This window comes from Agrobacterium rubi TR3 = NBRC 13261, assembly GCF_000739935.1.
Lineage (GTDB): Bacteria > Pseudomonadota > Alphaproteobacteria > Rhizobiales > Rhizobiaceae > Agrobacterium > Agrobacterium rubi.
Window position 1 is genome coordinate 114,411 of sequence record NZ_BBJU01000002.1, and the last position, 56,399, is coordinate 170,809.

Here is a 56,399-nt window from a genome sequence, read left to right on the forward strand (position 1 = left end):
TTGGGGCTGAGCGAGATAACGCCGCTCCAATCCTGCTGGTTCAGCGCGCCTGCGCCCCAGATATGGATGGAGAGCGCGTATTCGCCGCGTGCGAGAATGAGGGCGATGCTGAGAGAGGCGGCGACGAGGCTGACGATCATGCCGGAGATCGCCACCGTAACGGGATCGAGCCCGCGTCGCCAGCTGAGCGCGAGCACGATGGCGACAGCGGCAAAGCCGCCACCCAGCGCGATCAGTTCCCGAGAGATGCCACTGAGAACAGGCGCCATGCCTAGACCGAGCGTTAGCGCCAGTTGCGCGCCGGATGCGATGCCGAGCGTGGATGCGTCAGCGATGGGGTTGCGCAGCACCCGTTGAAGCAGGGCGCCCGACAGGCCAAGGGCCGCACCGGCAATGAGCGCGATGGCCGCGCGGGGCAAGAGACTGTCCCACAGCAGGATCGTGTCGAGGATCGCAGCTGACGGTGTCTCCACTGGCACGTGCGGGCGCAGGACCAGCAGCAGGGCAAAGGCGGTGATGCAGGCGAGCCCGAGCATGATCGCGAAGCCAGAGGCGGGCATGGCTGTGCGGGTTGGCACGGGGAGACTACCCGTTCTGGACATGGGACAATCCTTGCGCCAGCATATCGGCAAAGCGGCTGGCCGCGGGCAGCGCGCCGTAGGGGTTGATCGAGCCGATGGTCACGACGCGGTTTTCCCGCATAGCAGGCAGAGCGTTCCAGAAGGCACTTGTGGTGAGTGCGTCCAGGGCGTCCTGCGGGTGCGGCGGAATCAAGATGATGGTGGCGTCGGGCATGGCGGCCAGTGTCTCGATGCCCACGGGTGCCGTTGCGGAATAGCTGGTAGCGCTTTTCCAGGCATTGGTGAGGCCGATGCGTGTCAGCACCTCTCCGAACATGCTGTCAGCGCCAAAAACGCGAAAGTGGCGCGCATCGCCCAGATTGATCAGCAGGACAGGCCGTCGATGGTGGGCGAGTGTGGATTTGTGGCGCTCGAGCCGGGCGGCCAGCTCGTCAACGAGATTTTGGGCCGCCGGTAATTGTAGCCGCTCGCCAATGGCCAATGTTGCCTTTTGCGCCAAGGCATAGGGGCTTTCGCCTGATGTGTAGATGGCGTGGCTTTCCACGGGTGCGATGCGGCCAATCAGCGGATCGGCCCATGCGTAGAAATTCGAGTTGAAGATGATATCGGGACGCGCCGCATAAAGCGCCTCGAAATTCGGCGTGCCGCGCAGGCCGATATCCATCGTTTCGGGCGGCACATCAGGCTTGACCGCTACCTGGGCGAACTGGCGAAGCTCGGTTGCGGCCACCACATTTGCGCCGATTGCCAGCAGGGTTTCCAGCAGCGCCCAGTCCAGCGTTGCCACCCGTGGTGCCGACGGCTGTGCGCTTGCGCGGCCAGCCACGACGAAGGTGGCAGCCGTGGCGGCAAGAAGGGTCCGGCGGGTCAGAGGTGGCATTCGCGGCGTCTCTCCTTGCCCGCATCGGATGATCAGATTTTCCAGAAAACGGGCGTCAATAAACTTGCATTCGTTTATCAACTTTGTGTATGGCGTCAATATCGATGGTCTCAGACCAGCCAGTTTCCACCCTCAAACGAAGTCCGCGTGGATATGCCAATGCTCGACCTGTCGAAAGCCAACACGTCGCCGGTTCTGTCGTTGACGGAGGTGAGCTTTGCCGTCGAGAGCCGCACGCTTTTGCACCCGCTGACGCTTCAACTGGAGGCGGGCAAATCCATCGCGCTGATCGGCCATAATGGCTCCGGCAAATCGACGCTTCTGAAACTGATTGGGCGGCAGCAGAAACAAAGCGGCGGCACCATCCATTTCGAGGGCAAGCCGCTGGATGATTGGGGTGCGCGGGATTTAGCCCGGCGGCTGGCCTATCTGCCGCAGAGAACACCGGCGGCCCCCGGCATGCTGGTCAAGGAATTGGTCGCTCTGGGGCGGTACCCCTGGCACGGCGCGCTGGGGCGGTTCGGCGCAAAGGATCAACAGAAGGTGGATGAAGCGATCGAACTCACCGGCATTGCGCCTTTTGCCGAGCGCATGGTTGACAGCCTGTCGGGCGGTGAGCGCCAGCGGGTGTGGCTTGCCATGCTGGTGGCGCAGGATGCGGCGTGTTTGCTGCTGGATGAGCCGATTTCCGCGCTCGATATCGGCCATCAGTTGGAGGTTCTGTCCCTCACGCATGATTTGTGCCGCAAGAAGGGCATTACCGTCATCACCGTGCTGCATGATGTGAATATGGCGGCACGGTTCTGCGATGAGATCGTCGCCCTGCATTCGGGACGGCTGATTGCCCATGGCACTCCGCAAGAGGTGATGACGGCGGATGAGCTTGCCCGCATCTACGATGTGCGGATGGACATTCTCCACCAGCCATCCAGCGGACGTCTGGTCGCGCTGGCGCAATAGGCATAACCAGCCGGTGACCTACTTCTGTCCCGCCTGTCGCATCGGCATGCGGTCGATGAGATCGAACAATGCCACGCTGCCAACGACATCGTCGCTGCGCAGCTTGATGCCGCCATCCTTGCCGATCAGCACCGCCTCGAAAGCTTTGCCGTTGGCGCCAGCCTCACGCGTCAGCGTTTTGGCGTCGAGACCGCCAGCGCTGCCGAAGATGGGCGTGACGCTGTTATCCGTCACATGCAGCACGACCATATCGCGATCGGCAAGTTCGGCTTCCTGTTCGCGAACGGTTTCGATCTGCTTTTGAACTTTCGCGTCTTCCGTTTTGCCGAAGACGACGAGCACCCGGTTTTTCCAAGTGAGATGCGACAGGCTATCCATGCTCCACCCTTGCGTGTTCCATGCCAGCAGCAGTGCTGCGGCCAAAAGAAGCTTTTTCACGGTTTCATACCTCGTTGTTAAGAGGTGAAACGTGTGGAGGCGGCACTGGTTCTCACACAGTTTGGTGTTTTCGCGTCAGGTCAGCTCGGCAGTGGAGGGGGAGAGGCTGCTCTGGTCGGTCGCCACCGTCATCATATTGCCGCGCCACGAGACCGAAGAGCCCAGCAGGCTTTTGGTCCAGACGGCGGGCAGAAGGAGGTCGCGGATCATCATCGCTGTTAAGCTTCGCCACGAAATGTGCCAACCGGCGTGTTTGGCGAGATAGAGTTCCGGCAGATAGAAGCTGGCGAGAATGGCTGCTCCGCCCGCGCAAACGGCTGTTGGTCCGGCGCCAGCCAACAGCAGTGCTGCCATCGTCAGCAGAAGTGGCGGAACCGCGCCGACGAAAATTTCCGGTGCGAAGAACAGCGGGAAGGTCACGCGCCGCAACCTGCCCCAGCGTGTCTGGCGCGACCAGATTTCACGCAGGCTGCGTTGTCCCAGCGGCTGTTCGAACGGCAATGACACGAGGTGGACGTTTAATCCTGCCGCCCGCACCAGCTTGGTGGCCGCCGCATCCTCGGCAATTTCAGCGCCCAGCGCTTCGATGCCGCCGCGCGCATTCAGGAACGGCTTGTGCCACAGCATGGTCTTGCCCTGGGCAAAGCCGCCGCCCAGCGCTTCTGCCGAATATTGGTAGCGGGCCTGGAACGTGTTGAGGAAGCTACATTCGACCTCTGCCCAAAGGTCGAAAGGACGCGAGCCGATGGGCGGGGAGCAGACGAGACCGGTGTCGTTGCGCCACGCCGCCATCAGCGTGGTGATGTAATCAGGCGGCATCAGCACGTTGGAATCGGCCAGAATAACCCAGTCATGGGCTGCTGCCCGCCAGCCCTTGACGCAATTGTTGAGCTTGGGATTGGCGCTGATCCGGTCGTCGCCGATCAGCACCGTGGCATTGATCTGCGGATGGGCCGTGATCTGTGACTGGACCTCCCGGATGACGGGATCGTTCTTGTCGGCCACGCAGAAGATGATCTCGTAGTCTGGCCAGTCCAGCGCGAATGCGCGGGAAATCGTCAACGGCGTGAAATTCTCGATGCCGCGCAGGGGAATGACGAGCGATACCGCTGGTTTCGATGCCGAAAGTGCATTGGGTCGGGGTGTTCGTTTCAGACGGATTGCTGCAAGCGTGATGCTGAGAAGATGCACGAAGAGCAAAACGAGCGCGCCAACGGCAAGGGCAATATCCATGCGAGATCAACCTCCGCGCTTCGCCTCACGACTGAGAATCGGCTTTGTGTTGATACAGCAATTATAACGCCTTCATGACAGGCGCGTGTCACACGCCTGTCTTTGCCGTTGAAGCGTTTCTTCAGACCGCGTGGGCCAGCGGCGGCGTCGACAGGCCGGGCGTTGCCAGCGCCTCGAAGCTTGGCTTTGCCAGCAGATACCCCTGGATGAGACTGACGCCCAGGTCTTTCAGAACCGAAAGCTCGCCATAGGTTTCCACACCTTCGCAGAGCGGTGTGATGTTGAGTTCAAACAGCATGTTGAGCGTGTGTTTGACGATGGTGCGCCGGGCAATGTCGGTATCGATGCCACGGATCATGTCCATATCGAGCTTGACGATATCGGGCTGGAAATGGGTCAGCAGGCCAAGACCCGAATGGCCCGCGCCAAAATCGTCGATGGCCGTTTTGAAGCCCATATCGCGATAGGTGCGCAAAATGTCGAGGATGTGCTTGGTGTCGAGTTTTTCGTTTTCGGTAAATTCGAAGATGATGCGGTTGAGCGGAAAGCCGGTCTTCATCGCCGTCTGCAAGGTCAGGCGAATGCAGGCGCGCGGCTCGTAAACGGCATTCGGCATGAAATTGATCGATAGCTTCGTATCGTCTGCGGGGTCATAGAGCTTTGCGGCCAGCTCAATGGCCTTGACGCGACATTGCTGGTCGAAGGCATAGCGATTGTCCTCTTTGACCTGGCTCAACACCGAGCCCGCGCCTTCGCCATTTGCGCCGCGCACTAACGCTTCATGGGCAAACACCTTGCCTGTGGTCACGTCGACAATGGGCTGGAACGCCATGGAAAATGGTACGTCAAATGCAGCGCCGTCGCGGCAACCATTGCACTGTGTGGGCATGGGTGAGCTCTCTCTGTCCGTTGTTTTTCGGAACATTAGATTATAAGGGATTAAACTTTCATTGATGTAATATGCTCAATCACAACCTTTCCGATACGACCGTGTCGTTTGTGTGTGCGGCGCTCGCTTTTCTCGCTGAGAGACGGCATGATGCCAGGACGTGATTGTTTTACCCAGCGCAGCCGAGACACGATATGAACGACGTTCCCACGCCACCCAGGATCAATCGCGGCAGTCTTCAGGAACTGATCGGCGGCTTGAGCGACGGGATTATCTTGGTAAAGCCGGATGGTACCATCGTCTGGGCCAATGAATCGGCCCTCGACATGCACCGTGTCGACGCCATCGAGGCGCTGGGGGCGGATGCCAGGGACTATCGCCGCAGGTTTACGCTGCGCTATCGCAATAACCATCTTCTGGAAGAGGGGCAATATCCGCTCGAGCGCCTGCTTACCGGCGAGACGATCGACGATGTGACGGTGGAAATATCACCCGCCGACGATCTCGATCTCGTCTGGGTGCACACCGTGCGCAGCATGATCATTTCCGATGGCACCGACAAGCCGGACGTGCTGGCGTTGATCCTGCGTGATGAGACGCCACGTTTCGAGGCCGAGGAAAGGTTCGAGCGTTCCTTCAACGCCAACCCCGCGCCGGGGCTGATCTGCCGGTTGGATGACCACCGTTTCATCCGCGTCAATGAAGGCTTTCTGGAAATGACCGGGTTTTCCAAGGAGGACGTGGTTGGCAAGACGGTGGAGGCGATAGGCCTGTTTTCCAACTGCGATACGGGTGAGGATGCACTGACCAAGTTGGGTGAGGGCCGGGTGATCCGCCACCGCGAGGCCCTCGTTCCGCTGCCCGATGGCGGCGATCGGCTTGTGATCGTGGCAGGTGAGCCGATCTCCGTGGTCGAAGAGCCCTGCATGCTCTTCACCTTTGCCGATCTCGATGCCAGACGAAAAGCACAAAATGCGCTGCGCCAGAGCGAGGAGCGTTTTTCCAAATCCTTCAAGCTTTCGCCCGCACCGGCTGCCATCTCCCGGCTGGATGATTTCGTGTTTACGGAAGTCAATGACGCGTTTCTGCAAATCTCCGGTTACGGTGCGACCGAAATCACCGGGCGCACGGCCAGCGATCTGCGTCTGTGGGAAGACGTGGCCGCACGGCGAGCGCTGGAAGAAAAGCTGCGCGACAATATTTTCGTTCGCAACGAAACCTGGCGCATGCGCCAGAAGGATGGCGGCATGGCCGATTGCCTGGTGTCTGCCGAGCGGGTGGAAATCAACGACGAGCAATGCGTGATCTGGGCGCTTCAGGATGTGACCGAGCGTCGGCGCAGCGAAGCGCAACTGGTCGAGGCCATCGAAAGCGTGATGGCCGATACGTCCTGGTTCAGCCGCTCCATCGTCGACCGGCTGGCCACGCTCAAGCACCAGTCGACGGCAGCACCCACGGCACAGCTGATGGAACTGAGCGACCGCGAGCGCGAAATTCTGGGCCTGATCTGCAACGGCCAGAGCGATGCGGAGATGAGCGACACGCTGCATCTGTCCAAGAACACCATCCGCAATCACATTGCCTCGCTCTACGGCAAGATCGGCGTTAACCGGCGGGCGGCGGCGGTGATCTGGGCGCGCGAACGTGGCTTTACCGGCGTGACCGACGCCAAGGCCAAAGCCAAGGCAAAGAGCAAAAAATAATCGGAAATCCGACAGGATTCCGTAAAAAAGGTCATTTTCTACCAATCCGAATAGTATTTTCCGCTCTGCAAAAGCTTGGCATACGGCAGTATCTCCTATGGCATGACGTTGGCTCCCTTGCGGGCTCCCACCCACGTCAGACCGTTAAAAACACAGTCTTAGGAAGGATACATCATGGATAAGAACCGTATCGAAGGTGCCGCCAAGGAACTGAAGGGCACGATCAAGGAAGCCGCCGGCAAGTTGACCGGCAACAGGAAGCTTGAAGCCGAAGGCCGGGGCGAAAAGATCGCCGGCGAAGTGCAGAGCACCTTGGGCAAGGGTGTAGACGCCGTCAAAGGCGCCCTGAAGTAAGCGTCGATCCAGCCATCGGGCTCGCCAGATCTGGCAGGCCGGACCCAAGGAGGCAAGCCCGCCATGTTCTTTCCCGTTTTCTCACCGGCATCTGACTCATCGTCCGGCCAGTGTGCAACCAGTGCCGCTATCAAATCGTTATTGGCCTACGCGCACGGTCTTGAAGATTGCCAGATCGACGTTGAGGTTTCCTCGGGAATTGTCATGCTCACCGGCAAAGCGAATTGCATTGCTGCCGTGGACACGGCGATCGGGATTGCCGCCGACGTTTCATCCAGGCCCGTCTTCAGCGATATCGATGTGCGCGAGACGTGCCTGACCCCACCCACACCGCCTGCCCGCGATCTTGAAAGAGACCCACGGACATCCGGCAAAATTCTTCACATGAAAAGAGACAAGACATGAAAAAGACACTCATCCTCGCGCTTGCAGGCGCCATGGCCATGACTTCTGCTGCCTCTGCTGCCAGCACGCACCACAACCGTAAGCCTGCCGAAAAGGTGGTTTCGCAGCCCAAGCAGCGCCTCGGCACATTGTCGTGCGAAGTTGCAGGCGGCATCGGCCTTCTGGTCGGCTCCAGCCGCGCCGTGGACTGCCAGTTCAAGCAACGCGGTGGCAAGGTGGAACGCTATACCGGCAGCATCGGCAAGCTTGGTCTTGACGTGGGCGTCACCGGCAAATCCTACATCAGCTGGGTCGTCGTCAACACCGAACCAACGACCGTCGGCCAGGGTAGCCTTGCAGGCACCTATGTCGGCGCATCCGCCCGCGCCTCGCTCGGCATTGGCCTCGGTGCCAACGCCCTGGTCGGCGGCAACTCCAAGAACTTCGGCCTTCAGCCGCTCAGCGCCGAATCCGGCATGGGCGTCAACGTCGCCGCCGGCGTCTCGCGTCTTCAGCTGCGCACTGTCCGCTAAGGTCTGAATGAATGACCGACGCCCCTTTTCAGCTTTGGAAGGGGGCGTCTTTTTGCGTTTTGGGCTGGGAGACCCGTGCCTGATGGTGGCGTAAACCTCAGCTCTCGATCTTCTCCACCACCAGTGTCCGCCCATGCGCCGACGCGATGCGCACGCGGGTGCCTGCGGGGAGATCATCGCCCTGCACCGGCCACCATGTGTCATCCAGCCGAATACGGCCGCGGCTTTCCGTGATGGGGTCTTGCAAGGTGGCGGTGCGGCCGATGAGGCTGGCTTCGCGCTGGTTGAGGAAGGGCTCGTCGGTTTTGGCGTGATTGCGGCCGTAGTAGCGGCGGCCCAGGATGGCAAAAGCAATTGACAGAACCGCGAACAAAAGTAGCTGAACGTGCCAGCTCCAGATGGCCGTATCCCACAACGCCAGCGAGATGGCGCCGATGACGAGGGCGGCGGCTCCGATCCAGATCAGGAACACGCCAGGGGCGACGAGCTCGGCGGCGAGCAAGATGGCTGCCAGTATCCACCAACTCCAGGGGCCGAGATCGGTGACGAGCCTTGCGATCATCTCATCTCTCCGAGGACGGGCCGAACGGATTGTTGGGGATGGTCACGTTGATGGTCTGGGCCGATGGGCGGCTGGAGGATGGTGGAACGGAACTGCGCTGCCTATTCTGGGCAGGGTTTTCAGGCGCTGCCGCAGCATCACTATTCTTGCCGAACACTTCCTTGGCGATGGCGCCGATGCCGCCGAGCGAGCCGATCAGCGAAGAGGCTTCCATCGGCATCAGCACGATCTTGGAGTTTTTCGCGGTGCCGATGGCCGCCATAGCTTCGGTGTATTTCTGGGCGATGAAGTAGTTGATGGCGTGGATATCACCGGCGGCGATGGCTTCCGAGACCATACGGGTGGCGTTGGCTTCGGCTTCGGCCAGACGTTCGCGCGCCTCGGCATCGCGGAAGGCGGCTTCGCGCTGCCCCTCAGCCTCGAGAATGGCGGATTGCTTGGCGCCTTCGGCGCGCAGGATCTGTGCGTTACGCGAACCTTCGGCTTCCAGAACCTGGGCGCGCTTTTCACGCTCGGCCTTCATCTGGCGGGCCATGGAATCCACGAGGTCCTTGGGCGGGGCGATGTCCTTGATTTCGATGCGGGTGACCTTGATACCCCAAGGGCCTACGGCTTCATCGACCACGCGCAACAGGCGGTCGTTGATAGCGTCGCGGTTGGAAAGCAGCTCATCGAGATCCATCGAACCCATGACCGAACGGATGTTGGTCATGGTGAGATTCTGGATGGCAAATTGCAGATTGGTGATCTGGTAGGCTGCCTGGGCGGCGTTCAGCACCTGATAGAAGGCAACCGCGTCTGCCGAAACGCTGGCATTGTCCCTGGTGATGACCTCCTGGGTTGGAATATCCAGCACCTGTTCCATCACGTTCAGCCGCGCGCCGACGCGCTCGATATAGGGGGTGAGGATGTTGAGGCCGGGTTCCATGGTGCGCGTGTAGCGCCCGAAGCGTTCCACCGTGTAGCGATACCCCTGCGGCACCGTCTTGATACCGGCAAACAGCGTCAGAATGACGAGCCCCACGACGACGATCACGACAATATCGAAACCACCCAGATCAAACATCCCCATCTCCCTCATATGCTGGCAGGTATTGTCTCAGGCTGGTGTTTATACCCAGCCCTGCAACTCCCTGCGTACAACCTTTTCGAGAACCCGCATACCCTCTGAACTGTCGTTCAGGCAAGGGATATGTGAAAACTTCTCGCCACCGTTGTGGTGAAAGATTTCGCCAGCTTCGCCCGCGATTTCTTCCAGTGTTTCCAGACAGTCGGACACGAAACCCGGGTTCATGACCGCAATGCGCTTGACGCCGTCCTTGGCCAGCTTTTCCACCGTCTTGTCGGTATAAGGCTGCAACCATTCTTCCGGCCCGAAACGGGACTGGAAGGTGATCATGAAACGGTCTTTGTCCAGCCCTAGCTTTTCGCGCAGCAGGCGACCCGTCTTCATGCATTGGCAATGATAGGGATCGCCCTTTTTGAAATAGGACTGCGGAATGCCGTGGAAGGAGGCGAGGATTTTTTCAGGCTCCCAATCCAGCGTCGCCAGATGCGCTTTGACGGAATTGGCGAGCGCATCGATATAGGTGTCGTCATCGTGGTAGGGCGGCACGGTGCGCAGCGCGGGTTGCCAGCGCTGCTTCATCAGATATTCGAAGGCCTTGTCGTTGACGGTGGCCGTCGTTGCTGCCGCAAATTGCGGATAGAGCGGAAACAGCAGGATTTTTTCGCAGCCCTGCGCCTTCAGCGCGTCCATGCGTTCGGCAATGCTCGGGTTTCCATAACGCATGCCCCAATCGACCACGACATTGGGCAGGTCGGTCAACATCTTGCCGAGCGCCTCGCCCTGGTTGCGGGTGTAGGTGCGCAAATAGCTTTCGTTCAGCTCGTGGTTCCAGATTTCCTCATAGGCCTTGCCGACCTTCTGCGGGCGTTTGTTCAGCACGATGCCGTAGAGAATGGGGTACCAGAACAGCCGCGACCACTCGATGACACGCTTGTCGCTCAGGAATTCCGCCAGATAACGGCGCATGGATTTGTAATCCGTGCCATCGGGTGTGCCGAGATTGACGAGGAGAACGCCGACCTTACCGAAGGCGACCTTCGGGTGATCTGCGGGGAAATGAGCGGTTTGAAGCGTGGAGTTATCTGCGATCATGAAATCGTCCTGAACCTACATTGTTTGGCCAGACATACGCCAGGACCATCGTGTTGGATCATGTTGTAGAGCATTGATCCGCCAATCTGAATTGATTTTTGATAGAACCTGCGCGGCATTTCAACGCGTGGTGAGGGCTTAGTGATATATAGATATAAGTGTAGCCATCTGAGTTTTGAGTAGCGATGCGGCAGAGGTCAGTATGCGTGGCTCACCCCCCTCTGTCCTGCCGGACATCTCCCCCACAGGTGGGGAGATCGATATGCCGCAACGTTGCGGCCATCTTCAGCGTCGATCATTTTAGCGAAGGTCTATCGCCTTGCCGATCTACCCCCTTGAGGGGGAGATGTCCGGCAGGACAGAGGGGGTGAGCCACACCCGCTGACCTCTGCTGCAAGCGGCAATTATGCGTCCGCGATCAAAAATAAAGTCTTCTATCGAAGCCCGCCATCGAAGCAGCCTTCGATAGAGTGATGTCGAACAATTACTGTGCCGGAACGTTCAGTTCTTCACCAACTTCGATGTGGTTTGGACGCTTCAGCGCGTTGGCTTCGGCGATCTTCTTCCACTCTGCGCCATTACCGTATTTCTCGGCGGCGATTTTCCACAGCGAGTCACCGCGGGCAACGATATATTTCGCAGCCTCTGCCGGTGTTGTGGCAGGGGCCGATGTCGTGGTTGCCGGTGCCGGAGTGGTTGGCGCCGTTGCGGCTGGAGCGGGAGCCGCAGGTGCTGTGGCGGCTGGAGCCTGCGCGGTTGTTGCAGGTGCAGGGGCCGCAGGAGTTGCTGGCTTGGCTTCCTTTGGCGGGGCAACGTAGTCGGCTGGCGTTACATCCATCACGCGGCCATCGGTGTAAGGCTTGTAGGGGCTGTGCGAACCGATATAGGCGGCCACGGCATCTTCAAGGCTTGGTCCGAAGTCGTAGGGGTTGATGGCCTTGGTGGCGAAGGTCTTGAAGCCATCGCCGCCGGTGCGGGTATAGTTGTTGGTCACAACACCATAGGTCTTTTCAGGGTCGAGCTTGACGAAGCCGTCGCCTTCCTTGACTTCGACGGAAACGATGCGGCTTCCGGCTGGCTTGGAGCGGTCGAAGCTGTATTTCAGGCCAGCCGTCTGCACGAAGCGTCCTGCGCCTTCCTCGATCTGGCTCGCACCATTTTCAAGCGCTGCGACGAGATCGACGCCCTTGATCTGGAAGGTGGCGATGGAGTTCTGGAATGGTAGGACCGTCAGCACTTCGCCCATGGTCACAGGACCGGCGTCGATTGAGGCGCGCAAACCGCCGCCGTTCTGAATGGCGATGGTGATGCCCTGGTCCTTCACGCGGTCAAGCAGCGCATCCGACACCAGGTTGCCCATGGTGCATTCCTTGACGCGGCAGACTTCGCGCGCGCCATCGATTGGTGCTTCGCTGGTGCCGATTTCCTTCTGCTTCATTTCTTCCAGCGGGGCGGCCAGTTCGGCGACGCGCTTGGTGAAGGCTTCGTCAGGGGTGACGGATGCGTCGAGCAGCTTCGGTGCGCCGCTGGTGGACTTCACCACGCCATTATCGTCGAAGGTGACAGTCAGATCGCCGAGATATTTGGAGTAGGCATAGGCTGTGACGATCGGAACATCGACGCCGGATGGGTCTTTGACGAGTGTGGGGTATGGGCCTGCAGCCTTCGGATCGGTGCTGGAGAGCAGCGTGTGGCTGTGGCCGCCGACGATGACGTCGATACCATCGACAGAGCGGGCGATTTCCTGATCCTTGACGTAGCCGACATGCGAGAGCACGACGATCTTGTTGACGCCCTGATCCTGAATTTCCTTGACGGCACCCTTGAGATACTCGATCTCGTTTTCAAACGTGACCTTGTCGCCGGGCGAGGATGTTTCGTTGGTATCGGTGGCCAGCACGGACAGGACGGCGACCTTCTGGCCGCCCATTTCCTTGATGATGTAGCCCTTGAACTTGTCTTTCAGCTCGGAGCCGTCGGCAATCTTGGTGTTGCCGGAAATGATCGGGAACTTGACCGCATTGATGAGCTTCAGCAATTCTGCCGGGCCGTCATCGAATTCGTGGTTGCCGATGGCCATGGCGTCGAAACCGATGCCGTTCATGAATTCGGCAACGGGACCGCTTTTATACTGCGTGTAGAACAGCGAACCCTGAAACTGGTCGCCAGCATCCAGCACGAGAATGTTGGCGTTAGCGCCAAGCTCTGTGCGGCGGGCGTCGATGGCGCTTTTGACGCGGGCGATGCCGCCGAAGCATTCCTTCTTGTCGGCTTCAGCCGTAGAGCAGGTGGAGTCGAACTTGTTGATCGCTTCGATACGCGAATGCAGATCGTTGATGTGGAGAATATTGAGCTGGTAATCGGCCAGAGCCGCACCGGCGGAAAGCGCAACAACCGATGCGGTCATCAGGCCAAATCTCAAAATCCTGTTCATCGTCTTCTCTCTCCTGTTTTGCCGTATACGAAGCCGGGAGGCTCGTCCTGCCACCATAGCTACTGCGAAATCATGACACTGGTTCAAAGGCGATGTTTTCATCTCGCAGCATCTGCCGCAAGTAGAAATATGACAGGGTTGTGCAAATAAAAAACGCGCGCTGCACGCGCGCGTTGAAATTAACGCAAGCACTCTGTTTTGCTGGCTCAGCCCTGACGCGTCAGCGTAAACTGGCTGTTGCTATCCGTGGTGCAGTTGAGCTGCGAACGGGAGATCAGCGCGCAATTGACGCGTGACTGCGTGTTGCGCACCAGCGAGGTCATGTTGATCTCATAGAGCGTTGGCGACAGCGTCACATAGGTGCCGGATGCCAGCAGCGTGTTGCTGTCTGTCGAGCGTGTGGAGAAGGCGCCCGCCTGGAAGGTGGAGACGATGCCGTTCTTGTCCACCCAGCGGCCATCGACCGCCGGACCCTGCGGCATGGCGGATGCCATGGGGCGAGGCGATGGCGCGTTAGGAGCGCATGAAGAGGCGGCAATTGCGGCCAGAACCACGGCGGCGCCTGTCTTGAAATTCATCTCTTTCGTCTCCTGCGATTCTGCCCGATCTACTTTGAAAGACCATGGATGGAAGTTTAATTTAATGCAAGCGAACGACAACCGCTATGCACCGGTTCCCCGCGCCACCCACAAAACGGCAAGCGTTGCAAACCGGCACCAGTAGTCGCAAAGTGCTTATCCTCGCACCAGAATATTGCGGAACTGCCACGGATCGCTGGTGTCGATATCTTCCGGGAAGAGGCCAGGCCTGCCATCGATCGGCGTCCACTCGGTGTAATGGCCCTCGACCGGGCCGAGGTAACGCTTCTGGATTCCAAGGCAACGACGGTAATCGATCTCGTCTGCTTCGACGATACCGGCCTGCGGGTTTTCCAGCGCCCAGACCATGCCGGAGAGAACAGCCGAGGAGACCTGAAGGCCCGTCGCATTCTGGTTGGGAGCAAGCTTGCGAGCCTCTTCCAGCGTCAGGCGCGAGCCGTACCAGTAGGCATTCTTCTCATGGCCGTAGAGGAGAACGCCGAGTTCATCCGCACCATCGGTCAACTCGCCTTCGGTCAAGACGTGCTGCACTGGCTGGGCTGCGCCGCCATTGCCGAACATCTCGTAGAGCGACAGAACGGCGTCGTTGCACGGGTGATAGGCGTAATGGCAGGTGGGGCGGAAATCGACATGGCCGCGCTTGTCGCGTACGGTGAAATAGTCGGAAATCGATATCGCTTCATTGTGGGTCACGAGCAGGCCGTATTGCGCCCCAAGCGTCGGGCACCAAGTGCGCACGCGGGTGGTAGCGCCGGGCTGGTCAAGGAAGATGGCGGCCTTGTTGCCCTTCTTCTGCTTCTTGGCGTTCTTCGGCATCCATTTTTCGTGGCTTCCCCAGCCCAGTTCCGCCGGTTGCATGCCCTCGGCAATGAAGCCTTCGACCGACCACGTGTTCCAGAAGGTGTTGAAGGGCTTGGGGTCATTGGCGCGCTGCGTGTCGCGTTCGGCAATGTGAACGCCCTTGACGCCCAGCGTCTGCATCAGCTTGGCCCAGCCTTCGCGGTCGCTGGCAACAGGTTCTTCGAATTCCAGCCCCGTGTCGTTTGCCAGATTGACCAGCGCCTGTTTCACGAACCACGAGACCATGCCGGGGTTTGCACCGCAGGTGGATACGGCTGTGGTGCCGCCGGGGCGCCTGGCCTTTTCCTTCAGCATGGTTTCGCGCAACGCATAATTGGTGCGCTGAGCGTTATCCGCATCGGTGTCGAAGTAGAAGCCGGGCCAGGGTTCCACGACCGTGTCGATGTAGAGCATGCCGTATTTGCGGCACAGCTTCATCAGATCGACGGAGGAGGCATCTACGGATAGGTTGACGCAGAAACCTTGGCCTTCGACATTCTTGACGAGCGGCTTCAGCACATCCTTGTAGTTTTCCTTGGTCAGATGCTCGCGCACATGCCGGATGTTGCGGCTTTGCAGGTAGTCGGAAATGTCTTCACGCGGATCGATGACGACGAGCCTGGACAGGTCGAACTTGAAGTGCCGCTCCAGCAAGGGAAGCGTGCCGCGCCCGATGGAGCCGAAACCGATCATGATGATGGGACCGGTAATTTCGCCATAGATCGGGTATTCAGCGTCCGTCATTCTTTAATTTCCTGTTTGAAGACAAGGCTTAAGCTAGATCATTCGTTCTCAACAATAAAGGGTAGCCGGATGACGGGCGTATGAAGCTTGGCGAAAAGCCAAGCTCTTAGACGTCTGTTTGTGAGAAAATCATCCATATAGCTTAGGACTACGCGTTTCCCCTCTCAGAAACTATAATAGATTCCAAACCGGATGCGTCCTTCGGTTGGAGGGGGTCAATATCGTGAGGCAAGAGACTGCCAGCCTGGATGGTCTGATCGAGCGCGTTCTTGCGCTACAGGACATGACACCTGTTTTCATTGCTCTTTTCGACACGGATGACCGGCTGCGTCACGCCAACCGCGCCTTTCGCGAGGCGTTCAATCTGGCCGGCGATGCTTTTCCGACATGGGCCGAACTTCTGCGAGCGAACTATCACGACAGAAAAGGCCTGATCATCACCACCCAGGATTTCGAGGCATGGCTCCTGTCGGCGCAATCGCGCCGTGGCAAGCTGCCGTTTCGCGGGCTGGAGCTGGATTTGCACGACGGGCGCTGGATCTGGATGACAGAGACCGTACAGGACGATGGCTGGATGCTGTGCGTGGGCAGCGACATCACCGCGCTGCGGCAAAACCAGCGCAGTCTGCGCCAGGACCGCGACATAGCCTTGCGCGCAGCCCAAACGGATGAGTTGACCGGAACCGCCAACCGGCGCTTCGTTTTTGCCAAGCTCGATGTCCAGATCGAAAAAGTGCGAAACGGGACGGAATGCCCGTTCGGGCTATGCGTCATGGATATCGATCTCTTCAAGACCATCAATGATCGCTTCGGCCATCAGGGTGGCGACACCGTGCTGCGCGACTTCGTCAAAATCGCCCACTCCACGATCCGTCGTTCCGATTGCTTCGGGCGCGTGGGCGGCGAGGAGTTCATGCTGATCATGCCGCGCACGGTTCTGTCGGAATGCATCGGCATCGTAGAGCGACTGCTGGACAAGGTCGCTTCTTCCTGCCCATTCCCCGGCGCTACCGACTTTTCCTATAGCTGCTCGGCGGGGCTGTCGCTGTATCGGGCCGAGGAAACCGGTGCCGATCTTTATCAGCGCGTGGATCATGCGCTCTATGCGGCAAAGCAGAAGGGGCGTGCTCGGGTAGAGTGGGTTTAGAGTGAGTTATTCGGCGGTTGTGGGTGCGGCTCACCCCCCTCTGTCCTGCCGGACATCTCCCCCACAGGTGGGGAGATCGACTCGTTGAGACTTCTCGCCCATCTTGAAGGCTGCGGATAGAGCGAGGGAGCAAGCGTCTAGCCGATCTCCCTCCTTGTGGGGGAGATGTCCGGCAGGGCAGAGGGGGGTGAGCCACACCCGCGGTGCCTAAACGTAAAGCCAAGGAAAGCGTGGCCGCTCACCTCAAACCAACTCCGCAGCCACCAACCCATGCAATGAATTACCAACAAACAGCTTCCGTCCCGCCAAATCCGCTGGCTTCAGTGCCTGTCCGCGGGCCTTGCGTTCGCGGATGAGATCGGCGCGCAGAACGCCGGGCAGAATGCCGCTATCGAGTGGCGGGGTCAGCAATTGGCCTTCCGCACCCTCCACAAAGACGCTGGTGGTGGATCCCTCGCAAATTTCGCCGCGCTCGTTCAAAAGCAGGACTTCGTCCGCTTCCTTGGCTGAAAACTCCGCGCGTGCCGCGTCATAGGGTTCACGGCGCGAGGATTTGTGGCGGTAGAAGGTGTCGCTGGAATCGAGCCGCGTCTTTTCCGCAATCTTCACCCGCCAGACGGCGCCCTCACAAAGCGGAATGAAGGGTTCGGCGGCAATGTCGAGTTCGCCCTTGTAGTTCATCACCACCCGCACGGTCATCGGTTCGCTGCCGCTGACGGCGGCGTTCAACGCTTTCACGGTATCGGCGGGTGCGCGAAAACCCAGCGCATCGGCAGAGCGCAGCAGGCGGCGCATGTGCTGTTCCAGCCGCTGGAAGCCGGTGGTGGGCTCCCAGCGGAGCGTTTCCCGCAATGTCAGGTCACCCGGTTTGCGTTTCATGCGCGTCGTCCGTCATGCTGTTTCCGTAAAATAAGGTATGTAAAACCGGCGAAGCTTGCCCGAGATTGGAGCGTCGCCGGTCCTCTCATTCTTTATCCAACGCTTCCAACTCGTCGATCAAGCCTTCGATCATGGAAAGACCCTTGTTCCAGAAGGACGGGTCGGTGGCATCGAGACCGAACGGCTTCAGAAGTTCGGAATGGTGCTTGGTGCCACCGGCCTTCAGCAGCTCGAAATACTTGTCCTGAAAACCGCTATCGGCATTCTGGTAGACCGCATAGAGCGAGTTGACGAGGCAATCGCCGAAGGCGTAGGCATAGACATAGAAGGGCGAGTGGATGAAGTGGGGAACGTAGGTCCACCAGTTTTCATAGCCCTCGGAAATCTTGATCGCCGGTCCAAGGCTTGTCTGCTGGACGGAGAGCCACAGTTCGCCGATCTGTTCTGCGGTCAGTTCGCCGTCCTTGCGGGCGGTGTGCACCTTGCGCTCGAATTCATAAAAAGCGATCTGGCGCACCACCGTGTTGATCATGTCTTCGACCTTGCGAGCCAAAAGCGCCTTGCGCTCACGCTTGTCCTTGGTGCCATCCAGCAGCTTGCGGAAGGTCAGCATTTCGCCGAAGACCGATGCCGTCTCGGCCAAGGTCAGCGGCGTTGCGCACATCAGAGCGCCCTGTCCACCGGCCAATACCTGATGCACGCCATGGCCCAGCTCGTGCGCCAGCGTCATCACGTCACGCGGCTTGCCGAGGTAATTGACCAGCACGTAAGGGTGCGCGGAGGGCACGGTGGGATGCGCGAAGGCACCCGGTGCCTTGCCGGGACGGGCGGGGGCATCGATCCATTCCTCATCGAAAAAGCGGCGGGCGATATCGGCCATCTCGGGTGCGAAGTCGCCATAGGCCGAGAGCACCATGTCCTTGGCGTCGTCCCAGGGAATGACGGCGTTCGACGTGTCGGGCAGCGGCGCGTTGCGGTCCCAATAGTTCATCTGCTCCATGCCGAGCCACTTGGCCTTCATCTTGTAATAGCGATGCGACAGGCGCGGATAGGCCTGCGTCACCGCCTGCGCCAACGCATCCACCACCCCGCGCTCGACGCGGTTGGCCAGATGGCGGCTGTCGGCGATGTCTTCGAACTTGCGCCAACGGTCGGAGATTTCCTTGTCCTTGGCGAGCGTGTTGGTAATCAGCGTGAAGACGCGCAGATTGTCCTTGAAGGTTGCGCTCAGCGCCTGCGCTGCCTTTTTACGGGTTTCCGTGTCCGGTTCCTGAAGCAGGTTGAGCGTTTCTTCCAGCGCCAGGCTCTTGCCGTCGACCTCAAAACGCAGCTCCGACATGGTTTCATCGAACAGGCGGTTGAAGGCTGCGGCACTGGTCATCGACTTTTCGAGGAACAGCTGTTCCAGACTGTCATCCAGCTGGTGCGGCTTGTCCTTGCGCAAATCCACCAGCCACGGCTTGTAATGGCCGGTCAGCGGATCGTTGGCGATGGCCGCATCGATGGTCGCGTCTTCGATGCGGTTCAGCTCGAGCGCGAAGAACAGAAGGTTGGAGGACATCTCGGTGAGCTTCGACTGGGCGTCGCCATAAATCTTGCCGTTGGCCGGGTTGGATGTATCGGAAAAATAGGTGAGGCCAGCGAAGGAACCGATGCGGCCGAGAAGATCGTCCAGCGCTTCATATTCCTTCAGCGCCGCGCCAAGACCCTGCTCGCCGGAACTCTTGGCGGCGGCTTCCAGCTTGCCCTTCCATTTGGCTTCGAACGCCTTTGCGTCGCTCGCCGCCTTTTCCAGCGCGCCCCTGTATTCTGATGAATCGGCAGAGGGGTAGAGATCGGACAGCTTCCATGTCGGGAGGTCACCGAGGGCGGCAGCCCCTACGTCTGCGGGCGAAAAGGCGGGCAGGGGGATCGATGTCTTCAAGGTCATGTCGGGCTTTCCTCTTTATCTCTTCGCCAAAGCATATGGGGGCTCTGTTTCCCGTGGCAATGCATAAAATGCAAGCAAATCTCAAAACTGGATGTTCAAGCCTTCCATGTCACATTCAGTTCAAAGGGCCAGCATGAAGCAGGTCCATAAACCGGAAACCGGAGCCTGACATGACAGCGCAAGTACTCGTTATCGATGACGACCCTGTTCAGCGCCGCCTGCTTAAACAAGCAGTGGAGCGTTATGGTCACCACCCAATCCTTGCCGAAAACGGCAGGGTCGGACTGGAGCTGTTGAAACAACACAGCGGCGATATCAGCGTGATCGTTCTTGATCTGATGATGCCGGAGATGGACGGTCTGTCTTTTCTCAAGGCTGTCGGAGAGCTAGGCACCGATGTGCCTGTCATCGTCCAGACCGGCCAGGGCGGCATCGATACGGTGGTGCAGGCCATGCGCGCCGGTGCTTTCGATTTCGTGGTCAAGCCCGTGTCGCCAGAGCGCATCGGTTCGGCCATTGCCAATGCGCTGAAGCTCGACCAGCGCGAGGCCAAGGCCCGCACCGGCAAGCGGTCGCGCAACCACGCTGTCAATTTCAACGATATCGTGTCGGCCAGCCCGGCCATGCTGCGAGTCATCGAACTGGCGCAGCGGGCGGCGCAATCCAATATCCCGGTCGTGCTGGAAGGCGAATCCGGCGTCGGCAAGGAAATGATCGCGCGTGCCGTGCAGTCGGGCAGCGACCGTTCGGGCAAGCCGTTCATCACCGTCAATTGCGGTGCCATTCCGCATAATCTTGTCGAGAGCATCCTGTTCGGACACGAGAAGGGTGCCTTTACCGGTGCCACCGAAAAGCACATGGGCAAGTTCATGGAAGCCGATGGCGGCACGCTGTTTCTGGACGAGATCGGCGATCTGCCGCTGGAAGTGCAGGTCAAGCTTCTGCGCGCCGTGCAGCAGGGAGAGATCGAGACTGTCGGTTCGGCCCGTGTCCAGAAGGTCAATGTGCGGCTGATTTCGGCCACCAACAAGGATTTGATCGAAGAGGTGAAGGAAGGCCGCTTCCGCGAAGACCTGTATTACCGCCTCAACGTCTTCCCCATCACCATTCCCGCTCTTCGTCGCCGCAAGGAAGACATTCCCTATCTGGCGCGGGTGTTTGCAGAACGTTTTTCTGTTGAGCAGAAACTGCCGCATTCGCTGGGTGTGAGCGCCGGTGCGCTGGCCTTGCTGACGGCCTATGACTGGCCGGGCAATATTCGCCAGCTGGAAAATGCCGTGTTCCGCGCGGTCGTTCTGGCGCAGGGTGACGAGTTGACGGAAGCGGATTTCCCGCAGATCGCGCTTCAGGTGCCGGAATTTGCCGGTGACGTTGCCGACCACGAGATTCCGCATCGCCCGACCGAGCGTTCGCTGCTGGTTGCGCAGGCGCCTGAAAGCAAAAGCAGTGCCGCAGACATCATGTCCGTCATGGAAGCCATGGCGACGGATGAAGAGCGCTCCGCATCTGTGTTCCCCGGTGGAAGCCTGATTGCTTCAACCGATGACAGCGGCGACGTTCGCAAGATTGCCGATATCGAAGAGGAACTCATCCGGTTTGCGCTGCGATTCTATCGTGGCCAGATGAGCCAGGTGGCCCGCAAACTCGGCATCGGACGTTCCACACTCTACCGAAAGTTGAAGGATTATGGCATTGATCCCGATGATCCGCTGCGTGACGCCGCTTGATGCGGCGGATGCGGTCTTAGTTTAGCAAATGCAATATTTGTTAACCCCTGAGCAAGGATATTCACTTACGGTCTGTAAACCTCTTGTTAGTGAGGCGTTCACTATATAGAGGAAGGTTGCATATGTGTGGCAAATTTGCCATCGTGTCACCGTAATTGAGGTTCACTAGGACAATGTGACGAATTGTCTGCCAGGCGGGGATCAAATTGCCTTATCTGCATCGGAATAACGCGCTGACCGCGAAGGTCGCGCGTGGCTTGATCAAAGATATATGCACGAAGCTGTCGGCACGCGTTGTCACCTGCGTTTGTTTGTTGATGGCCGGTTTGCCTGCGCTTGGCGTTTCGGCAACGGAAGCGGCTGCTGAAACACGCAGTCTCAAGCTGTATTATATCCACACCAAAGAAAAAGCCGTCATCACCTTCAAGCGAAACGGCAAGTACGACCAGAAGGGTCTGCAGGAGCTGAACCGATTCCTGCGTGACTGGCGTCGCAACCAGCCGACCAAGATGGACCCGCGTCTGTTCGATCTGGTGTGGGAAGTTTACCGCCGTTCCGGTGCCAACGAATACATCAACGTCGTCTCCGCTTTCCGTTCGCCCGAGACCAACGGCATGCTGCGTTCGCGCACCAAGGGTGTCGCCAAGAGCAGCCAGCATACGCTCGGCAAGGCCATGGACTTTTATATTCCCGGCGTGAAGCTTGGCCGTCTGCGCGAAATCGCCATGCAGATGCAGATCGGTGGCGTTGGTTTCTACCCGACCTCCGGTTCTCCCTTCGTGCATCTTGACGTCGGCAATGTGCGTGCCTGGCCACGCATGAGCCGCCAGGAACTGGTGCGCATTTTCCCCAAGGGCAACACCATTCACCTTCCATCCGACGGCAAGCCTTTGCCCGGTTATGACCAGGCGCTCGCCGATTATCGCAAACGCGTCAGCTCGTCTTCCATTCAGGTTGCCAGCACCGCAGGCGATGGCCCAGCCTCGTCCTCCTCATCGGGTGGCAAGCGCAAGACCTTGCTCGCAGCCCTGTTTGGTGGCGGCGATGAGGACGAAGATGCCGAAGGCATTGCAACACCGGCACCAGCCGCGCGCTCTGCCGCACCCGCCGCTGCTCCCGTAGCGCAGGAGCCTGAAGAAGAGGCAGCACCGACAGCTGTGGCCGTTGCATCCGCAACGCCTCTTCCGGGTGGCGCGAACGCACCGCTGCCGACGGCGCGCCCAACCTTCCGCAATCAGGAAGGCGCGACGGGTCTGGCGACAGCGCTTTATTCTCCAGCGCGTAATGCAGCGCAGGATGCACTTCAGGCCGCGACCACGCCAACACCGACCGCCGCCCCTGCCGAACAGCAGTTTGCCGATCTCGCGCAATACTCTATTCCTGTGCCGACCCTTTTGGGGCCGCGCCGCATGAAGGGTGATGCCGATGGTACCGTCATGGCGGCTCTGGGTTCTGAAAACATGCCGGGCGATGCGCTTGCGGCCCATGTTCCGGTTCCTGCCAACCGTCCGGCTGTTGCAGAAGCGCTGCTGGCAACGGCCAATTCCGACGCCGAAGATCAGGGCGACGAGGCTGAACAGCAGCTTTCGCCTGTCGTGGTCGCTGCGCTTGAGCAGAGCGGCCAGGATGCGCGTTCCGCAATGATCGCAACAGCGATGCCAAGTGCTGCGCAGTTCCCAGCCTCCGCTACAAGCATCGGTTCTGCCCTACCGGCCAGAAAGCCTGTCCACACGGCGAAGGCTGGTCCAGCCCAGACCATGCAGGACGAACAGGCCTATGGCGATGACTTCGATGTCAAGCCACAGACAAACACCAGCGGCCTGACGGCTGGCCTGCCCACCAAGGGCGGTCGTCCAAGCAAGAAGGAAGCTGCTATCGCCGAACAGGCAATGGTCAGTGGTGGTCGCTTGACGCAGGAAGCCATTTCGGACTGGGCATTGAGCCAGGACAAGGGCGTCACCGGTCGTGCCGTCAAGGCACCGCGTGTCGTGAACAACCGCATGCTCAGCCACGATATGTCGGCGTCTGCGGCAACGGCCAGCTTCCGTCCGGGCGCTGCTGCCATCGATTCCAGCCGCTTCAGCACGCCGGTCAAGATGCCATAAGGTAATCTGTCGGTAGCCTTCAAACGTCAAAACCGCCCCGCTGTCTTACAAAAGATAGCGGGGCGGTTTTCGTTTGGAGTGGTTGTGACGGCAGTTTCCATAATGCTTTAAGGCGAGCTTGACGGGTGATATCGGCGCTGTTAGCTTGGTTAACAGTCGGTTATATTTGCGCGTGACTTGAAACCGCGCTGTATCATTTGACTATATGCGAGACAGTCTTTGTCTCGTGGCGCAAAGGGCCGGGATTGGATTGATCCCAGCTTGCATGAAGCTCCTTCATTGCGCCGGTTCTCGCGAGCCATGTTCCCTGAAAATCCTGATTTGCGTGACGTGTGATGTGGGCCTTGTTGCTACCGCCCTCATCAAAAACTTTGTGTCGGTTGCTATGATATCTGCCAATAGGTCGTGTTTATCGCAATGTCGGGGCAAGATTCGTCACGTAAAAGGTCATCTCTGACCAGTAATCGATGGTGTCGCGCGCTCATGACTACAATAGCCAACCTTGCTCCCAAGCAGATTTCCCAGCTTTCTATCTCCACGATAGCGGGGCTGACGACCAGTGATATTGGCGAACTCAATTCCGCGCAGATCAAAGCCTTCACCTCCACGCAAGTGGGTGCGCTGACGACCACGGTCGTCTCGTCGCTGTCCACCCAGGCGGTCGGAGCACTGGCGCCCAAATCCATCACCGGACTGACGCTGTCGCAAGTGGCCGCACTCGGCACGACGCAGGTTTCGGGCCTGTCGACCGCGCAGGTCAATGCGCTCTATGCCAGCCAGCTCGACGGCTTCTCGTCCACGCTGATCGAGGCACTGAACACGGCGCAGGTCTCGGCGTTGAGCAGCCAGCAGGTCGGCATTCTCTCGGCTGGTGAACTCAACAGCTTTACCTCGGCAGAAATCGCCTCGATCAAGAAAGCCTCCATTCCCGGTCTGAGCACATCGGCACTTGCGGGTCTGTCCACCGATAAGCTTATCGCGCTCACCACCGTGCAGGTGGGAGCTCTCACGTCGTCGCAGATGAAGGCCCTGACCTCGGAGCAACTCACGGCGCTGACGCCGGAGCAGTTCTCCGCCTTGACCGCAAAACAGATCGCCGGTCTTTCCACCGTTGTGATGAACACGCTGAGCAGCGACAAGCTCGCTGCCCTCAGCACCAAGCAGATTTCTGCCCTGACCACGAGCCAGTTCGACGCCTTGAGCTCCACCAGCCTTGTTGCGCTGAATGAAGGTCAAGTCTCGGGCTTGAGTACGCAGCAGGTCTCGACGCTGTCGTCAGGCGAACTCAACAGCTTCACGCCCGCCGAGATCGCGTCGATCAAGAAGGCGTCCATCGTCGGCCTGTCGACCGCAGCACTGGCCGGTCTGTCGACCGACAGGATCGCGGCGCTGACCTTGACGCAGGTCGCGGCCCTGTCATCGACGCAGATGAAGGCACTGACCTCCACGCAGCTCTCGGCACTGACGGCGGATCAGTTCTCGGCACTGACGACCAAGCAGATTGCGGGGCTTTCGAGCGACGTTCTCGCCAATCTCAGCAGTGCACGGCTTGGCGCTCTGAGCACCAAACAAATCACGGCGCTGACGACGGCGCAGTTCGAGGCCTTGAACTCGACCAGCCTGGCCGGTCTCGATGCGCAGCAGGTTTCCGGATTGACCGCCAAGCAGGTCGCAACGCTGTCTGCGGATGAACTCAACAGTTTCACCGTCGAAGAAATCGCGTCGCTCAAGAAGGCAGCGATTGCCGGATTGACGACGACGGCACTGGCGGGGCTCTCGACCGACAGAATTGCCGGATTGACGACGACACAAATCGCAGGCCTGTCTACCCAGCAGGTGCAGGCTTTGACCTCGCAGCAGATATCGGCACTGACGCCTGAGCAGATTGGCGCCTTGTCGGCCAAACAAATCGGTGGCCTTTCGACAGCGGTCATGGCCAATCTGGATGGTGGCGTTCTCGCGGCCTTCAGCACAAAGCAGGTCGCAGCCCTGACGACTGCCCAGTTCGACGCGTTGAGCAGCGCAAGTATCGAAGCCCTTCAGGAAACGCAGGTTGCTGGTCTGAACGCCAAGCAGGCCGCAACCTTATCGGCCACGGAACTGAACAGCTTCACGGCAGAAGAGATCGCAGCGATCAAGAAGACCGCGATTGCGGGATTGTCGACCTCCGCGATTTCAGGTCTTTCCACCACATTGATCCAGGCCCTGACGACGGGCCAGATCGCCGCGCTATCCACCACCCAGATGAAGGCGCTGACATCCGATCAACTGGGCGCACTCACGCCTGAGCAGTTTTCCGGTCTGACACCACGTCAGATTTCCGGGCTCTCGCCGTCTGCCGTCAGTCAGCTCGGTAGCGATAAACTGGCAGCCATGGGCTCCAAACAGATCGCTGCTTTGACGACGGCACAATTCGACGCACTGAGTGCCGACAGTATCGAAGCGCTGACCGACGTTCAGGTGGCGGGGTTGAGCGCCAAGCAGGTTGCGACGTTGGACGCGGATGAGCTGAACAGCTTCGAGGCCTCAGAGATCGCATCGATCAAGAAATCTGCCATTGCCGGACTGTCGACAGCGGCGCTCAGCGGAATGACGGATGAGAAGATCGAGGCGTTCACCACGGCGCAAGTCCACGCCATGAGCGCGGCGCAGGTCAATATCGTGGTTGCCGCCTATAAAGACAACTAACGGCAATTGCCTCCCAAACGAAAAAGGCGCGGTCGAAACACCGCGCCTTTTCTATTTGGATCGATTGTGCTGAACGGATCAGACGCCGCTCTGTCCGTCGGAGCCGATATAGGCGATGCGGACCATGTTGGTGGCGCCGGGCGTGCCGAGCGGAACACCGGCCGAGATGATGATGCGGTTGCCGGGTTTGCCAAAGCCTTCGTCGACGACGATGCGGCAGGCGCGGTTGACCATGTCGTCCTGGTCGCTGGCGTCGCCGGTGACCACACAGTGCAGACCCCAAACCACAGACAGACGACGTGCCGTCTGGATGATCGGCGACAGCGCGATGATCGGAACCTGCGGGCGTTCACGCGCCGCACGAAGACCCGTCGTGCCTGACGATGTGTAGGTGACGATGGCCGACAGCCCCAACGTTTCGGCAATCTGGCGGGCGGCCAGCGAAATGGCGTCGGCACCGGTTGCTTCCGGCTGCGGGCGCTGTGCGTAGATGATGTTGGAGTAGTAGGGGTCCTGCTCCACGGTGCTGGCGATGGAGGCCATGGTGGACACGGCCTCGACCGGGTAATCACCGGAGGCCGATTCGGCCGACAGCATGATGGCGTCGGCACCTTCGAACACGGCGGTCGCCACGTCGGACACTTCGGCGCGGGTTGGAACGGCAGCCGAAATCATCGATTCCAGCATCTGCGTGGCAACGACGACGGGCTTACCGGCCTTGCGGCAGGCACGTGTCAGCTGCTTCTGGATGCCGGGAACGGCTTCCAGCGGCATTTCCACACCAAGGTCACCACGGGCCACCATCAGTGCGTCGGAAAGGGCGATGATTTCCTCGATGCGCTCGACAGCCTGCGGCTTTTCGATCTTGGACATCAGGCCAACGCGGTTACCGGCGATCTTGCGGACTTCGACCAGATCTTCCGGGCGCTGAACGAACGATAGTGCGACCCAATCGACATCGTCGGTCGCCAGCACGGCATCCAGATCGACGCGGTCCTTGTCGGTCAGAACGCCGACGCCCAGCAACGTGTCGGGCAGGCTGATGCCCTTGCGGTCGGAAATCTTGGTGCCGGAGACGACTGTGGTGACGATGCTCTTGCCGTCGCATTTTTCAGCGCGCAGATGCAGCTTGCCATCATCGATCAGCAGGCGGTCGCCGGGCTTGACGGCTTCGAGAATTTCAGGATGCGGCAGGAACACGCGGTTCTTGTCGCCGGGCGCCTCGTTGTTGTCGAGCGTGAAGGTCTGGCCTGCAACCAGATCGACCTTTGTGTCTGCGAACTTGCCGACGCGCAGCTTGGGCCCCTGAAGGTCGGCCAGAATGCCGATGGGGCGGCCAACGCGGCTTTCGACCGAGCGAATGCGCTGGATGAGGGTGCGCATCACGTCATGGCTGGCATGGCTCATATTGATGCGGAAGAGATCAGCGCCGGCCAGATGGAGCTTCTCGATCATTGCTTCATCGGATGATGCTGGGCCGAGAGTTGCAAGGATTTTGACTTTGCGGTTACGCTTCATCAGTTCTGACTTTCCTGTGTACCTGGCGTGTCAGAAAGCTGGACCATCCAGCTTCCCTGTCGGCCCGTATCGTATTCCTTGAAACCCATTCGTTGGAAACTACGGGCATAGCAATCATCCACGCCGGTGATCTTGAACTCGTTTTCCGCGACGCACATGTTCACGTCGCCTGTCCATCTGCCGCCACGGGCAGCATCTTCGGCGTAGAGATAATAATAGCGGGATTGCAGCTCACCCTCGATCAGCGTGGCGCATGTGGAGGCAGGCACCTGCCACCAGCCTTCGCTGATCCAGCCTTCCTGTGCACGGTAGCCGATGGCCACGCCCACGAGGTTCTGTGTGCTGTTGCAGACACGGAAATCCGCCAATGCCGGTTCTGCAAGAAGAAGCGGTGTGGAGAAGAGGGTGGCGGCGCAGAAGAAGCGGATCGCGCGCCGGTGTTTGTGAAGCTTAGCGGAGAATGTCTGTGTCACGGCTTCCATCCGGATTCCATGGTTATAAAATGAGAACACTTCTTGGCGCGGGCGCCCAAGAAAGTCAACGCAAGTTCAATCGATTGTATCTGTATGGAATATCGGCGGCGGTGCTGCGGATAGCGTTCAGACCGTCGTAACTTGCGCGTGGCGCCGAGCCATGGCATCAAGCGTCTCTCCCTTATCGTCGCTAGAAATCAAAGATGCCAGACTTCCAGCCCTACGAAATCATAGAAGGCGATTATGACAAAGGCATGGTTCTCATCGCCGATCACGCCACCAACATTCTGCCGCCAGACTATGGCAGTCTCGGTCTGTCACCGGCGGCCTTTCAGCGTCATATCGCGTTTGATATCGGCATCGAAGGGCTGACGCGAACGCTTGCCGCGCGCCTTCGCGTGCCCGCCGTGATGAGCCGCTTTTCCCGCCTGCTGATCGATCCTAACAGGGGTGAGGACGACCCCACGCTCATCATGAAGATTTCCGATGGTGCGATTATTCCCGGCAATCACCCGATGACACAGGATGAGTGGGATCGGCGACTGAACACCTATCATCGACCCTATCACAAGGCTGTGGGTTCGGTGCTGGACAAGGTCGCAAACCAATCCGGCAAGGCACCGCTGGTGTTTTCGCTGCATTCCTACACGCCGTTCTGGAAAGAGGTGGCTCGCCCCTGGCACGCAGCCGTGCTGTGGGACACGGATCACCGCGCTGTCACGCCACTAATTGCGCATCTGCGGGCATCGGGCGATATTGTGGTGGGGGACAATGAGCCCTATGACGGCGCGCTGAAGGGCGACACCATGTATCGGCACTGCATGGCCAAGGGCTTCCCCCATGCCCTTTTGGAAGTGCGGCAGGATCTCATCGGCGATGAGGCGGGCATTGCTGCTTGGGCTTTGCGCCTTGCTCCCATTTTCGCCGCAATGAATGATGATCTGAGCCTGCACGCCTATCAGCAGTTCGCCTCGCGGACCGGACCCTATTGAGCGGAGAAGACGATGAGCGAAGTTGACGATATCAAGAAGACAGAGCTGGAAGCGGCCGCTTTTCGCAGGCTGCTCAAACACTTGCGCGAGCGCAGCGATGTGCAGAACATCGACCTCATGAACCTCGCGGGCTTTTGCCGCAATTGCCTGTCCAACTGGTATGCGGATGCGGCCAAGGAAGCGGGCCACGAGATCAGCAAGGATACCGCCCGCGAGATGGTCTATGGCATGCCTTATGACGATTGGAAAAAGCTGCATCAGGGCGAAGCCAGTGATGTCCAGAAAGCCGCATTCGAGCAAAACAAGCCGCAGGAATAAGGCGCCGAGACCGGAAACGGCTTGACGTGGCTGTCTGGGACAGGCAGTTCACCAACCTGAAAAATTCGCTGCCACCGCAGCCTTGAGGCTTCCGCCTCGACCACTTTCGAATCACGCGGTTCTGTGCGCAGAGCCCACGCAAAGGATAGAAGAATGGACGAAACAGCCACAACCGAAACCGTCGCCGCCGCCGAACTGCGCCAGTTCATCGAGCGTATCGAGCGTCTGGAAGAAGAAAAGGCCGCGATTTCCGGCGATATCAAGGACGTGATGGGCGAAGCCAAGGGCCGTGGTTACGACACCAAGGCGATCCGCACCATCATCCGCCTGCGCAAGAAGGATGCCAACGAGCGCATCGAAGAAGAGACGATCTTGCAGACCTACATGGCTGCACTGGGCATGGAATAAGCCTAGAGTCAGGCCGTGATTGGAAGGCCCCCTGGTGGGGCCTTTTTCTATTTATGGTAGATATAGAAGCAAGTGAAAGTTATCAGCCTGATCAAAGGATTTCTTTCGTGCGCCCGTAAGCAAAACTCTACGAAAACTCCGCGTTCTCTGGTGTTTTTGGATCTTTCACATATCCCGTTTCTCTCGCGACGTGCGAGTATTCTAAAAAAGTTTTATTTATATTTTTAATCGAAATATTCTAATATTTTCAAAGCGATGAATACTGATTTTCAGTGAACTGATGTCGAAGCGTCTCGTAAAGCTCACGAAGAAGTGTCGGCACGCCTTTTATGCGTTTGTCGAGGTTGGTGTTCCACTCGTTATTATTGATGACAATGGTTAGAATGAACATATCAGAGCTATAAGTTGTTCTCTAAAGCTAGTCTTAAATGCCACGATAGTGCTACTTTATACAACCATTTGTAAGCATCTTGTTAATCATTTACTTACCATAAATGTGACGGAAATGAGTCTCTCTATGGCTCGGCGATGCTCGCAAGTGGTACGGAATGACCAGCATAAAGACCAACATGTCGGCCATGGCGGGCCTCCAGACTCTTCGCGCGACGGCAGCGAGCCTTGCCGAGCAGCGAAGTCAGGTCAGTAGCGGTTTACGGGTGGGAAAAGCCTCGGATAATGTTGCCTATTGGTCCATCTCGACCACCATGCGCTCCGACCGCACCGCCATTTCCGCTGCGAACGACGCGATGGGTTTGGGCGCAGCCAAAGTCGATACGGCCTATGCGGCGATGACGTCTGTGCTCGAATCCCTCACGGAATTCAAGTCAAAGCTGGTGACTGCAAACGAGACGAGTGTGGATCGCTCGAAAATTCAGGGAGAACTCGATCAGCTTAAAAAGCAGGTCGTGGCCATTGCCGATTCTGCCAGCTTCAACGGAGAGAACTGGCTGACCACTGATGTCGATGACATTTTCGATCCCGATATCAACAAGGTGTCGGTCGTCTCCGGCTTTACGAGAGGCACAGACGGCGCAGTCTCCGTCAACAGGGCGAATTATTCTCTTGTGCAATCTTCTCTCTTCAATTCGACCGGTGGAGGGATGTTGCAAGCAGACCCGAGAGACCTGAAGACGATTGGCGGCCTGCGTTTCGAATATGGCAACGGCCTCAGAAGCGATTATGCCATGCGCAGCACCTCCGGTACCGGGCCAGGGACGTTCATGTTCGATTTTTCCTCTCCCATGACGTTTGGAGCCGGGGACAGCCTGAGCTTCGATATCACCATCGATGAAGACAATCCTGCGGATGGAATTCCGCCAGCTTACGACCCGGGCAGAACGACGTCAGCGGTGATCGATGCTGGTGTGGTCAACAGCGTCCTTGGCAGAAGCGATGGCGTCATCGGTAATTACAAACAGTATGCGCAAGTTCTGAACAACGTGCTTTCCGGCGCAGGCGCTTTTGCTACGACATATCGACGACTTGATCCGCCCAATCAGACAGTCATTTGGGTGGATGTCCCGAACGTGGTCGGAATTGTACGCGGCGGATTTGGTGACAAGGACGGATCGTCCATGAGCATATCGAACGTCAGCTTTACGGGCGTTACGCAGGCCAACCAGATCGCTGATCGCTCGGTGGCATTTGGAGTGCGCAGGTCCTCCATGACGCTCGATTTTGAGCCTCTCACCGTTTATGACGACGTCATCGTCAGCATGCGTATGGATGTTGATCACGCTTCAACGAGCATGTCTTTCGACAAGGACTTCGTTAACCTGAAGCTGGGCAAGACAAACGGCAAGATCGAGACATCGAATGAGATGGCAACCGTGCTGACGGCTCTCGTCAACAGGTCTGATATCATCATCAATGCCCCTGACGCCTCCACGGTTTCCATCAGCATCGACCCTCTTCAAATCCGTAAATCGGGAGAGAAGAGCTCCATTGGTTTTTATGGCATCGACGTCAATATCGAGCCATTGCCAACGATGAATTTCCTCGACATCGATATCGCCGCCAATCCGCGTTTGCTGGATGGTTATGTCGGCTACATCGAGCAGGCACTCGGCCGGGTGACGGGTGGGGCTGCGGCGCTGGGCGCTCTCCAGACGCGTATCGAAATGCAGTCTCAGTTTGCCCAGAAGTCCCTCGATACCATCGATGCAGGCGTGAGTCGGCTCGTGGATGCCGACATGGAAGAGGCCTCGGCGCGTTTGAGCGCGCTGCAGACGCAGCAGCAGCTCGCCATCCAGGCGCTTCAGATATCCAACGATTCGCCAAAGACGTTGCTGTCCTTGTTCAACTAGAGGCGTCTGCGTGATATGGATTCACTGAGCTTCAGTCTGGCTTTTCTGTTCACTCTTCCGGTGCGAAAAACGCATCGATCGCGGCCATAGCCTGACTGCGATAGACATCGCGCTCCAGAAACAATTCGTGCCGTGCGCCGGTGACGGGGATCAGTTGCGCCGCACGGAAATTGCGCGATAGCTCTTCCTGTCCCGCATAGGGCGAGATCGTGTCGCGCATGGGTGCCAAGAGCAGCGTCGGCACGGTGATCTTCGTCAGATGATCCTGCCGCGTGACCCAAGGCATCGTTTTCAAAACCTCAAACAGCCAGCGTGCCGTCGGCGCACCGACGAAGAGTTCGGGGTGTTCGATGCCGATTTGTGCATTGCGGGCAAAGCGGACGGGATCTGACGTTAGCGGATTGTCTTCAAACGAGCGCTCGCGCTGGTCTTTTCCGAGCTGCACGCCACCCAGCCCGATCAGACTGAGGCTCGTGGCCACCAGCCGGATGAACCACGCCGGCAGGGATTGTCCGCTCAAGGAAATGAAGGGTGCGCTGAGCGCCATGCGCTCGATGCGGTTCGACAGTGCCGGTCCCATGGAAAGGGCTGCCAGCCCGCCGGTGGAATGGGCAATCATGAAGAAGGGCAGGCGCGTATCCGGCAAAACGACCTGTTCCAGAAACAGCGATATGTCCTTCTGGTAATCGGAAAAGCGCCGCACATGGCCGGCATGGGCTTTCTTCAGCAGCCGTTCCGACCCGCCCTGTCCGCGCGTGTCGAAGGTCGCGACCCAGAAGCCTTTCTCGGTGAGATCGTTGATCGTCTCGAAATATTTCTCGATGCATTCATTGCGGCCATGCAGCAAAACGATGGTGCCACGCGCCACCGACTGGCTGGAGCGAAAGATCGCGTAGCGCAGTTTCTTGTTCTTATGACCGGTGAAATAGCCCGCGATGTGGTTCTCGGGCACGGGGTTGCCCTTGGTCGCGTGTAATATGGCTTCGGTCATGGATGGTGTTTCCGACTTGGCACTGACGAGATGTTTCGCAACGGGATAAGTGGCGCGCCGATGCACGTCAAAGGAAAAATCGCCGGAACCGTCGGTCTTAGCAGTCGCGGTTCCGGCTAGTATGACAGAAGAAGAAGGGACGTTATCCTTCTGCCACCGGAGATAGCCTCCGATGTCCCGATGAATAGCGCGCGCAAACTGAACGATTTCAGAACTGTGCGTTCAGTTGGCATTCAGGCGCATTCCGGTTTGCGAAAACTCTTGAACTTGCCCAAACGCCTTCCCATCTCTTTGTCACGGTCGCCAGAACGGGGCCGTATCCGGTCACTCATCGCCATCAGGGGTGAGGACCTTAATCGCAAACAGTCGCTCACAGGAGGACACCATGCGTCACGTTGATTTTTCCCCGCTTTACCGCTCCACGGTCGGTTTCGACCGCCTTTTCTCCATGCTCGATGGCCTTGGCCAGCCGGAACAGGCGCAAGCCTACCCGCCCTACAACATAGAGCGCACCGGCGAGAACGCCTACCGCATCACCATGGCGGTGGCCGGTTTCGATGAGAACGAACTCAGCATCGAATCGCGCGCCAATGTGCTGACCGTCAAGGCTGAAAAGGCTGACGAGACCAAAGAAAGCGAAGGCGACTTCCTCTATCGCGGCATTGCCAAGCGCGCCTTCGAGCGCCGCTTCCAGCTTGCCGATCACGTCGAGGTACAGAACGCTTCGCTGAAGAATGGCCTGCTGCACATTGATCTCTTCCGCAACATTCCCGAAGCCATGAAACCACGTCGCATCGCGATTGTTTCAGACGTGACGGATGAGCCACGGCAGATCGAAGCGCAGGTGACGCCCGCTCAGGTCAACTAAACCTGTTGCGTGAAGTCTGACGAAACGGCCCTCATTGCAGGGCCGTTTTTGTTTGTTCCGGCGGAAGCGCAATTTCTGCGGTTTTCTGCAATTCGATTTTCTTCGCCTTGGTGGCATATCTCTGCGCAATCACCGCGCAGGCCATCAACTGTATCTGGTGAAACAGCATCAGCGGCAGAACGATCGCGCCGATGCTCTGGCCGGCAAAGATGGCACCCGCCATGGGCACGCCGCTGGCAAGGCTCTTCTTGGATCCGCAGAAGGTGATGGTGATCTCGTCTTCCTTCTTGAAACCAAGCAGACGGCTGCCGAACATGGTGATGCACAGAACGACGGCAAGCAGAGCCATGTCGATGCCGATGACGACGCCGATGTCACGCAGGGTAAACTGGTGCCAGATGCCTTCGATCACAGCCTCACTGAAGGCGAGATAGACCACCATCAGGATCGAGCCGCGGTCGACGGGTGCCAGCAGCTTTTTGCGGGCTCTGATCCAGTCGCCGATCCAGGGCTGCAGGATTTGGCCGAGAATAAAGGGCGCCAGCAATTGCAGGAAGATTTGCCCGAAAGCCTCGAGCGAAAAGCCGCCGCCATGGCCGCCCACGGTAAACAGGAAGCCGACGAGCAGCGGCGTTAAAAACATGCCGAATATATTCGAGGCCGATGCAGCACAAATCGCCGCTGGAACATTGCCGCCCGCCATGGAGGTGAAGGCGATGGAGGATTGCACGGTGGACGGCAGCACGCAGAGAAACAGGACGCCCATATAGAGCGGCGCAGGCAGAATGCTCTGCGGGATGTAGCCGAGGCCGACGCCGATCAGCGGAAACAGGCCGAAGGTGACAAACAGAATGACCAGATGCAGACGCCAGTGCAAGATACCGGCGATCACCACATCCCGCGACAATCTCACGCCGTGCAGAAAGAACAGCAAGGCAATCGCGCATTTGGTGGCGATGCCGAAGTATTCGGCGGCTTGCCCGCTGACGGGCAGGAAGGAAGCGATGATGACGGTTGCGACCAGCATCATGGTGAAGCGGTCGGGCAGGAAGCGGCTCATGGCGGCGTGCTTTCGTTTTTCCGGTTTTGCATTGAATTGACCTGCATTATCCCTCATCATGAAATCAGATGCAAAAACTAACAGTTATCATGATGTGAGATAACCATGCTCAATCTCCAACACCTCGCCAGCTTCGTGACGCTGGAGCAGACCATGAGTTTCACCCATGCCGCCGAGCGGTTGGGCATCGGTCAATCGACGCTCAGCCAGCATATCCAACGCTTGGAAGCCTTTCTCGGGCAGCGCCTGATCGCGCGTGATACACATCGGGTTCGCCTGACGCCGGAGGGCGAGGCGTTGCTGGGTTACGCCCGCAACATGCTGGATATCAACAACAAGGTAGCGGCTTTGTTCGGTGAAAGCAGGCTGCGTGGCCGCCTGCGACTCGGCGTCTCCGAAGACTTCGTCGCCAGCCGCCTGACGGTCATTCTAGAGGAATTTACACGGCTCTACCCGCTGGTCGATCTGGAACTCACGGTAGCGCTCAGCGGCTCTCTTTACGAAATGCAGGACAATGGCGAGCTGGATGTCGTGCTGGCCAAAAGACGCCTGGGTGACCACCTCGGCCACTTCTTCTACCGCGAACCTCTGGTCTGGCTGGCAAAAGACCCGGATGCCGTTCTGTCGCGCGAAAACGCCTTGCCGCTCATCGCCTTTCCACCACCCAGCATCACCCGCAAGGCAGCACAGGAAGCGCTCGACCGCGCCGGTGTCGCCTGGCGCATCGTCTGCACCTGCGGCAGCCTCAGCGGACTAACCGCCGCCGCCCGCGCCGGAATGGGCGTTCTGGTCCAGCCTCGCAGTATGGCGCCAACAGGATTGCGGGAACTGCCGAAGGGCGCGCTTCCGGCACTGGAAGATGTGGAGTTCGTGCTCCAACCGAGGAAGGGGGCGGATGCGGAACTGGTGGAGGCACTGTCGAAACTGGTGATGGCTAAGGGGATGGTGCCGGGGAGTGCTGCTTGAACGCGTGGCGGTACCCCTCACCAAGAAAATCTAAGACTTAGCTCTGCTAAGCTCTTGATTTTCTATCCTCTCCCACAAGGGGAGAGGTAAAAGAGCAAGCGGCGCGGCATTCGCGTTATCTCTCCCCCTGTGGGAGAGAAAGCAATTTCAACATCTTGAGCTTTGCTCAAGTGTTAGAAATTGCAAGTGAGGGGGCAGCTCCGTTCCGCTTCAAGCCCCGCCACAAATCCGCAAGAAATCATCCACGTCGTTTTCCAGCGTTGCAAAGCTGGTCACAAGCCGAATGAGCTGTTCGTTTTCGCCCACAGGCTCCGGCATGTCGTGTGGCACGGGCCAGTCGTAGAAGCTGGCACCGGCCTCTTTGGCAGCCTTGGCCTTGTCCTTGTTCAGCACCACGAAAAGCTCGTTGGATTGCGTTGGCCAGGCCAGGCGTGCACTGTTGGAAGCCGACAGTCCTTCGCGCAGGCGCGTCGCCATGGCGTTGGCGTGGGCGGCCAGTTCAAGCCACAGATCGTCCTTGAAATAGGCATCGAATTGGGCGGCCATGAAGCGGGTTTTGGAGAAGAGCTGGGCGGAGCGCTTGCGGATGAAGGGCAGGTCTTCTGCCGTTTTCGGATCCATGTAGACGATGGCTTCCGCGCACCAGCAACCGTTTTTCGTTGCGCCGAAGGACAGAATATCAACGCCGCGTTTCCATGTCATTTCGGCAGGCGTCGTGTTCAGCGCCATCATGGCGTTGCCGAAACGCGCGCCGTCCATATGCAAGGGGACGCCAGCGTTTTTGGCGATTTTCGAAATCGCGTCGATTTCATCGAGTTCGTAAACCGTGCCCTGTTCGGTCGCCTGGGTCAGCGTCACCAGCATCGGCTGGCCTTGATGGATGGAGCCGGGCGGGAAGCGGCCGATGGCGGCTTCGAGGTTCTTTGGCAGCATCTTGCCGTTGGGTCCAGCGACCGGCATCAGGCGCGAGGCGTTGGAAAAGTAGACCGGCGCGCCGCATTCGTCTTCGATGACATGCGCTTCGGAATGGCAAAAGGCGATGCCGCCGGGGCGGGCGACGCTGGCCATGGCCAGAGAATTGGCAGCGGTGCCGGTGCCGACGAAGAATACGGCGACTTCGCGCTCGAAAATCTCGTTGAAGCGCTTCTCGATGGCGCGGTCCAGTTCGCTCGTGCCGTAGGCGGCGGCAAAGCGGGTGGATTCTTTCATCAGCCGCTCATTGATCGCGGGGTGGGCGCCTGCCCAGTTGTCGGAAGCAAAAAACATGGGTCTGCACTTTCGATGAGTTGACGATGGCGGGAGTGGCTGGTCTGCCAAACGATTGTCGTTTTATGGCCTTATCTTCGGGAACGCAAATCCGGCAATGAAAGCAACGATTTCGTGGTTTTGCCGGAAGAAAATTGCGCGAAGATTCGCAACCGAGACATTTAGCGTCATTTTGTACGTTTATAAAATGTTGAGGTGGACTTGCAGAGTACGGTCGTTTCTGTCAAAATCCAACCAGAATTAAGACAGCAATGCTGTCCTAAATTGACAAGCGGACGCGAAACCACTATCCGGAAACGGTGAAGAGGTCGAGCATCCGCCTCTCTGCGTGAAGCCATGCAACCTGTTGCAGGAGGGACGAAAAATGACGATCAAGCTGGAAGGCGAAAACGCCGCGGCGATGTTGACCAATGACTGTCCGACGAGCGCCCAGCCTAAGGCTGCCGTGCGCGCGACGATTGGTGGTCTGCCTCCAAAGCAGGGTCTTTATGATCCGCGCAACGAGCATGATGCCTGCGGCGTCGGCTTCGTGGCGCATATGAAGGGCCAGAAGTCGCACCAGATCGTCAAGGATGGTCTGTTCATTCTCGAAAACCTGACCCACCGTGGTGCTGTCGGTGCCGATCCATTGATGGGCGATGGCGCGGGCATTCTGGTGCAAATCCCCGACAAGTTTTTCCGTGAGGAAATGGCGCTTCAGGGCGTGACGCTGCCGAAGGCTGGCGAATATGCCGTCGGCCACATCTTCATGTCGCGCGATGCAGACCAGATCGAGCACTACAAGAAGGTCATCATCGACGTTGTTGCCGATGCGGGACAGCAATTCCTCGGCTTCCGTGATGTGCCAGTCGACAACTCCTCTCTGTCGGAAGCGCCCGATATCGCTGCAACCGAGCCGCACCATGTGCAGGTCTTCATCGGTGCTGGTCGCGATGCGGCTACCAATGCCGATTTCGAGCGTCAACTGTTTCTGATCCGCAAGGTCATTTCCAACACCATTTACGACGCGGGCGGCGGCAAGGAAGCGCAGGATTTCTATCCCGTTTCGCTGTCCTCCTCGACCATCGTCTACAAGGGCATGTTCCTGGCCTACCAAGTCGGGGCCTATTATAAGGACTTGGCTGATCCGCGTTTTGAAAGCGCCGTCGCGCTCGTTCACCAGCGTTTCTCGACCAACACTTTCCCATCCTGGAAGCTGGCGCACCCCTACCGCATGGTTGCCCATAACGGCGAAATCAACACGCTGCGCGGCAACGTCAACTGGATGGCGGCGCGTCAGGCATCCGTTGCCTCACCGCTGTTTGGCGACGACATTTCCAAGCTCTGGCCGATTTCCTACGAGGGACAGTCGGACACCGCCTGCTTCGACAACGCGCTCGAATTCCTCGTGCGTGGCGGTTACTCCATGGCGCATGCCGTGATGATGCTGATCCCCGAGGCATGGGCTGGCAACCAGTCCATGTCGCCGGAGCGCAAAGCATTCTACGAATACCATGCAGCGCTGATGGAGCCATGGGATGGCCCGGCTGCCGTTGCCTTTACCGATGGCAAGCAGATCGGCGCGACGCTCGACCGCAACGGTCTGCGTCCGGCCCGTTATCTCGTCACCGATGACGACCGCATCATCATGGCATCCGAAGCTGGCACATTGCCGGTGCCAGAAGAGCGCATCATCAAGAAGTGGCGTTTGCAGCCGGGCAAGATGCTGCTGATCGACATGGAAAAGGGCGCAATCATTTCCGATGAGGACGTGAAGCGCGAACTCGCCACCAAGCATCCGTACCGCACATGGCTGGATCGTACCCAGCTGATCCTCGAAGACCTGAAGCCTGTCGAGCCACGCGCTTTGCGCCGCGACGTGTCGTTGCTCGACCGCCAGCAGGCCTTTGGTTACACCAGCGAAGACACCAAGCTTTTGATGTCGCCCATGGCCACCACTGGTCAGGAAGCCATCGGCTCCATGGGCACCGACACGCCGATTTCGGCCATGTCGTCCAAGTCCAAGCTGCTTTATACCTATTTCAAGCAGAACTTCGCGCAGGTCACCAATCCGCCGATCGACCCGATCCGCGAAGAACTGGTGATGAGCCTCGTCTCCTTCATCGGCCCGCGCCCGAACATTCTAGATCACGAAGGTGCAGCCCGCGCCAAGCGTCTGGAAGTGCGCCAGCCGATCCTGACCAATGGCGATCTGGAAAAGATCCGCTCCATCGGCCACACGGAAGACCGTTTCGATACCAAGACGCTGGACTTCACCTATGATGTGGAGCGTGGCGCCGAAGGCATGCCTGAAATGCTGGACCGTCTCTGCGAGCGTGCGGAATCCGCCGTGCGCGGTGGTTACAACATCATCGTCTTGTCTGACCGTCAGCTTGGGCCTGACCGCATCGCCATCCCAGCGCTGCTGGCCACCGCTGCCGTCCACCATCACCTCATCCGCAAGGGTCTGCGGACATCGGTCGGCCTCGTGGTCGAAACCGGCGAGCCGCGCGAAGTGCACCACTTCTGCCTGTTGGCCGGTTATGGTGCCGAAGCCATCAACCCGTACCTCGCCTTCGATACGCTTCTGGACATGCACAAGCACGGCGCGTTCCCCAAGGAAGTGTCCGACGACGAAGTGGTTTATCGCTACATCAAGGCTGTGGGTAAGGGCATTCTCAAGGTCATGTCCAAGATGGGCATTTCCACTTATCAATCCTATTGCGGCGCGCAAATCTTCGACGCCGTCGGTCTGTCCTCGGAGTTCATCGAGCAATATTTCTTCGGCACCGCCACGCAAATCGAAGGCGTTGGCCTGACGGAAATTGCCCAGGAAACCGTATCGCGTCACACAGACGCCTTCGGCAAGGACCCTATCCTCGCCAGCACGCTGGATATCGGTGGCGAATATGCCTACCGCATGCGCGGCGAAAGCCATGCCTGGAGCCCGGATGCGGTTGCCACCTTGCAGCACGCCGTGCGCGGCAACAGCCAGGAGCGCTACCGCGAATTCGCGGAGATGGTGAACGACACGAACCTGCGCATGAACACCATTCGCGGCCTGTTCAAACTCAAGGGTGCCGAAGCGCTTGGTCGCAAGCCGATCTCGGTCGATGAGGTCGAGCCTGCCGTCGATATCGTCAAGCGCTTCTCCACCGGTGCCATGTCCTTCGGCTCCATCAGCCGCGAAGCACACACGACACTCGCCATTGCCATGAACCGCATCGGCGGAAAGTCGAACACGGGCGAGGGCGGCGAAGAATCCGACCGTTATTTGCCGCTGCTCAACGGCAATCCGAACCCGGAACGTTCCGCCATCAAGCAGATCGCCTCCGGTCGTTTCGGTGTGACGACGGAATATCTCGTCAATGCCGATATGCTGCAGATCAAGGTCGCGCAGGGGGCCAAGCCCGGAGAAGGCGGTCAGTTGCCTGGTCACAAGGTGGATGCAACGGTTGCCAAGACCCGCCACTCCACACCGGGCGTCGGCCTCATTTCGCCACCGCCGCACCATGATATCTACTCCATCGAAGATCTGGCGCAGCTGATCTACGACCTGAAGAACGTCAACCCGGAAGCCGATGTTTCCGTCAAGCTCGTCTCTGAAGTCGGCGTCGGCACGGTTGCCGCCGGTGTTGCCAAGGCGCGTGCGGACCACATCACCGTCTCCGGTTTTGACGGTGGTACAGGTGCCTCTCCGCTCACCTCGCTCAAGCATGCCGGTTCCCCATGGGAAATCGGCCTTGCCGAGACGCAGCAGACGCTTGTCATGAACGGCCTGCGTTCGCGCATCGCGCTTCAGGTGGATGGCGGCCTGAAGACGGGCCGCGATGTCATCATCGGCGCATTGCTGGGAGCCGATGAATTCGGTTTCGCGACGGCTCCGTTGATTGCGGCTGGCTGCATCATGATGCGCAAGTGCCATCTCAACACCTGCCCCGTGGGCGTTGCCACGCAGGACCCGGTTCTGCGCAAGCGCTTCAAGGGTGCACCAGAACACGTCATCAACTACTTCTTCTTCGTCGCCGAAGAAGTGCGCGAAATCCTCGCCTCGCTGGGCGTGTCCAAGCTGGATGAGATCATCGGCGCTTCCGAACTGCTCGAAAAGGATGAGATGCTGGCCCACTGGAAGGCCAAGGGACTCGACTTCAGCCGCATCTTCCACAAGGTCGATGCGCCGAAGGAAGCGACCTACTGGACCGAGCGCCAGAAGCACCCGATTGACGATATTCTCGACCGCAAGCTGATCGAGAAGTCGATGCCGTCTCTCGAAAACCGCGAGCCTGTGGTCTTCGAAGTGCCGATCAAGAATGTCGACCGCTCAGCCGGTGCCATGCTTTCGGGCGCGCTTGCCAAGCGTTGGGGCCATAAGGGCCTGAAGGATGACACCATTCATGTGCTGCTGCGCGGCACGGCGGGCCAGTCCTTCGGCGCGTTCCTGGCACGCGGCATCACATTCGATCTGGTGGGTGACGGCAACGACTATGTCGGCAAGGGTCTCTCGGGTGGCCGCATTATCGTGCGTCCGCCTGAAAATGCCCGCATCGTGGCGGAAAACTCGATCATCGTCGGCAACACGGTTCTCTATGGTGCGATCACCGGCGAGTGCTATTTCCGTGGTGTGGCAGGTGAACGTTTCGCCGTTCGCAACTCTGGCGCCATCGCCGTTGTCGAAGGCGTGGGTGACCATGGCTGCGAATATATGACGGGCGGCATCGTCGTGGTCCTGGGTGAAACCGGCCGCAACTTCGCAGCCGGCATGTCCGGCGGCGTGGCCTATGTGTTGGATGAGCAGGGCGACTTCGCCAAGCGCTGCAACATGGCCATGGTCGAGCTGGAGCCGGTGCCGGAAGAAGACGACATGCTGGAGAAACTGCACCATCACGGCGGCGACCTCATGCACAAGGGACGTGTGGACGTTTCCGAGGACATGACCCGCCATGACGAGGAGCGCCTATACCAGATGATCTCCAACCACTTCCATTACACCAACTCCAACCGCGCCAAGGACATCCTCGACCGCTGGAGCGAGTTCCGCCCGAAATTCCGCAAGGTCATGCCGGTCGAATACCGCCGCGCGCTTGAGGACATGGAACGGATGAAGATGGGTGTAGCTGCGGAGTGAGTTAAAATATCAGCGCCTTATGTTGTGGGTTTACTTCAAACATGGAGGCGCTGATGGGGCCGATAGCAAAAGAGTACGAAATCAAAATCATCAGAAAAGGCGGCAGTCGTCTCGTGGAAATACCAGACGACTTCTTTCTTTCAGGAGAAAAGATCATCGTTCGACAAGAGAGGGATGGAGTGATTACCATCTATCCCGCGGAAAAGGCGGCACGAGAAGCAATGTCGGACAGGTTCAATCCATTCGTAGAATGGGAAAATGGAACTTGGCCAGACAAGCTTGAAACTCCCGAGTGAGTTGAGTGGATTGAGTTCATAGTGCTGGGGGCGGTTTGGGTTTCGCCTACTGGTATTGGGGGCTTTGGCTCTGTAATTAGGTATGAGGACATAAACATGGGCAAGGTTACAGGTTTTCTGGAAATAGATCGTCAGGTTGGCAAGTATCAGCCGGCGTCGGATCGTATTCGCCATTTCCGGGAATTCACCATTCCCATGTCGGACCCGGAAGTGCAGAAGCAGGCGGCGCGCTGCATGGACTGTGGCATTCCCTATTGCCATGGCCCGACCGGCTGCCCGGTTCATAACCAGATCCCCGACTGGAACGATCTGGTCTATAACAACAACTGGGAAGAGGCGATCCGCAACCTCCATTCCACCAACAATTTCCCTGAGTTCACCGGCCGTGTCTGTCCCGCCCCATGCGAGGAAGCCTGCACGCTGAACCTCGAAGATGCGCCGGTGGCGATCAAGACGGTCGAGCAGGCGATTGCGGACAAGGCTTATGAACTCGGTTTCATCGTGCCGAAGCCTGCAACGGTTCACACCGGCAAGAAGGTCGCCATCATCGGTTCCGGTCCGGCCGGTCTGGCGGCGGCCCAGCAGTTGGGGCGTGCGGGTCACGATGTGCATGTCTATGAGCGCGAATCCAAAGCGGGTGGCTTGCTGCGCTACGGCATTCCCGACTTCAAGATGGAGAAGAACTTCATCGATCGCCGGGTCGAGCAGATCAAGGGCGAGGGCGTGACCTTCCATTACGGCGTCAATGTCGGTGTCGATATGACCGTCGAAACGCTACTCGCCGAACACGATGCCGTGCTCTATTGCGGTGGTTCGGAAACACCACGACCTGCCGGTATCGGTGGCACGGAATTCCACGGCGTTCATGATGCGATGCCGTATCTCGTGCAACAGAACCGCCGCGTCGGTCGCGAAAGCATCGACAGCGTTGGCTGGCCTTCCGATCCGATCCTTGCCGGTGGCAAGCATGTCGTGGTCGTCGGCGGTGGTGATACAGCGTCGGACTGCGTCGGCACGGCGTTCCGTCAGGGTGCAGTGAAGGTCACGCAGCTCGACATTCGCCCGATGCCGCCGGAGAAGGAAGACAAGCTCGCCGTCTGGCCTTACTGGGCCACCAAGATGCGCACGTCTTCTTCGCAGGCCGAAGGTGCCGCCCGCGAATTTCAGGTCGCAACGCTCGAATTCGTCGGTGACGAAGACGGCGTGCTGACCGGCGTGAAGTGCTGCCAGGTGGACGAGCGCCGCAAGCCCATCGCGGGCACGGAATTCATCATCAAGGCCGATCTCGCCTTCATCGCCATCGGCTTCTCCGGCCCCGCTACCGATAGCGTTCTGAAAGAGATGGACGGCAAGCTGACGCTCAACACCGACCGCCGCGGCTCCACCAACGTCGTTGCCAACGACAAGGACTACAAGACCTCGGTCGACAAGATGTGGGTTGCAGGCGACGTTCGCCGTGGCCAGTCCCTCGTTGTCTGGGCCATCCGCGAAGGTCGCCAAGCGGCGCGGGCCATTGATGAGGCATTGATGGGTGAGACGCTTTTGCCGAGCTGAGGCATTGCGATTGAAAAATTTGAACCTCCGGGGGTTTGCGCCTTCGGAGGTTTTTTATTGGTAGAAGCCTCTATGCCAGAAAACGCTCGCGATAAGCGCGTGGGCTGACGGAAAAGCGGCGCTGAAAAGCGCGGCGCATGGTCTCTTCCGCACCAAAACCGCAACGTTTGGCGGTGCCGGTCACCGACGTGCCCTGTTCAAGCAGACGTCTTGCGGTTTCAAGACGCAGGTTTTCGATGGCTTGTACCGGCGTTTGGCCGGTGGCCTGCCGATAGTGGCGTGAGAAGCTGCGGACGCTCATGGCGCACTGGTGTGCGAGATCGGGCAGCGTCAGCGGCCTGTGCAGATTTTCCATCATCCAGGCATGCAGCTGTTCGAAGCGCCCGGCATTGTCCTGCAAGGTCAGCGCCGTGCTGAACTGCGATTGGCCGCCTGGACGCTTGAGGAAAACCACGAGTTGGCGCGCGACCGCGAGTGCGGCCTGATGGCCAAGATCGGCCTCCACGAAGGCCAGAGCGAGGTCGATGCCTGCCGTGACACCTGCCGATGTCCAGATGTCGCCATCGCGAATGAAAATCGGGTCCGGGTCCAGCCGCACCAGTGGAAACCGTTCCTTGAATTCCTGGCATCGCTGCCAGTGTGTAACAGCCCGCTTGCCATCGAGAAGACCAACGGTTGCCAGAAGGAATGCGCCGCTGCAAACGGATGCGGTGCGTCTTGCCACTGCCGACCGCGCCTTGATCCACGCCAGCAGCTGCGCGTCCTCGCAGGCGTCATACACACCCCAGCCACCCGGAATGATCAGCGTGTCGGGGCGAGGCGCTTCGTGGTCAAGCGGCTGCACATTGATGCCGAGGCCGGAGGAAGTCAGGACTTCTCCACCCATGCCGACAACCACGGGGGCGTAAGCGGGTGCCACGCCCATGGCACGACGCTGATCGTTTGCTGTGGCGAACACTTGCAAGGGTCCAGCGACATCGAGCAGCTGCACATCGGGATAACTCAGAATTTCGATCAGACGCGACATTTTGGCTGAAACCGTGGGGTGAATGGCATTAGGGCCAAAGGATGATCTGTTATTCTGCGTGCAGTCAAGCAGGAGAGTGACAATGACAGTGCGCTTCGGACTTCTGGTGTTTCCCAACGTGCAGCAGCTGGACCTGACGGGTCCCTATGAGGTTTTTGCCTCTGCAACTGATACCCAGGTTGATCTGGTCTGGAAAAACCGCGACCCCGTGACATCCGTTACGGGACTGGGCTTCACCCCGACAATGACGTTCGATGATTGTCCGCAATTCGATGTTCTGTGCGTGCCGGGCGGTGGTGGCATCAATGCGCTTTTGACCGATGAGGTCGTGCTGCAATTCATCCGCAAACAGGCCAAGGGCGCGCGCTACATCACATCCGTCTGCACGGGATCGCTTGTTCTGGGCGCTGCCGGGCTTCTCACCGGCAAGAAAGCCGCAACGCACTGGAACGCCATGGATTTCCTGCCCCGGTTTGGTGCGACACCCGTGCATGAACGCGTGGTGCGAGACGGCAATATCATCACCGCTGGCGGGGTGACATCCGGCATCGATTTCGGCCTGAGAGTGATTGCGGAACTGTTCGGCCAACACGAAGCAGAGGTCGTTCAACTGTGCTTGGAATACGCACCGGCGCCACCCTTTCACGCGGGAACGCCGCCACAGGCCTCACCAGACGTCGTCACCGAGGCGCGCAAACGCATCGCGCGGTCACGGGCGGAGCGCGAGGAAATCCTGGCGGCGGGGTGATCTGCTCGTCCTCCAAGTCACCTAAACGAACGTATGTTATGCCGCCGCCGAGGCCTTGAGGACGAAATCCGCTTCAATTTCGTCAAATGGCACGAAGACCTTGCTGTGCTCGTCCTTGTCGATGATGCCCCAATCCATCAAGGCCTGCACATCGTCATGGACGCGTTTCACATCCCGTTCCAACGAGCGGGACAAGCCGCGAATCGTGGAGGGTCCGATGGTTTGTAGATGTTCGATCAGCGCCCAGCGTTTCGGGGTAATGACGGTAAAAAGCTGGGCAGGGGAGCTGAAGGTTAGTACCGACGCTGGGTCCTGCGGCTCACCGCTCTTCCAAGTGGACGCGAAGCGCTCGCCCATAGCAGCGATGGCCGAAAGCTCGTCTTCGTCCTGTCTGATCTGTATAACCGCACGTTTCATGGCTTCAATCTCCGTGTGACTTCGGCGAGAAAGTCATTCTTGAGTTGATCGATGCTGATGAATGTGTAGGGCTGCTCCTTGCCATCGATATGGCAATGATCGCCTTTGCCTCGTTCATTGTCGAAGCCGACAATCCTCTGGCCGTTCCGACCGAAAAACAGGCGGTATTTGAACAGGTGACCGCTTGCGGGAACAGGCTCCGGCAATTTCCAGATCACCATCTCCACAATCGCGCCATCCCGCAGAACACGCTTTTCATGCATCAGCTTTTCAGCTTTCATGACAACATTATGCAGCCAGTGCATAATGTTGTCAATCATGCCAACGCTGCGGAGATATGGCCTGATTGCTGGAAGCAACGCGACCTCGAAATCGTATGACGGTCAGCCTTTACTTCGCCGCCGTTTCCGCAGGTGCCGGCATGCGGTAATCATCCACGCGGCCCAAGGGTGCATCGCCCATCAGGCCTTGTTTCGTCAGCCGTTCCCTGGGTGAGGGGACGACGGAGAATTTGGTGACGGGTTTGTCGCCTAGGAGCACATCGCCGCCGTCGAGGTCGGGGTCGGTGAGGCTGATGGGCTGGGTGCGGACCTGTTGGGCGTCGATGCCGAGTGCTGGGAGCGAGGTCAGCGCTGGCAGGTTGCTGCCGTCAAGCGTCGTCAGGTCCGGACTTGCGCCATCCAGATGGCGGCGTACGAATTTTTCGACGTAGAAGGCAAGCTTCTGCTTGCCCGCTTGTGTCATGCCGATGCCGTCGGCTTCGCGCAGGCGGGCCTGCTGGCCATTGACGTCGTAGCCTGTCGTCACGAATTTGCCGGCTTCATCGACGAAGCCGTCCCAGACATCCACGAACTCGCCGCCTGCCTTTTCGATGTGGCTGCGGTAAAGGCGGTTGAAGCCGACGAAATCGGCTGTCAGCGACGGGGACTGGAAGGCGGGCAGGCCGACCCACATGACCGGCACTTGCTGGCGTTTGGCCAGCGTGATCAAGGCATCGATACGGCGCTCATATTCCTTGAACCACAGGTCCGTTCCGTATTTTTCCTTGGTGTCGCCGATCACCATCTGCTGGCGGTCGTTGGAGCCCATCATGATGACGATGGTGGCCGGGTTTGTTTCCTTCAGGAACTGCGGAAGATTGGCAAACCAGTCGTAATAATCGTTGCGAACGAGGCCCGATGACCCGTTGGAGCGGACATCGATGGTGATTGCCGGGGAGCTCTGGAACGTCGAAACTAGTGCTTCGCCCATATTGCCAGCCAGGAAGTCACCGATCACCAGAACGCGTTGAGCGTTTTCAAGCTTGGCCACCGGTGCTGGCTTTTCGGTGCGCATCTGCACCACGGACGGTGTCTTGCGCGGTGCTGCGGGTCGCGTCACGGCGCGGTTGTCGCGTGGCGGCGCTCGGCGCATTCGCGGCTGGTCCGGGTCGGGTGCATATATGCGGTCATCGCGCCGGTTGGGTGAACCGAACATCATGTCGAACAGTGTGCGGCGTTCACGCATTTCCTGGGCGTAAACGTCGTGTGATGTGACGGGGAGGGAGATGACAAGCGCCAGAAACGCGACGCAGGTGCGCCGCGTTTTGCCTGTTAAATCGCCTGTGCTTCTTATCACCACAGATGAACCTCCCGGACGGTTCTTATTGTTTTTCTAATTCTGGTTCTGCCGCAGGCGTCTGTCAATTGCGCAGGGCGCGCAGCAGCAGGCGCGATGGCTCGCCGTCATTTTCCATGCCCATGCGTTTCTGGATGGCGCTGATGGCGGCCTTGGAACCGGAGCCGAAATTGCCATCGACCTCGCCGTCATAATAGCCGAGCTCCTTCATGCGCGACTGCAATTCGAACTTTTCCTTGACGTCCAGCGTGTTGTCCGGGCGTGGCCAGCGTTGCTGCATGCCACCGGTGCCGGCAATCTCGTCTGCCAAGAGGCCCACGGCCAGCGCGTAGCTGTCGGACGCGTTGTAGCGCTTGATGGCGAAGAAGTTTTTCGTCATCAGGAAGCCGGGGCCGTTTGCGCCGCCCTGCATCTTCAGCATGGCGCGGTCGGCACCACGGGGAAAACCTTTGCCACTGGGGCGAGCGAAACCGAGCTTTTGCCACTCGGCCATGCTCTTCGTCTGGCCTTCATAGCGTCCGCCACCATTTGGAACGACTGTCTCATAGCCCCAGGTGCGGCCCGGCTCCCAGCCGTTCTTGGCCAAGAGATTGGCAGCCGTTGCCAGCGCATCGGGAATGGAGTGCCAGATATCGCGCTTGCCGTTGCCATCAGCATCAACTGCATAGAGCAGATAGCTGGTGGGAATGAACTGCGTGTGGCCCATGGCACCGGCCCAGGAACCGGTCAACTGCTTGGGTGTCACGTCACCGGCCTGAAGAATCTTCAGCGCGGCAATCAGCTGGTTGCGGGCAAATTTGCCGCGTTTCGGGTCGGAATAGGCGAGCGTCGCCAAGGCCTGGGGAATGTTGTGCAGGCGTTCCGGCTTTTCCAGAACGGCGCCGTAGTTGGATTCCATCGACCAGATGGCGAGGATGATGTGCTTGTCCACCTTAAAATTCCGCTCGATCCAGTTGAGCGTCGTGGCATGCTTCATCTTCATTTCGCGGCCGATGCGCACCGTGTAAGGGTTGACGCGGCTATCGACGTAATCCCAGATCTTGGTGGTGAATTCCGGCTGGAAGGTTGCCTTGCGCAGCGCATCCGGATCAGGCTCTGTCACACCGGCAAATGCCTTCTGGTAGGTCGATTTGCTGATGCCTTCCTTGGCGGCTGTGGTGTAGAACTGGTTGATCCACTGGCGGAAGCCGGCGTCGGCGTTTGCTGGTGCAGGCGCAAGCGCGATTGCGATACCCGCAAACGCGATGCAGCCAAATTTGCGGATGGGGGAAAGGATCAGCTTTTTCATCGGCAGTCTTTCGTTTCTCTCGAATTTCAGTTCGATTGCGAGATACGCATCGGGCTTAACGATGTAATAGCAACTCAAAGTCAACAAATTCTTTACCATTAACCAAAGGTAACGTCACCTTTACAAAAGTTTGCCACTTTCGTGATAACAAAGTCGTGCGTGCTTAATGACATTGATGAATCTCTTAGGAGGGATGTGTGGTAGAACAGAAAAAAATTCGGAAAGCAGTTTTCCCGGTGGCCGGTCTTGGAACGCGTTTCCTGCCAGCAACCAAGGCAGTGCCAAAGGAAATGCTGACCGTGGTCGACAAGCCGGTCATCCAATATGTGGTGGATGAAGCTGCCGAAGCGGGCATCGAGCACTTCGTGTTCGTGACCGGTCGTGGCAAGGGCGTGATCGAGGACTACTTCGACATCCAGTTCGAACTGGAACAGATGCTGCGCGAACGCAACAAGAATGCCGAGTTGACCTTGCTCGCCGACATTCTGCCAAAGGCAGGCACGGCCAGCTTCACCCGTCAGCAGGTGCCGCTTGGTCTTGGCCACGCGGTCTGGTGTGCTCGCGATATCGTCGGCGACGAGCCATTCGCGGTTCTGTTGCCCGACATGATCATGCATTCGCAGAAAAGCTGCCTCAAGGGCATGGTCGATCTCTACGACCAGACCGGCGGCAACGTGATTGCGGTTCAGGAATGCGAACCGGACCAGGCGCACAAATACGGCATCGTCGGCGTCGGCGAAACCGTGGGCGAAGGCTTCAAGATCACCGAAATGGTGGAAAAGCCTGCCAAGGGCACGGCACCGTCCAACTATTACATCAACGGTCGCTACATCCTGCAGCCTGAGATTTTCAACATTCTTGAAAATCAGGAACGCGGTGCTGGCAACGAGATACAGTTGACGGACGGCATGCTGGCGCTGGCCAAGAGCCAGGAATTTGCCGGTTATCGCTTCAACGGCGAAACCTTCGACTGCGGCGCCAAGGATGGCTTCATCCTCGCCAACCTGGCTTTCGCGCTGGAACGGGCCGACATTCGCTCTTCCATCGAAGAGCCATTGAAGAAGATGGTCGGCAAGCTGAAGTGAGCTTCATGTTTTGAAACGCAGAAATCCCGGCCTTCGTGCCGGGATTTTTTTGTCTACCGCTTCAGCGTCAAGCCCGCGCCGATGCGCCATGTGCTGTTGTCGGTCACTGGCGTCGTCTCGTAGCTGATGTCGGTGGTGAAATCGAGATAGCGGTTGATGCTCCAGGTCAGTCCGGCACCGACGAGATATTCGGTTTCGTCCCGCAGAGAAGAGGTGAGATAGCTTCGCCGCTCCAGACCGGCCGTCAATCGCGCGACGAGATCGCTGCGCAATTGCTGCGTCAGGCCTGCAATCAGCTCGCGCGATACCCAGCCACCCTGCGCGCCACCTGCAAAATCTTCGATCGTCGTTCGCAGGCCAAGGCTCACATTCGTGCCCCGTTGCGGCGACCAGACGACGTTGCCGTCAAGCGACATGGCGTTGACCGCCGACAGGCGGCTGTCGTCATATTCCTTGCGCAGATAGCCGATGGCGGCTTCCCCACGCAGCTTTTCACCCAGATCGATCTGTGTGCCGACCTTTGCGCCGTAGCTTTGCGAGGAGCGCTCATAGCCGGTGTTGTCGCGTGTCTGATCGTAATTGGTCAGCCCCGCCGTCGCTTCCAGAAAGGGAACCAGCGCTGGCGATAGTTCATATCCCACACGGGCACGAAGGCCTGCGCCGTAGCGATCCCGGTCGCTGAGGCTGATGGCCTGACCGTTGACGCCCTTGGCGTCGGTATAGATGGTGCGCGATAGGTCGAGGGCGGCCAGCGCCTTCAAGATTCCGACATTGCGCTCAACAGATGCGCCGCCGGTAAACACGTGTTCGCCGCCCTGCACGGAGGCCCCGGATACGGCGTTGGGATCACTGGTATCTTCGCGGCTGAAGGCATAACCGGCGGTCAGATTGGCCTGCGTTCCATCGCCCAGATCAAGGCGCAGATCGGCGCCGATATTGGCGCTCGGCTCTTCGCCCGCGCTCCCGCCGCCCAGATTGCGCTGATAGGCGCCGTCGCCGGTAATGGTCAGTGCGTGTCGCGACCAGTCGCTGGTCAGCGTGCCGCGAATGCCGGTCGTCAGATAATTGCGGCTGCTCGAACCGCCGGGAAAGGTCTTGTTTTCGTGATTCAGCGACTGGCTGATGGAGGGGCGCAGCGTCATCGTGCCGATGCGAATGCCCGGCGGCTGGCCGTCATCGACTTGTCTGTTTTCGCCACCATCAACGGTTGGCTCGTAGGGGTTTTGCGGTTCCTCGTAGACCACCGTTGCTTCGTCCGGCGGCTCGGAAATGGTCTCGCCGGGCGCAGAAGAGGCGCGAAGGCTGCCGGTGGTGACGGTGTCGGTAGAGGTCGCGGCTGCCGTTCGCGCATCGTCACGCGCCGCACTCTCAGGATCGACGACGGAGAGATCGTTCTGGCCGATATTGGGATCGGCACTGGTCAGCGTGCGAAGCGATGTCGCCGCCGCTGGCTGGGTGGTGGGAGATTGGGCAAAGCTTGCAGAGGCCGGGCACAGCACGGTGCACGCCAGCAGCGTTGCGGCTGCCGTCCGCCACGTCACCAGACGTTTTGCGGTGCTCTCGTAAACCATTCTATGTTTCTACCCGGGCCTGTTCGAATTCAGCGAAACGCAAATGCTGCAATGTCCCTCATAGAATTAAGCGATAAGTCTATGGTTTTCTTTGCAGAATTTGCGCTCGGCAACGCGTCGTTGAACCGCCATGTTGCCCGCGCCGGGTTATTTTATGGTTAACGATCCGTGAAAACATGGGAGAGACGAAACCGCCTTCGACAACAGGTCAAAGCGCTGCTAGAAGCCGCGGAATGGGTGTCGCATCAGCAGAGGATGAGAGAAAAGTGAAACATATGTCGCGATGCGTCGCTCTCACCATCATGGCCTTGCTACCCGCCGGCATTGCCGCGGCTTCGGATTTGCCATCGCGCAAGGCGGGGCTTTGGGTGATCACATCGAAGGACAATCCCTTCGCGAACTGGTCGGCCTGCGTCGGCGACAGCAAGGACAATTTCATCGACACCGATGTCTGGGACAATTTTGCCAGCGAGTGCCAGGTCGCCCACACGGAAAAGACCGCAGATGGCGAAACGGTTTTTGCCTATTGCGAGTCCGGCCTGACCGGCAAGGTAAAGCTTCTCGTGGAGTTTTCGGGTGATTTCCAACGAGAGTACAGGTTTCAGTCCACGACCGTGTTCACCGGCAAGACGGGGCAAGAAGAGGGGCAGACCTTCACGGTCGACGCGCATCACGCGGGTGAATGCCCCGCTGATCTATCTGTCGGCAAGAAGAAAATGACGCGCTGAGGCGGGCGCATCGGCCCAAAAGCCTGTTACCTTTTATGGTCACATCGTCGCGATTGGCCAATAGACATGATTTGCTGAAAAGAGTATCAGTCGGCCATGATTACGAGAGCTGTCACACTGGTGGAAAATCACGCCGTCGAATCGGCCTTGAGAACCATTTTCATTGAAAAGAATGGTTTGTCGGCGCTGGAAGGCGCGCTTCAGGGGGCGTTGGGCGCCGAGTTCTGCCGCGCCATCGACGCGATCGGCAAGTCGGGCGGGCGGCTCATCATCACCGGCGTGGGCAAGAGCGGCCATATCGGCTCCAAGCTCGCCGCCACCTTCGCTTCCACGGGAACGCCTGCCTTCTTCGTCCATGCGGCGGAAGCCAACCATGGCGATCTGGGCATGATCGGCGGCAATGATGTGGTGCTGGCCATTTCCAAGGGTGGCGAGAGTGCCGAGCTTCGCAGCATCATCAATTATACCAGACGCTTCTCCATTCCGCTGATCGCGATGACCTGCACGCAGCAGGGCTCGCTCGCCAAAGCATCCGATATCGTGCTTCTCATTCCCGATGAGCAGGAAGCCTGCCCGCATGGGCTGGCACCGACGACCTCGACCATGATGCAACTGGCGCTGGGCGATGCCTTGGCCATCGCACTTCTGGAAGCGCGCAGCTTCACCGCTGGCGATTTCCGTGTGTTTCACCCAGGCGGCAAGCTCGGTGCATCGCTGACGCTCGTCGGCGATATCATGCACACCGGCGAACGTCTGCCGCTGGTTCCCAAGGGGACGTCCATGCCGGAAGCCGTCGGCATTCTGGCGCGAAAGCATTTCGGCTGCGTGGCGGTTTTGGATCAGGATGGCCGTCTGTGCGGTATCGTCACCGAAGGCGACATGGCGCGTAATCTCACCCGCAACCTGTCCGAACTCAGCGTCGATGACGTGATGACGACGGCTCCAAAGGTTGTAAAGAAAAACGTGCTGGCAACGGCAGCGCTCGCGACCCTTGAGAAGCACCATATCGGTGCGCTCATTGTGGTGGATGACGACAACCGCCCCATCGGCCTTGTTCACTTCCACGATCTGCTGCGCATCGGCGTGGCGTAAGGAACGCCTTTAACTGCGCGTTCCCGCAAGCTTTTCCGTCAGCTCGCTGGCTTCCTTCTGGGCATCCTTGTCGGCGGGGTAGAGCGCCAGATATTGCTCCCACACCTTCAGCGCCAGTTCGTTGCGCTCGGTGCTTTCAAGAATATTGGCAAGGCTGGCCAGCGCCGGGAAAAAGCGCGGCTCTTTTTCCAGCGTGCTGTTGAGGTCCGACATCGCCTTGCGGGTATCGCCATCGGAATAATGCACCAGCGCGCGGCGGTACCACGCCTGCGCAAAGTCGGGCTCGAGATAGATTGCCTGATCTAGAAAGTCGTAAGCTGCTGCCTTGCGCTTTTTCTCTGCCGCCTCTTCCGACCACGTCATCAGCAGGTTGATGGTGGCGCTGCCGGAATCATTCCACTCGCCGACGATCTCGTTGGCGATGACGCGGGCCTTCTGGGCGTCGCGCTCTTTCTTCAAGCTGGAAAACAGATTGTCGATGGAGGTTTTCGGCGCTGTGTCCGGCGCAACCGCCGTCTGTGGCGCAGGCGCGCTGCTTGCCGGTTCGGCAGCCAAGGCTGCGGACACAAGGCCTGATGGCAGGGGGCCGAGGGTCAGAAATCCGATGGCAACGGCAAGGCTGGTCTGAAAACGAAATTGGCGCATGCGGTTAAAGTAATCCGCCTGCGCCAATTATGGAATTAAATTCTGTAGTCTATCAACAATGTGATCCGCCTCGACCGGGCGGACACGCATGCAACCGGTAATCAGCCCTGACGAGCCTTGAAACGCGGGTTCATCTTGTTGATGATGTAGACGCGGCCCTTGCGGCGAACCAGACGGTTATCGCGGTGACGGGCCTTAAGCGCTTTGAGCGAGTTCTTGATTTTCATTTTTCTGGTCCGCAGTTTGGCGTGACGCTTCTTGCCACGCATATATAAACAATCAAAAACGCGCTACGAGGGCGCGCTTTTTTCGGTTGGCAGGCAAATACCCCGTCAGTCCCAGCCTGTCAACACGCTAAGGCGTATTTTGCCGGGAAAGACTTGGTTTTCCGGGGTTCAATACCTCGGTGACATGGCCCATCTTGCGGCCCGCCCGCGCTTCGGTCTTGCCGTAAAGGTGCACGAGGCAATCGTTTTTCGCCAGCCATTGCGGCACGGCGTTGATGTCGTCACCAATCAGATTGGTCATCACGCAGTCGCAATGTCGCTCAGTGGAGCCGGGGGCAAGCCCTGCAATGGCGCGAATATGCTGCTCGAACTGCGAGATGACGCAGGCCGCTTCCGTCCAGTGGCCGGTGTTGTGCACGCGCGGGGCCATTTCATTGGCCACCAGCGATCCATCCGGCAGCACGAAGAATTCGATGCCGACGACGCCGATATAATCGAGGGCTGCCAACAGCTTTTCGGCTGATTCCACCGCAACGGTTGTCGCGGCGTCAGAAAGTTGTGCCGGAACGGTCGAGGTGTGGAGAATGCCGCTCAGATGGACGTTCTCGGCCGGGTCGTAGCAGGTAACGGTGCCATCCAGAAAACGCGCGGCGATGATCGAGATTTCGCGCTCGAACGGCACGAAGCTTTCGAGAATAAGCGCTACGCCACCCAACGCGTCGAAAGCGCCGGTCAGGTCTTCGCCACCCTTGAACACACGCTGGCCCTTGCCGTCATAGCCCATGCGCCGCGTCTTCAGCACGCCCTTGCCACCGAAATCGGAAAGGGCTGCTTCCAGGCTCGCCTGGTCGTCCACCTGTCGGAAATCGGCGGTTGGAATGCCGCAGTCATTGAGGAAGCGTTTTTCGGTCAACCGGTCCTGCGAGGCGCTGAGCGCCTGCGGTGGCGGGTAGACGGGAACGGAAGCGGCCAGCGTCTGCGCTGCCACAACCGGCACGTTTTCGAATTCGTATGTTACGACGTCACAGACATTGGCGAGTTCGGCCAGTGCCTTCTCGTCGTCATAGGCGGCAACGATCTGGCGGTTGCAGACCTGCGCTGCCGGACAGTCGGCCTGCGGTTCCAGAACGATGGTGCGGAAGTTCAGCCTTGCTGCGGCCATCGCCAGCATACGGGCAAGCTGACCGCCACCGATAATGCCGATGGTTCCGATTTTTCCGGTCACTGCCAAGGTCATTGCGGGGTGTCCATGGGGTATTCAGCAATCGCCGCCGTCTGGCGGGCGCGGTACTCGTCGAGCCGGTCGGCGAGATCCTCGTCGGACAGCGCCAGAACGGCAGCCGCCAGAAGGGCTGCGTTGATGGCACCGGCACGGCCGATGGCCAGCGTGCCGACGGGAATGCCGGCGGGCATCTGGACGATGGAATAGAGACTGTCCTGTCCCGACATGGTTTTTGACTGCACGGGAACACCGAACACCGGAAGCGGCGTCAGCGCTGCTGTCATGCCCGGCAGATGGGCCGCACCACCGGCACCGGCGATGATGACCTTGAAGCCTTCGTCACGCGCGCCGCTGGCGAAGCTGAACATGCGCTCGGGCGTGCGGTGGGCGGAAATGATGCGGGCTTCATATTCCACATCCAGCGCATCCAGCGTATCGGCTGCGTTTTTCATGGTTTCCCAGTCGGACTGGCTTCCCATGATGATGGCGACGGGCGGTGTCTCTGTGCTCAACGGTCTCTCCGTATCAGGCAATGATGTCGGGGATAATCTGGTCTTCGATCTGGGTCATCTTGTCCTTGATGACCAGCTTCTTCTTCTTCATCCGCTGAATGCGCAAGGCTTCGCAGTTGGTCTGGATCATGGCGTTGATCGCCGCATCGTAATCTTCGTGCTCCTGGCGAAGTCGCGCAAGCACCAGCCGAACGTCGGCCTGATCCTGATCGGGCATCTCTTGTCTTCCCCATATGGTACAACCGGACCGCCATCCGGCCATTTTGTTGTCGGTCTTGGTGCCTGTACCACCAAATGACGGTAACGGGAAGTTTCCCGTATCAGCATTT

50 protein-coding genes and 2 pseudogenes (1 of these 52 only partly in view) are annotated in these 56,399 nt (G+C 58.8%); 23 read left to right on the top strand and 29 right to left on the bottom strand.

The window, feature by feature from the left end; all coding sequences use genetic code 11:
• Both fhuB and RRU01S_RS01005 read right to left on the bottom strand, forming a co-directional pair.
• Window positions 1–602, bottom strand: partial view of a Fe(3+)-hydroxamate ABC transporter permease FhuB gene (fhuB, locus tag RRU01S_RS01000; RefSeq protein ID WP_052815893.1) — the 5' portion only. It extends 1,396 nt beyond the left edge of the window; only the first 602 of its 1,998 coding nucleotides appear in the window; its start codon is at window positions 600–602; its stop codon lies beyond the left edge, outside the window.
• Window positions 586–1,461, bottom strand: a complete 876-nt coding sequence (locus tag RRU01S_RS01005) for an ABC transporter substrate-binding protein (protein WP_045228436.1) — start codon at window positions 1,459–1,461, stop codon at window positions 586–588. Before RRU01S_RS01005 ends, fhuB begins: the two co-directional genes overlap by 17 nt.
• A gap of 159 nt (window positions 1,462–1,620) precedes the next feature.
• Between RRU01S_RS01005 and RRU01S_RS01010 the strand changes: the two genes are divergently transcribed.
• Window positions 1,621–2,421 (top strand): ATP-binding cassette domain-containing protein, encoded by an 801-nt coding sequence (locus RRU01S_RS01010; RefSeq protein ID WP_045228378.1) that lies wholly within the window; start codon window positions 1,621–1,623, stop codon window positions 2,419–2,421.
• 18 nt (window positions 2,422–2,439) lie between these two features.
• Here the strand turns inward: RRU01S_RS01010 and RRU01S_RS01015 are convergent, their stop codons facing one another.
• From RRU01S_RS01015 to RRU01S_RS01025, 3 genes are all read right to left on the bottom strand, one after another.
• Complete coding sequence (locus RRU01S_RS01015) at window positions 2,440–2,859, bottom strand: DUF4174 domain-containing protein (RefSeq protein ID WP_045228379.1); 420 nt, start codon at window positions 2,857–2,859, stop codon at window positions 2,440–2,442.
• Between the two features lie 75 nt (window positions 2,860–2,934).
• A complete protein-coding gene (locus RRU01S_RS01020) occupies window positions 2,935–4,092 on the bottom strand; it encodes a ceramide glucosyltransferase (protein WP_045228380.1) in 1,158 nt (385 codons plus the stop codon).
• Window positions 4,093–4,213: 121 nt separating this feature from the next.
• Window positions 4,214–4,981 carry an EAL domain-containing protein gene (locus RRU01S_RS01025; RefSeq protein WP_045228381.1) on the bottom strand — a complete coding sequence of 256 codons (768 nt, stop codon included), beginning with the start codon at window positions 4,979–4,981 and terminating at the stop codon, window positions 4,214–4,216.
• 194 nt (window positions 4,982–5,175) lie between these two features.
• On the opposite strand from RRU01S_RS01025, the gene RRU01S_RS01030 reads away from it, so the two are divergent.
• The 4 genes from RRU01S_RS01030 (at window position 5,176) to RRU01S_RS01045 (ending at window position 7,955) form a co-directional block, all read left to right on the top strand.
• A complete protein-coding gene (locus RRU01S_RS01030) occupies window positions 5,176–6,684 on the top strand; it encodes a helix-turn-helix transcriptional regulator (RefSeq protein WP_045228382.1) in 1,509 nt (502 codons plus the stop codon).
• A gap of 174 nt (window positions 6,685–6,858) precedes the next feature.
• On the top strand, window positions 6,859–7,038 hold the full coding sequence (locus tag RRU01S_RS01035; RefSeq protein WP_045228383.1) for a CsbD family protein: 180 nt from the start codon (window positions 6,859–6,861) through the stop codon (window positions 7,036–7,038).
• 63 nt (window positions 7,039–7,101) lie between these two features.
• Window positions 7,102–7,443, top strand: coding sequence for a BON domain-containing protein (locus RRU01S_RS01040; protein ID WP_045228384.1), 342 nt, complete (start codon window positions 7,102–7,104; stop codon window positions 7,441–7,443).
• On the top strand, window positions 7,440–7,955 hold the full coding sequence (locus tag RRU01S_RS01045) for a DUF992 domain-containing protein (protein WP_045228385.1): 516 nt from the start codon (window positions 7,440–7,442) through the stop codon (window positions 7,953–7,955). The genes RRU01S_RS01040 and RRU01S_RS01045 overlap by 4 nt, the downstream gene beginning before the upstream one ends.
• Window positions 7,956–8,052: 97 nt before the next feature.
• Here RRU01S_RS01045 and RRU01S_RS01050 read toward each other — a convergent pair whose 3' ends face one another.
• The 6 genes from RRU01S_RS01050 to RRU01S_RS01075 form a co-directional block, all read right to left on the bottom strand.
• Window positions 8,053–8,517, bottom strand: a complete 465-nt coding sequence (locus tag RRU01S_RS01050; RefSeq protein WP_045228386.1) for an NfeD family protein — start codon at window positions 8,515–8,517, stop codon at window positions 8,053–8,055.
• A 1-nt stretch (window position 8,518) separates the two neighbouring features.
• Window positions 8,519–9,583, bottom strand: coding sequence for an SPFH domain-containing protein (locus tag RRU01S_RS01055; RefSeq protein ID WP_045228387.1), 1,065 nt, complete (start codon window positions 9,581–9,583; stop codon window positions 8,519–8,521).
• 45 nt (window positions 9,584–9,628) lie between these two features.
• Complete coding sequence (gene hemH, locus RRU01S_RS01060) at window positions 9,629–10,678, bottom strand: ferrochelatase (protein WP_045228388.1); 1,050 nt, start codon at window positions 10,676–10,678, stop codon at window positions 9,629–9,631.
• 484 nt (window positions 10,679–11,162) lie between these two features.
• Window positions 11,163–13,112: a 5'-nucleotidase C-terminal domain-containing protein gene (locus tag RRU01S_RS01065; protein ID WP_045228389.1), complete on the bottom strand. Its 1,950-nt coding sequence runs from the start codon at window positions 13,110–13,112 to the stop codon at window positions 11,163–11,165.
• A 206-nt stretch (window positions 13,113–13,318) separates the two neighbouring features.
• Window positions 13,319–13,690, bottom strand: coding sequence for an outer membrane lipoprotein Omp10 (gene omp10 / locus RRU01S_RS01070; RefSeq protein ID WP_045228390.1), 372 nt, complete (start codon window positions 13,688–13,690; stop codon window positions 13,319–13,321).
• A gap of 156 nt (window positions 13,691–13,846) precedes the next feature.
• Window positions 13,847–15,295 (bottom strand): homospermidine synthase, encoded by a 1,449-nt coding sequence (locus RRU01S_RS01075; RefSeq protein WP_045228391.1) that lies wholly within the window; start codon window positions 15,293–15,295, stop codon window positions 13,847–13,849.
• Window positions 15,296–15,539: 244 nt separating this feature from the next.
• Between RRU01S_RS01075 and RRU01S_RS01080 the strand changes: the two genes are divergently transcribed.
• A complete protein-coding gene (locus RRU01S_RS01080; protein WP_045228437.1) occupies window positions 15,540–16,442 on the top strand; it encodes a sensor domain-containing diguanylate cyclase in 903 nt (300 codons plus the stop codon).
• A 243-nt stretch (window positions 16,443–16,685) separates the two neighbouring features.
• On the opposite strand, the gene RRU01S_RS01085 is transcribed toward RRU01S_RS01080, so the two are convergent.
• Together RRU01S_RS01085 and RRU01S_RS01090 are read right to left on the bottom strand one after the other, a co-directional pair.
• Entirely contained in the window at window positions 16,686–17,321 is a 636-nt protein-coding gene (locus tag RRU01S_RS01085; RefSeq protein ID WP_045228392.1) for an aminotransferase class IV family protein, read from the bottom strand.
• Between the two features lie 85 nt (window positions 17,322–17,406).
• A complete protein-coding gene (locus RRU01S_RS01090) occupies window positions 17,407–19,251 on the bottom strand; it encodes a M3 family oligoendopeptidase (RefSeq protein WP_045228393.1) in 1,845 nt (614 codons plus the stop codon).
• A gap of 170 nt (window positions 19,252–19,421) precedes the next feature.
• Between RRU01S_RS01090 and RRU01S_RS01095 the strand changes: the two are divergent.
• The 4 genes and pseudogenes from RRU01S_RS01095 to RRU01S_RS01105 form a co-directional block, all read left to right on the top strand.
• Window positions 19,422–20,610: pseudogene (locus RRU01S_RS01095) on the top strand (sigma-54-dependent transcriptional regulator); the annotation flags it as partial.
• A 167-nt stretch (window positions 20,611–20,777) separates the two neighbouring features.
• A pseudogene (locus RRU01S_RS26825) lies at window positions 20,778–20,978 on the top strand (helix-turn-helix domain-containing protein); the annotation flags it as partial.
• A 206-nt stretch (window positions 20,979–21,184) separates the two neighbouring features.
• Window positions 21,185–23,083 carry a peptidoglycan L,D-endopeptidase MepK gene (locus RRU01S_RS01100; protein ID WP_045228395.1) on the top strand — a complete coding sequence of 633 codons (1,899 nt, stop codon included), beginning with the start codon at window positions 21,185–21,187 and terminating at the stop codon, window positions 23,081–23,083.
• 483 nt (window positions 23,084–23,566) lie between these two features.
• Window positions 23,567–25,771 (top strand): hypothetical protein, encoded by a 2,205-nt coding sequence (locus tag RRU01S_RS01105; RefSeq protein WP_052815895.1) that lies wholly within the window; start codon window positions 23,567–23,569, stop codon window positions 25,769–25,771.
• 78 nt (window positions 25,772–25,849) lie between these two features.
• Here RRU01S_RS01105 and pyk read toward each other — a convergent pair whose 3' ends face one another.
• Together pyk and RRU01S_RS01115 are read right to left on the bottom strand one after the other, a co-directional pair.
• Window positions 25,850–27,289: a pyruvate kinase gene (gene pyk / locus RRU01S_RS01110; RefSeq protein WP_045228397.1), complete on the bottom strand. Its 1,440-nt coding sequence runs from the start codon at window positions 27,287–27,289 to the stop codon at window positions 25,850–25,852.
• Entirely contained in the window at window positions 27,289–27,771 is a 483-nt protein-coding gene (locus tag RRU01S_RS01115; RefSeq protein WP_045228398.1) for a DUF1036 domain-containing protein, read from the bottom strand. Before RRU01S_RS01115 ends, pyk begins: the two co-directional genes overlap by 1 nt.
• Window positions 27,772–27,965: 194 nt before the next feature.
• Here RRU01S_RS01115 and RRU01S_RS01120 point away from each other — a divergent pair, with 194 nt between their 5' ends.
• The 4 genes from RRU01S_RS01120 to RRU01S_RS26665 all read left to right on the top strand — a co-directional run bounded on the left by RRU01S_RS01120 (window position 27,966) and on the right by RRU01S_RS26665 (window position 31,786).
• Window positions 27,966–28,754, top strand: coding sequence for an N-formylglutamate amidohydrolase (locus RRU01S_RS01120; RefSeq protein ID WP_045228399.1), 789 nt, complete (start codon window positions 27,966–27,968; stop codon window positions 28,752–28,754).
• A 12-nt stretch (window positions 28,755–28,766) separates the two neighbouring features.
• Window positions 28,767–29,072: a DUF1244 domain-containing protein gene (locus tag RRU01S_RS01125; protein ID WP_045228400.1), complete on the top strand. Its 306-nt coding sequence runs from the start codon at window positions 28,767–28,769 to the stop codon at window positions 29,070–29,072.
• A 153-nt stretch (window positions 29,073–29,225) separates the two neighbouring features.
• Window positions 29,226–29,480 (top strand): DUF2312 domain-containing protein, encoded by a 255-nt coding sequence (locus tag RRU01S_RS01130; protein ID WP_042617583.1) that lies wholly within the window; start codon window positions 29,226–29,228, stop codon window positions 29,478–29,480.
• Between the two features lie 548 nt (window positions 29,481–30,028).
• The gene (locus RRU01S_RS26665; RefSeq protein WP_045228401.1) at window positions 30,029–31,786 is read left to right on the top strand and encodes a flagellin N-terminal helical domain-containing protein; all 1,758 of its coding nucleotides are present in this window, start codon (window positions 30,029–30,031) and stop codon (window positions 31,784–31,786) included.
• 49 nt (window positions 31,787–31,835) lie between these two features.
• Here the strand turns inward: RRU01S_RS26665 and RRU01S_RS01140 are convergent, their stop codons facing one another.
• Window positions 31,836–32,777 (bottom strand): alpha/beta fold hydrolase, encoded by a 942-nt coding sequence (locus RRU01S_RS01140; RefSeq protein ID WP_045228438.1) that lies wholly within the window; start codon window positions 32,775–32,777, stop codon window positions 31,836–31,838.
• A gap of 385 nt (window positions 32,778–33,162) precedes the next feature.
• Between RRU01S_RS01140 and RRU01S_RS01145 the strand changes: the two genes are divergently transcribed.
• A complete protein-coding gene (locus RRU01S_RS01145) occupies window positions 33,163–33,645 on the top strand; it encodes an Hsp20 family protein (protein ID WP_045228402.1) in 483 nt (160 codons plus the stop codon).
• Between the two features lie 31 nt (window positions 33,646–33,676).
• Here RRU01S_RS01145 and RRU01S_RS01150 read toward each other — a convergent pair whose 3' ends face one another.
• A complete protein-coding gene (locus tag RRU01S_RS01150; protein WP_045228439.1) occupies window positions 33,677–34,705 on the bottom strand; it encodes a bile acid:sodium symporter family protein in 1,029 nt (342 codons plus the stop codon).
• Window positions 34,706–34,810: 105 nt separating this feature from the next.
• Here RRU01S_RS01150 and RRU01S_RS01155 point away from each other — a divergent pair, with 105 nt between their 5' ends.
• Window positions 34,811–35,671, top strand: a complete 861-nt coding sequence (locus tag RRU01S_RS01155; protein ID WP_045228403.1) for a LysR substrate-binding domain-containing protein — start codon at window positions 34,811–34,813, stop codon at window positions 35,669–35,671.
• Window positions 35,672–35,881: 210 nt separating this feature from the next.
• Here RRU01S_RS01155 and RRU01S_RS01160 read toward each other — a convergent pair whose 3' ends face one another.
• Entirely contained in the window at window positions 35,882–36,937 is a 1,056-nt protein-coding gene (locus RRU01S_RS01160; protein WP_045228404.1) for a threonine aldolase family protein, read from the bottom strand.
• A 364-nt stretch (window positions 36,938–37,301) separates the two neighbouring features.
• On the opposite strand from RRU01S_RS01160, the gene gltB reads away from it, so the two are divergent.
• The 3 genes from gltB (at window position 37,302) to RRU01S_RS01175 (ending at window position 43,891) form a co-directional block, all read left to right on the top strand.
• On the top strand, window positions 37,302–42,041 hold the full coding sequence (gene gltB / locus RRU01S_RS01165; RefSeq protein ID WP_045228405.1) for a glutamate synthase large subunit: 4,740 nt from the start codon (window positions 37,302–37,304) through the stop codon (window positions 42,039–42,041).
• Window positions 42,042–42,094: 53 nt separating this feature from the next.
• Entirely contained in the window at window positions 42,095–42,337 is a 243-nt protein-coding gene (locus RRU01S_RS01170) for an AbrB/MazE/SpoVT family DNA-binding domain-containing protein (RefSeq protein ID WP_111837578.1), read from the top strand.
• A gap of 96 nt (window positions 42,338–42,433) precedes the next feature.
• Entirely contained in the window at window positions 42,434–43,891 is a 1,458-nt protein-coding gene (locus RRU01S_RS01175; RefSeq protein WP_045228407.1) for a glutamate synthase subunit beta, read from the top strand.
• Window positions 43,892–43,961: 70 nt separating this feature from the next.
• On the opposite strand, the gene RRU01S_RS01180 is transcribed toward RRU01S_RS01175, so the two are convergent.
• Window positions 43,962–44,918 (bottom strand): GlxA family transcriptional regulator, encoded by a 957-nt coding sequence (locus tag RRU01S_RS01180; RefSeq protein ID WP_045228408.1) that lies wholly within the window; start codon window positions 44,916–44,918, stop codon window positions 43,962–43,964.
• A gap of 82 nt (window positions 44,919–45,000) precedes the next feature.
• Here RRU01S_RS01180 and RRU01S_RS01185 point away from each other — a divergent pair, with 82 nt between their 5' ends.
• Entirely contained in the window at window positions 45,001–45,666 is a 666-nt protein-coding gene (locus RRU01S_RS01185) for a DJ-1/PfpI family protein (protein ID WP_045228409.1), read from the top strand.
• Between the two features lie 36 nt (window positions 45,667–45,702).
• Here RRU01S_RS01185 and RRU01S_RS01190 read toward each other — a convergent pair whose 3' ends face one another.
• The 4 genes from RRU01S_RS01190 to RRU01S_RS01205 all read right to left on the bottom strand — a co-directional run bounded on the left by RRU01S_RS01190 (window position 45,703) and on the right by RRU01S_RS01205 (window position 48,988).
• Window positions 45,703–46,083 carry an HVO_A0114 family putative DNA-binding protein gene (locus tag RRU01S_RS01190; RefSeq protein WP_045228410.1) on the bottom strand — a complete coding sequence of 127 codons (381 nt, stop codon included), beginning with the start codon at window positions 46,081–46,083 and terminating at the stop codon, window positions 45,703–45,705.
• Window positions 46,080–46,403 carry a toxin-antitoxin system TumE family protein gene (locus RRU01S_RS01195; RefSeq protein WP_412674262.1) on the bottom strand — a complete coding sequence of 108 codons (324 nt, stop codon included), beginning with the start codon at window positions 46,401–46,403 and terminating at the stop codon, window positions 46,080–46,082. The genes RRU01S_RS01190 and RRU01S_RS01195 overlap by 4 nt, the downstream gene beginning before the upstream one ends.
• A 70-nt stretch (window positions 46,404–46,473) precedes the next feature.
• Window positions 46,474–47,643, bottom strand: a complete 1,170-nt coding sequence (locus RRU01S_RS01200; protein WP_234936047.1) for an SGNH/GDSL hydrolase family protein — start codon at window positions 47,641–47,643, stop codon at window positions 46,474–46,476.
• 121 nt (window positions 47,644–47,764) lie between these two features.
• Complete coding sequence (locus RRU01S_RS01205; protein ID WP_045228441.1) at window positions 47,765–48,988, bottom strand: lytic murein transglycosylase; 1,224 nt, start codon at window positions 48,986–48,988, stop codon at window positions 47,765–47,767.
• A gap of 197 nt (window positions 48,989–49,185) precedes the next feature.
• On the opposite strand from RRU01S_RS01205, the gene galU reads away from it, so the two are divergent.
• A complete protein-coding gene (galU, locus tag RRU01S_RS01210) occupies window positions 49,186–50,073 on the top strand; it encodes a UTP--glucose-1-phosphate uridylyltransferase GalU (protein WP_045228412.1) in 888 nt (295 codons plus the stop codon).
• 53 nt (window positions 50,074–50,126) lie between these two features.
• Here the strand turns inward: galU and RRU01S_RS01215 are convergent, their stop codons facing one another.
• Window positions 50,127–51,644: a surface lipoprotein assembly modifier gene (locus RRU01S_RS01215; protein ID WP_045228413.1), complete on the bottom strand. Its 1,518-nt coding sequence runs from the start codon at window positions 51,642–51,644 to the stop codon at window positions 50,127–50,129.
• 233 nt (window positions 51,645–51,877) lie between these two features.
• Here RRU01S_RS01215 and RRU01S_RS01220 point away from each other — a divergent pair, with 233 nt between their 5' ends.
• Both RRU01S_RS01220 and RRU01S_RS01225 read left to right on the top strand, forming a co-directional pair.
• Complete coding sequence (locus RRU01S_RS01220; protein ID WP_045228414.1) at window positions 51,878–52,372, top strand: hypothetical protein; 495 nt, start codon at window positions 51,878–51,880, stop codon at window positions 52,370–52,372.
• A gap of 96 nt (window positions 52,373–52,468) precedes the next feature.
• On the top strand, window positions 52,469–53,464 hold the full coding sequence (locus RRU01S_RS01225; RefSeq protein WP_045228415.1) for a KpsF/GutQ family sugar-phosphate isomerase: 996 nt from the start codon (window positions 52,469–52,471) through the stop codon (window positions 53,462–53,464).
• 9 nt (window positions 53,465–53,473) lie between these two features.
• On the opposite strand, the gene RRU01S_RS01230 is transcribed toward RRU01S_RS01225, so the two are convergent.
• The 5 genes from RRU01S_RS01230 to RRU01S_RS01250 all read right to left on the bottom strand — a co-directional run bounded on the left by RRU01S_RS01230 (window position 53,474) and on the right by RRU01S_RS01250 (window position 56,287).
• Window positions 53,474–54,109, bottom strand: a complete 636-nt coding sequence (locus RRU01S_RS01230; protein ID WP_045228416.1) for a tetratricopeptide repeat protein — start codon at window positions 54,107–54,109, stop codon at window positions 53,474–53,476.
• 101 nt (window positions 54,110–54,210) lie between these two features.
• Window positions 54,211–54,336, bottom strand: coding sequence for a type B 50S ribosomal protein L36 (gene ykgO, locus RRU01S_RS01235; RefSeq protein ID WP_007607121.1), 126 nt, complete (start codon window positions 54,334–54,336; stop codon window positions 54,211–54,213).
• 127 nt (window positions 54,337–54,463) lie between these two features.
• The gene (locus RRU01S_RS01240) at window positions 54,464–55,573 is read right to left on the bottom strand and encodes a 5-(carboxyamino)imidazole ribonucleotide synthase (RefSeq protein ID WP_045228417.1); all 1,110 of its coding nucleotides are present in this window, start codon (window positions 55,571–55,573) and stop codon (window positions 54,464–54,466) included.
• A complete protein-coding gene (gene purE, locus RRU01S_RS01245; protein ID WP_045228442.1) occupies window positions 55,570–56,037 on the bottom strand; it encodes a 5-(carboxyamino)imidazole ribonucleotide mutase in 468 nt (155 codons plus the stop codon). The genes RRU01S_RS01240 and purE overlap by 4 nt, the downstream gene beginning before the upstream one ends.
• A gap of 46 nt (window positions 56,038–56,083) precedes the next feature.
• Entirely contained in the window at window positions 56,084–56,287 is a 204-nt protein-coding gene (locus RRU01S_RS01250; RefSeq protein WP_045228443.1) for a YdcH family protein, read from the bottom strand.
• Window positions 56,288–56,399: the final 112 nt, after the last annotated feature.

Excerpts from the sequence above, each read along its gene's own strand:
- RRU01S_RS01240 (WP_045228417.1), bottom strand. The coding sequence starts at position 55,573 with ATGACCTTGGCAGTGACCGGAAAAATCGGAACCATCGGCATTATCGGT.
- RRU01S_RS01065 (WP_045228389.1), bottom strand. The coding sequence starts at position 13,112 with ATGAACAGGATTTTGAGATTTGGCCTGATGACCGCATCGGTTGTTGCG.
- pyk (WP_045228397.1), bottom strand. The coding sequence starts at position 27,289 with ATGAAGCGTAACCGCAAAGTCAAAATCCTTGCAACTCTCGGCCCAGCA.
- RRU01S_RS01125 (WP_045228400.1), top strand. The coding sequence starts at position 28,767 with ATGAGCGAAGTTGACGATATCAAGAAGACAGAGCTGGAAGCGGCCGCT.
- RRU01S_RS01140 (WP_045228438.1), bottom strand. The coding sequence starts at position 32,777 with ATGACCGAAGCCATATTACACGCGACCAAGGGCAACCCCGTGCCCGAG.
- gltB (WP_045228405.1), top strand. The coding sequence starts at position 37,302 with ATGACGATCAAGCTGGAAGGCGAAAACGCCGCGGCGATGTTGACCAAT.
- RRU01S_RS01250 (WP_045228443.1), bottom strand. The coding sequence starts at position 56,287 with ATGCCCGATCAGGATCAGGCCGACGTTCGGCTGGTGCTTGCGCGACTT.
- RRU01S_RS01005 (WP_045228436.1), bottom strand. The coding sequence starts at position 1,461 with ATGCCACCTCTGACCCGCCGGACCCTTCTTGCCGCCACGGCTGCCACC.
- RRU01S_RS01145 (WP_045228402.1), top strand. The coding sequence starts at position 33,163 with ATGCGTCACGTTGATTTTTCCCCGCTTTACCGCTCCACGGTCGGTTTC.
- RRU01S_RS01155 (WP_045228403.1), top strand. The coding sequence starts at position 34,811 with ATGCTCAATCTCCAACACCTCGCCAGCTTCGTGACGCTGGAGCAGACC.
- RRU01S_RS01205 (WP_045228441.1), bottom strand. The coding sequence starts at position 48,988 with ATGAAAAAGCTGATCCTTTCCCCCATCCGCAAATTTGGCTGCATCGCG.
- RRU01S_RS01225 (WP_045228415.1), top strand. The coding sequence starts at position 52,469 with ATGATTACGAGAGCTGTCACACTGGTGGAAAATCACGCCGTCGAATCG.
- RRU01S_RS01120 (WP_045228399.1), top strand. The coding sequence starts at position 27,966 with ATGCCAGACTTCCAGCCCTACGAAATCATAGAAGGCGATTATGACAAA.
- RRU01S_RS01180 (WP_045228408.1), bottom strand. The coding sequence starts at position 44,918 with ATGTCGCGTCTGATCGAAATTCTGAGTTATCCCGATGTGCAGCTGCTC.
- RRU01S_RS01030 (WP_045228382.1), top strand. The coding sequence starts at position 5,176 with ATGAACGACGTTCCCACGCCACCCAGGATCAATCGCGGCAGTCTTCAG.
- RRU01S_RS01215 (WP_045228413.1), bottom strand. The coding sequence starts at position 51,644 with ATGGTTTACGAGAGCACCGCAAAACGTCTGGTGACGTGGCGGACGGCA.
- RRU01S_RS01195 (WP_412674262.1), bottom strand. The coding sequence starts at position 46,403 with ATGATTGACAACATTATGCACTGGCTGCATAATGTTGTCATGAAAGCT.
- RRU01S_RS26665 (WP_045228401.1), top strand. The coding sequence starts at position 30,029 with ATGACCAGCATAAAGACCAACATGTCGGCCATGGCGGGCCTCCAGACT.
- RRU01S_RS01115 (WP_045228398.1), bottom strand. The coding sequence starts at position 27,771 with ATGGAAGCCGTGACACAGACATTCTCCGCTAAGCTTCACAAACACCGG.
- RRU01S_RS01035 (WP_045228383.1), top strand. The coding sequence starts at position 6,859 with ATGGATAAGAACCGTATCGAAGGTGCCGCCAAGGAACTGAAGGGCACG.
- RRU01S_RS01050 (WP_045228386.1), bottom strand. The coding sequence starts at position 8,517 with ATGATCGCAAGGCTCGTCACCGATCTCGGCCCCTGGAGTTGGTGGATA.
- RRU01S_RS01160 (WP_045228404.1), bottom strand. The coding sequence starts at position 36,937 with ATGTTTTTTGCTTCCGACAACTGGGCAGGCGCCCACCCCGCGATCAAT.
- RRU01S_RS01040 (WP_045228384.1), top strand. The coding sequence starts at position 7,102 with ATGTTCTTTCCCGTTTTCTCACCGGCATCTGACTCATCGTCCGGCCAG.
- RRU01S_RS01010 (WP_045228378.1), top strand. The coding sequence starts at position 1,621 with ATGCTCGACCTGTCGAAAGCCAACACGTCGCCGGTTCTGTCGTTGACG.
- purE (WP_045228442.1), bottom strand. The coding sequence starts at position 56,037 with ATGGGAAGCCAGTCCGACTGGGAAACCATGAAAAACGCAGCCGATACG.
- RRU01S_RS01130 (WP_042617583.1), top strand. The coding sequence starts at position 29,226 with ATGGACGAAACAGCCACAACCGAAACCGTCGCCGCCGCCGAACTGCGC.
- RRU01S_RS01025 (WP_045228381.1), bottom strand. The coding sequence starts at position 4,981 with ATGCCCACACAGTGCAATGGTTGCCGCGACGGCGCTGCATTTGACGTA.
- RRU01S_RS01075 (WP_045228391.1), bottom strand. The coding sequence starts at position 15,295 with ATGACGGACGCTGAATACCCGATCTATGGCGAAATTACCGGTCCCATC.
- RRU01S_RS01220 (WP_045228414.1), top strand. The coding sequence starts at position 51,878 with ATGGGTGTCGCATCAGCAGAGGATGAGAGAAAAGTGAAACATATGTCG.
- ykgO (WP_007607121.1), bottom strand. The coding sequence starts at position 54,336 with ATGAAAATCAAGAACTCGCTCAAAGCGCTTAAGGCCCGTCACCGCGAT.
- RRU01S_RS01170 (WP_111837578.1), top strand. The coding sequence starts at position 42,095 with ATGGGGCCGATAGCAAAAGAGTACGAAATCAAAATCATCAGAAAAGGC.
- RRU01S_RS01045 (WP_045228385.1), top strand. The coding sequence starts at position 7,440 with ATGAAAAAGACACTCATCCTCGCGCTTGCAGGCGCCATGGCCATGACT.
- RRU01S_RS01085 (WP_045228392.1), bottom strand. The coding sequence starts at position 17,321 with ATGAAACGCAAACCGGGTGACCTGACATTGCGGGAAACGCTCCGCTGG.
- RRU01S_RS01190 (WP_045228410.1), bottom strand. The coding sequence starts at position 46,083 with ATGAAACGTGCGGTTATACAGATCAGACAGGACGAAGACGAGCTTTCG.
- RRU01S_RS01150 (WP_045228439.1), bottom strand. The coding sequence starts at position 34,705 with ATGAGCCGCTTCCTGCCCGACCGCTTCACCATGATGCTGGTCGCAACC.
- omp10 (WP_045228390.1), bottom strand. The coding sequence starts at position 13,690 with ATGAATTTCAAGACAGGCGCCGCCGTGGTTCTGGCCGCAATTGCCGCC.
- RRU01S_RS01055 (WP_045228387.1), bottom strand. The coding sequence starts at position 9,583 with ATGTTTGATCTGGGTGGTTTCGATATTGTCGTGATCGTCGTCGTGGGG.
- RRU01S_RS01105 (WP_052815895.1), top strand. The coding sequence starts at position 23,567 with ATGACTACAATAGCCAACCTTGCTCCCAAGCAGATTTCCCAGCTTTCT.
- RRU01S_RS01020 (WP_045228380.1), bottom strand. The coding sequence starts at position 4,092 with ATGGATATTGCCCTTGCCGTTGGCGCGCTCGTTTTGCTCTTCGTGCAT.
- RRU01S_RS01090 (WP_045228393.1), bottom strand. The coding sequence starts at position 19,251 with ATGACCTTGAAGACATCGATCCCCCTGCCCGCCTTTTCGCCCGCAGAC.
- RRU01S_RS01175 (WP_045228407.1), top strand. The coding sequence starts at position 42,434 with ATGGGCAAGGTTACAGGTTTTCTGGAAATAGATCGTCAGGTTGGCAAG.
- hemH (WP_045228388.1), bottom strand. The coding sequence starts at position 10,678 with ATGATCGCAGATAACTCCACGCTTCAAACCGCTCATTTCCCCGCAGAT.
- RRU01S_RS01230 (WP_045228416.1), bottom strand. The coding sequence starts at position 54,109 with ATGCGCCAATTTCGTTTTCAGACCAGCCTTGCCGTTGCCATCGGATTT.
- RRU01S_RS01185 (WP_045228409.1), top strand. The coding sequence starts at position 45,001 with ATGACAGTGCGCTTCGGACTTCTGGTGTTTCCCAACGTGCAGCAGCTG.